Raw genomic sequence first — 55,794 nt, 5'->3', positions numbered from 1 at the left:
TGCAGGAGGCGGCGGAGACGATGCGGTCATCCGGGCCTATCACCTCGTGGTTGACTCCGAACACCACGTTCTTCATCTCACCCTTGCCGGGCGCGGTCAGCAGCACCTTGGCGGCGCCGCGCGCCTTGAGATGCTCGCTAAGACCAGCCTCATCGCGCCAGACCCCTGTGTTGTCGACGATGAGCGCACGGTCGATGCCGTAGGCGGTATAGTCGATGTCGCTGGGCTGCTTGGCATAGATCACCTGGATGAAGGTGCCGTTGGCGATGATGGCGCTACGTTCCAGATCCACCTCGATGGAGCCGTTGAAGGAGCCGTGCACCGAATCGCGGCGCAGCAGGCTGGCCCGCTTCTCCAGATCGCCCTCACGGCCACCGCGTACGACGATGGCGCGCAAACGCAACGAGTTGGCTGCGCCGGTGCGCTCGATCAGCAGCCGGGCCAGCAGACGGCCGATGCGGCCAAAGCCATAGAGCACCACGTCGGTCGGTGCCGGCAGGGCACCCTGGCCGAGGGCGGGGGCCAGTTTGGCCGCCAGGTAATCGACTATGCCGGTTTCATCGCTGTGATCGCGCCAGTAACCGACCGCCAGCTTGCCCAGATCTATCTCGGCGGCGCTGGGGGCCAGCTCGCACAAGGCACGAAGCAGAGGGAAGCTGTGTTGTATGGCGAGAGGCTGACCTTCGTGGCGGCGAACCACCCGATGGGCTTTGAGGATGTCGATGGTGGAGGCGTTTTGCAGGGGGCGTCCGTAGACGGTGATCTCGATCCCTTGCTGGCGGTAGAGGCGACCTATCAAGGGTTGCATGGCTTCGGCGAGCTCCTGGCTCTCCTGCCACGCTTGCAAATGGTGCTCGTGGGTCATTAACCAGATCCTTTATTTCACGTAACCGTGTTTCACGTTGTTGAAGCAAAAAGAAATTCGTCGAATGCAGATCACTGTAGGGGCGTATAATTCGTTATATTATTCTGCAATCGCGGCCAGCTTTTGGCGCGCGCATTGTAATGGATATGTGAGTGGTTTGCTAGCCGATGGTGGCTAAAGCGGGCTGTCGATGTTATCAACCAGATATGAACCATGACCCATCTTCCACTACGCCGGGCTGCCGTTGGTCTCGCCATGGGGCTCAGCCTCGTTGCCTGTAACGATGATCGCCTCCAGAACATCTGTGCCAGCCATCCTGAGCTCTGTCAGGATCTGGTGGACGATGGCTGGTGCCGCTATGAACGCACCGATGTGATCCGGGCGCGCTTCACCCTCAAGCAGGAGGCGAGCGATCGCCATAAGTTCGAGCTGATGAGCAAGCTGGAAGGCTATCTGCGCTGCATCGAACGTTCGACCCACATAGAGTACAAGTACGCCAAGGAGCGCAAGAGCGACCGGGTCGAGGGCATGCTGGCCGCCGGCGCCGAGCTGGAGCGCCTCGATGGCGAGACCCGCCAATCCCAGGATCCCTATCTGCTTATCTGGCACTGGACCAACAATACCAATGAGCAGGCCCGTCAGCAGTTTCTGGCTCAGGCGGGGACGCCAGCTCTGGAAGAGCCCGCCTTGCAGCTGGCGCTCGGGGGCATCTATGCCAAGACGGATCCCGAACGTGCCATCCAGGTGATGGAGCATGGCCTCTCCCTGTATCGGGAGGGGGATGAGGTTGATAGCCGTCTGCTCACCTCGCTCAGTACTCTCCATATGGGTCAGAAGCATTACCCGGATGCGTATCTGTGGGGCAAGGTCAGTGCGGCCTTTCTGGGGGGGAGCGAGGTCTCGGCCAAGCGCTTCAGTCTCTATCACAGCCTGAGCAAGGCGGAGTTGGCGAGTCTGGATGCCCAGGCTGCCGAATTGGTGCAACAGATCAAGGCGGGGGCTTACCGGCCGTGAGCATGACCCGAAATGAGCCCATGGAAAATTCAATCATGACGGGCTTGCCCCCTTTCTCCCTGCGTCTGATGCACGGGGATTTTCCCCGGCTGGAGCGGCTGCTCGAGCGCGTGACTGTGCGCGCCGTGGTGCTGCGCGGCGACGAGTTGTTGCTGGTTCATTCGAGCGTCAACGGCGACTTCATGTTCCCGGGCGGCGGGGTCGAGGCGGGCGAGAGTCATCAGGATGCCCTGGCTCGCGAGCTGCATGAGGAGTGCGGTGCCGAGCTGCTGGTCACGGGGGGCTTGCTCGGCGAGACCCGGGAGTATCGCAGCGCTCGCGAGCCTGACTATGATGCCTACTGCATCCGCTCCCTCTATTACCTGTGCCGGGTGGGCGAGGACAGGGTCCCGCCAAGGCTGCAGGCCTATGAAGAGCGTCTGGGCTTCAAGGCGGGCTGGCATGCCCTGGAGGAGGCGCTGCACAACAACCAATGGTTGCTCGGAGGCCACTGCCCGCAGTGGACCCATCGCGAGACCCGGGTGCTGGCGCAGTTGTACCGTTGGCACAAGGATGGCGCGCTCCAGGCTCTGTAGTCATGGCCATCTGCACATCTGGTGGGCCTTCGTTCAGTAGCCGGTGCGACGGCCAATAAAAAACCGCCCCAAGAGGCGGTTTTTTATTGGCGATTAGCCATTGGCATCAGCGGCAGACGGGACACCAGGCGTAGGTGCCCTGGGGGTCGTTGAAGCGCACCAGCGGATCGAGCGCCCGGTTGAGGCTGCTGAGACTCTGGCCGAGTGGCGCCGGGATCACCCCCTTGAGGGAGGGGGCCAGGGCCTGGGCGCTGCTGCCGAGCAGCTCACGCAGGAACTTATCCTTGGTGGACTCTTCAGGCTCGATGGGGGTTACCTGCCACTCCTTCAGGTTGGCCAGCTCGGCGGCGGCGGCAATGGCATCGCTCTGATTGCCAAATTCGTCCACCAGGCCCAGCGCCTTGGCATCAAGGCCAGTCCAGACTCGCCCTTCTGCTGCCTTCTCCGCCTCTTCCTGGCTCAGGCCACGGCCCTTGCCGACCAGCCCCAGGAAGCGCTGATAGGTGTTCTCCACATTGAGTTGGATGGCCTGGCCCACGTGTTCCGGCAGGGCGCGGGTCACACCCAGGCCGACGAAGTCGGTGGTGCCGACCCCATCACTGTGGATGCCGAACTGGGAGAGGGCCTGATCGACGGTGGCAAAGAGGCCAAAGACGCCGATGGAGCCGGTGAGGGTGGTGGGGGAAGCGAAGATCTTGTCCGCATCGGCGGAGATCCAGTAGCCCCCGGAGGCGGCATAGCTGCCCATGGAGACCACCACCGGCTTGCCCGCTTGCTTGAGGGACAACAGCTCGGCACGGATCTGCTCGGCGGCGAAGGCGCTGCCCCCCGGGCTGTCGACGCGCAATACCACGGCTTTTATCTGGTCATCGAGGCGGGCGTCAGCCAACAGGCTGGCCAGGCTGTCGCCACCTATGGTACCGGCAGGCTGGATGCCGTCCATGATGGCGCCACTGGCGACAATGAGACCCACCTCATCCTTGCCACTCTGGGGATACTGTTCGGGAATGGCGGCCAGATAATCCTCGAGGCCAATCCCTTTCCAGATGTGATCCTCGGTCTCGCCAACCTCCTTGATCACCGCCTGGTTCATCTCTTCCCGGGTCGCCAGCTCATCGACCAGACCATTGTCCAGGGCATAGCCTGCGGCATTGCCCCCTGCTTTCTTCAGACGCTCGAGGAACTGCTCCTTGCTGGGGGAGACGGCATCGGGCTCGACTTCCCGCTGCTCGGCCACGTCCTGGACATAGGCCTGCCACAGCTGATCCAGCCAGCGCTGGTTCGCCTCCTTGCTCTCCGGGGACATCTCATCCCGGGTGTAGGGCTCGACGAAGGATTTGTAGGTGCCGACCTTGAACACATGGGGAGTGACATTGAGCTTCTCCAGCGCCGACTTGAAGTAGGTCTGGTAGACCCCCAGTCCTTCGAGCAGCACGGCGCCGCTCTGGTTGAGCAGCACATGGTCGGCGTGGGCCGCCAGCAGGTACTGGCCCTGGGTGTAGTAGTCGGCCATGGCGATGACAGGCTTGCCGCTTTGCTTGAAGTCATCGATGGCGGCGGCCACCTCCTGCAGCTTGGAGAGGTTGCCTTGCAGCCCCTGGGGCTTGAGCACCAGAGCCTGAATGCGGTCATCTTCCTTGGCGGAGCGGATGGCCCACAGCAGATCCGATAGCAGGAACTCATGGGGCAAGTCTTCGCTGCTGCCCATCTGTTGCAGCAGCTTCTCGGTTGGACTTGTCTGGGTGAGCTGTTCGACCAGGGTGCCGTCGAGATTCAGGGTCAAGGCCCCTTCGACCGGGGCCTGGGGCGTCTCTTTCTGTCCCAGTACAAAGACCAGGACCAGGACGACAAACAGAAATAGCAGATTGACCAGCATCAGTCGGGTGAAGTTGATCAGGCGCCACAGGCTTCGAAAGATCCAGCCCAGGCCTTTGAAAATAGACATAGTCGCGTTATCGCCCTGTTAATGGGTTAGTGAGGCCATTATTAACCAGTTGCACCGCCGATTGCCATGTTCCATCACCGCAGGATTTAGCGTTACGCCTGTTCGCTGAAAAAACGCCCAAACATTTGTTTGAAAAAGCAATTTCGATTCTTTACTCTACTGCAACTTGATAACAAAAAATTAACCGGAGGCCTTGTGAGCCGCTACCTTGCTCTGCTGACTCCACTTGGCCTGGGTGTTGCCCCGTTCTCTAACCGGGTGCAAAGGATCATTCCATGCACCCTGGCCTCGAAAAGGAGAGCATGATGAGCCGTTATTCTAACCAGCTGGCCCCCCTTGACCTCGGTATTGGCCCGCTGCGTGACTGCATACCTTATATGCTCCCATGCACTCCGGCCTTGAAAGGAAACATAGCATGAGCCGTTATCCTAATCTGTTGGCCCCCCTTGACCTGGGCTTTACCCAGTTGCGCAACCGCGTATTGATGGGCTCCATGCATACCGGTCTGGAAGAGGAGAAAGGGGGCTTCGACAAGTTGGCCGCCTTCTACGCCGAACGGGCCCGTGGCGGTGTGGCCTTGATCGTCACCGGAGGCATAGCGCCCAACCTGCGTGGCCGTTTGGTGCCTCATGGTTCCCAGCTCAGCTTCCCCTGGCAGGTCGGCAAGCATCGCAAGCTGACCGAGGCGGTACATGCTGAGGGGGGCAAGATAGCGCTGCAGATCCTGCATGCGGGCCGCTACGCCTATCATCCGTTTAGCCTGGCGCCGAGTGCCCTAAAAGCACCAATCTCCCCATTCAGGCCACGTGCCATGAGCGAACGGCAGATCCGTGGCACCATTCGTGATTTTGCCAGCACGGCCCAGCTCGCCAAGAGTGCAGGATATGACGGTGTTGAGGTGATGGGCTCGGAAGGTTATCTCATCAATCAGTTCATCTGTGAGCGTACCAACAAGCGTACCGATGACTGGGGGGGAAGCGACGAAAACCGGATGCGCTTCCCACTTTCGATCGTGCGGGCCATTCGCGAACGGGTCGGCAGCGACTTCATCATCATCTTCCGCCTCTCCATGCTGGATCTGGTCGAGCAGGGGTCCACGCTGGAGGAGGTTATCGCCTTAGGGAAAGCGCTGGAAGCGGCCGGGGTCACGCTGATCAACACTGGCATAGGCTGGCATGAGGCGCGTATTCCCACTATTGCAACCAGCGTGCCTCGTGGCGCCTTCAGCTGGGTTACCGCCGAGCTGAAGAAGCACCTCAAGGTGCCGCTGATTGCCACCAACCGCATCAATACCCCACAGGTGGCCGAGGAGATACTGGCAGGAGGCGATGCGGACATGGTCTCCATGGCGCGTCCCTTCCTGGCCGATCCCGAGTTTGTCATCAAGGCCGCCGAAGACAGGGCCGACGAAATCAACACCTGCATCGCCTGCAACCAGGCCTGCCTCGACCATGTGTTCAAACAGAAACGCGCCTCCTGCCTGGTCAACCCCCGTGCCTGTTTCGAGACCGAACTGACCTTTGGCCGGGTACCTCAAGCCAAACGGCTGGCCGTGGTGGGCGCGGGCCCGGCCGGGCTGGCCTTTGCCTGTTACGCCGCCGAGCGCGGTCATCAGGTGAGCCTGTTTGATCAGGGGAGTGAAATCGGCGGGCAGTTCAACTTTGCCAAGCAGATCCCAGGGAAGGAGGAGTTTCACGAGACTCTGCGTTATTTTGCCAAGCGGCTGGAAAAGTGCGGTGTCGAACTCTACCTCGGTCAGCGTCAGAGTGCCGAAAGTCTGCTTGGCGGCGGCTTTGACGAGATTGTCCTCGCCACCGGCATCCGGCCACGCACCCCCAATATTCCGGGGATAGAACACCCCAAGGTATTGAATTACCTCGATGTGCTGCGGGATCACCGACCGGTCGGTGACAAGGTGGCCGTGATAGGCGCCGGCGGCATTGGCTTCGACGTGGCCGAATTCCTGGTGGAGAAGAGGGAAGATCGCAGCCGGGAGCATTGGCTCAAGGAGTGGGGGATAGATCAGAGCCTCGGCGAGCGGGGTGGCTTGATGGCGCCAGAAATTGATGCCCCGGCCCGTCAGATCTGGCTGCTGCAACGCAAGGAGAGCAAGGTGGGAGAGGGCCTTGGCAAGACCACCGGCTGGATCCACAGAACCGTGCTCAAGAATCGCCAGGTCAAGATGCTGGCCGGGGTGGAGTACCTGCGCATCGACGATGAGGGGCTGCATGTCATGATAGCGGGCAAGCAGCAGTGCCTGCCGGTAGACAATGTCATCATCTGCGCGGGGCAGGAGCCATTGCGGGAGCTGCAAGCCGGTTTGCAGGCGGCCGGCAAGCCGGTACACATCATAGGCGGGGCCGATGTGGCGGCCGAGCTGGATGCCAAACGGGCGATCAGGCAAGGAGCCGAGCTGGCTGCGGTGATCTGAGTCCGACCTCTGCGCGAGCCGACTGCCGAGCTGGCTGCGAAGCGAGAGATCGGGCAAGAGACCGAGTCGGCTGGCGTCATCTCGCCGAGTGGCGCCTCTGTATTGCGATAAACCCCTGAGCCCCAGGGGTTTTCTTCATCCGGTGCTGTGCTAAGGTAGCGCCATCACTGCCCCTGACAAGGAATTGCCCATGGATGCCCTCACTCTACTGCTCAATCGCCACTCCTGCGCTCGCCTGACGCTGCCCGCCCCGGGCGGCGAGGCGCTCGACAACATCCTCAAGGCGGGCTTGCGCGCGCCGGATCACGGCACCTTGACCCCTTGGCAGTTTATCCTGTTTGCAGGAGAGGGGCGTGAGCGACTCGGTACCCTGCTCGGCGAGGCTGCCCGGCTGCGAGGTGACGACGATGACAGCATCAGCAAGAGTGAGCAGGCGCCCCTGCGCGCGCCACTGGTGGTGGCCGTCGCGAGCCGTTTTCAGGATCACCCCAAGGTGCCCAGGCTGGAGCAGGAACTCTCCGCCGGTTGTGCCCTGATGGCGATGCAGATGGCGGCACAGGCGCAAGGGTTCAATGGAATCTGGCGCTCCGGCTGGTTTATCTTCGACCAGCACATTCGTCAGGGGCTGGGTCTGGCCGAGCAGGATCAGCTGGTGGGTTTCCTCTACCTGGGCACCCCTCAACTGGAGGCGCGCAAGCTGCGGGAACTGCCCTTGGCAGACTTCGTCCGCCATTTTTGATGACGGCGAGATGAGTCCTTGGTTCATACCATGAGACTTGAATGGAAAGCCCTGATCTATCAGGGCTTTTTTGTGCAGCCGGGAATAATAACCAGAGCAGCGAGTAGAAATAAAGGGGCAGGCCAGGGATTTTTTGTGGCAACAACCCCTTTTTAAAATAGTGAGAGGAGGTTCGCAAAATTAGTCGATTCGACTATGTAAAACGTTTGCGCCCCGCTATCATCCTTGTCGCCAGTTCAGAAGGCTTGCCTTCTGATTTTCTGCGATGAGAGTCGCAATTCCGTAGCACCTTTTTATATAGCCCAACGTCTTCGTGACCTTGGGCTTCATTTTTTGGGGCAACTTCATCTGCTCGGCGGGCAAGATGGGGCAGCTTGCGAGCATCCTGACAGGGATGCGCATTATAGCCTCTGCTTAGGGGGCAGGATGCGGGCAGGGTTGCCCACGACCCGCGCCCCAGCCGGCACATCTTTACTCACCACGGCCCCTGCGCCGACGATGGCCTCCCGGCCTATGGTGATCCCCGGCAGCAGAATGGCCCCGCCGCCTATCCACACCCTGTCTTCGATGGTGACCGGCAGCGCCGTCTCTACCCCGGCCAGGCGCTCATCGGCGTCCAGGGCGTGGGCAGCGGTATAGATCTGAACATTGGGGCCTATCATGACCCCGGCACCGATACGGATCGGTGCATTGTCCAGCAAGGTGGCTCCCATATTGATGAAGGAGCCCAGCCCCAGACTAATATGGCGACCATAACTGCACTGAAATGGCGGGCAGATGAAGGCGCCTTCCGCCAGCTCACCCACCAGGGCTTGGAGCAGGATCCGCTGCTCATCCTCTTCTTCCCGATTGAAACGGCGATAGAGATTCGCCGCCGCCTTGCGCAAGGCATTGAGCTCGGGCGCCATGCAGTCATAGGGCTGGCTGTCGATCATCAGTTGGTAGTCGGTCATGGGAGGTCTCGTCGGTTGGCGTACGGGCAAACGGGTTTGGTGATCGCAAATGTTACCCCCTTGTGGCGAAAAGAAGGGTGAGCGGTGGCTCACTCCTGAGCCCGGGTTTGAAGGGTAATAATCAGGTATCCCCTCCTGGCGCAGGCCAACAGCCAGAAACAACAAGGGCACCAGCGGTGCCCTTGAGCGATGAATGATTTTGCTGCCTTGGACTATTGATCCAGTCAGCCGTGCTTGCGGCCGGAGAGGCGGCACCACTCCTCCTTCACCGCTGTGGTATCCATGTCGAACCACTGGCCGTAGATGGTCTCCAGCTCCGGGGCCTGGCTCTCCAGCACGCCGGAGAGCGCCATCAGGCTGCCGGGCTTGCCGTGGCCGGCGATAAGCGGTGCCAGCTCGCGCAGCGGGCCAGCCAGTATGTTGGCCACCACCACGTCCGCTTCCACCCCTTGCGGCTGATCCGCTGGCAGATAGAGTTCGATCTGGCCGGCGACGCCGTTGCGCATCGCGTTGTCATGGCTGGCCTGGATGGCCTGCGGATCTATGTCGATGCCGATGACGCGGGCGGCGCCGAGCTTGAGGGCCGCGATGCCGAGAATACCGGAGCCACAACCAAAGTCGACCACGGTTTTACCGGTCAGATCCAGCCCGTCCAGCCACTGCAGGCAGAGCGCCGTGGTGGGGTGGGTGCCGGTACCGAAGGCCAGACCCGGATCCAGCATGACGTTGACCGCATCGGGGTTTGGCACATCGCGCCAGCTCGGGCAGATCCAGAGCCGCTCGCCAAACTGCATGGGGTGGAAGTGATCCATCCACTCGCGTACCCAGTCCTTGTCCTCTAACTGCTCGACCTTGTAGCCGACGTCTTCCCCGAAAATCTGCTGGAAGAAGGCGATGGTGGGCGCCGGATCCGTTTCGGCATCGAACAGTCCCATCACTTCGGTCTCTCCCCAGAGCGGCGTCTCGCCGGGCAGCGGCTCGTAGACGGGCACATCCTGGGCATCCATAAAGGTCACCGCCTGGGCTCCACGCCCCAGCAGCATGTTGCTCACCTTGTCCGCGGTTTTAGCGGTGGCGTTGATTCGAATTTGTATCCAGGGCATGGGGTTGACTCTTCATGAATGTGAAACCGCGGGATTCTACCATTTCAGGCCTGCGCTGTCGTGGTTTGCCAGCAAGCCAAAGGTTCAGGCGTGTCGGGCAGCCAGTGATTAGCGAAAAGGAGGAGGCTATCAGCAAGGTTGGCACGGTTAATGTATTCATCCTTACTGCTTTGCTCTAGGAAAGTTCCGTCATCTTTTACGCCACCTTAGTGTGGCGTTTTTTTTGGGGTGAAACTGAGGTCAGGCAGACGCTGCAAGGGGATTTTTCCTAGGCTGACCAAATAAAAACGACCCTAAGTGGGTCGTTTTTATTAAGTTGGCACGGGAGCTGCAATAACTAAATTATCCTGCAAAGGATGTGTGTGTGATTGTTACCCCCAACGTTCAGGTATTTAGGGTCATCCCGGTCGGGATGGCCCCTTTTTTTGCCCGCTACACCAGATGTCGGCCCTGTTGGGTTGTGAAGAGCGCTAGTTGGCCGTTCAGGGAAGCGTTATATGGTTTTGTGGACATCTGGGGTACCTCTGCCTGTGCGCTTTTGGTGCCTGTCTCTGGTGAAGTTACCCCATGATGGTGCGATTGCTACTCACTTAGGGGAGTATTCAGGAAGCGAACGCGGCCATGTCGATCACCAGCTTGCCGATCATTCGTCCCGCTTCCACCTCTGTGTGGGCCTGCGCCAGCGTGGCTGGGGTCAATGCAGTCAGGGTCTGGCCCAGAGTAGTGCGCAAGGTTCCCTGGTCAACCAGCTGACTGACTTCGCTCAGCAGTTTGTGTTGCTCAATCATGTCCGGGGTCTGGAACAGGGAGCGGGTGAACATGAACTCCTGGCTGAAGGTGACACTCTTGGCCTTGAGCAGGGAGAGATCCCAGGGCTCATTGGATTCGGCAATGGTGCAGATGTGACCAAAGGGACGAATGAGGCTCGCCATGGCGCTCCAGTGCTGTTCGGTGGCATTGGTGCAGAAGATGGCATCGAGCTGGCTGATCCCCAGATCCGCAAGATCTCCCTGCAGGTTGTGATGGCTCACTACCTGATGGGCCCCCATTGCCAGGCACCAGTCGCGGGTTTCTGGCCGGGAGGCGGTGGCGATCACTTCCATCCCGGTGAGCTGACGGGCCAGCTGGATGGCGATGGAGCCGACGCCGCCCGCCCCGCCGATGATGAGCAAGCGTCCTTGACTCTCTCGGGTGAGGCCGATGCGCTCGAACAGGGCCTCCCAGGCTGTGATGGCGGTGAGCGGCAGGGCGGCGGCTTCGACATCGGTCAGGCTGGTGGGGGCCAGGGCGACGATGCGCTCATCAACCAACTGCAGTTCGCTGTTGCTGCCGGGGCGACTGATGTCGCCCGCATACCAGACCCTGTCGCCCGCCTTGAACAGAGTAACTTCACTGCCGACGGCGACCACTTCACCTACCGCATCCCAGCCCAGCACCCGCGGCGTGGTTTCAACTTTCGCTTTGGGGGCGCGTACCTTGGTATCGACCGGGTTGATGGAGGTGGCGTTGACCTTCACCAGCAGATCCCGGGGAGCCGGGGTCGGGGTGGGCAGGCTGGCTTCGATGAAGCAGTGGGGATGATCACTTGGCAGGTACTGGGTGAGGGCGATGGCTTTCATGGCAATTCCTTGTCTGGCGGATTGGGATTGCTTCGTAGTCTAGTCTGGTTGATTATTCTTATTAAGATGGGTAATCGGTAAAGACTGTTTGAATATATGAACAATCCAGAACTGGAGTTGATGGGCATCTTCGCCACTGTGGTCGAGCAGGGCAGCTTCACGGCAGCCGCCGAGTTGCTCGGTATGCCCAAGTCCTCGGTGAGCCAGAAAATATCGCGGCTCGAATCCTTGCTCGGCATGCGATTGCTGCAACGCACTACCCGCCGTCTCAGCCTGACCCCCCAGGGCGAGATCTATGTGGAGCACTGTCAGGCGCTGCTCAATTTGGCGCGCGGCGCAAACCGTGCCATGGCGCGGCTGCGTGAAGCGCCGGCAGGCAAGCTGAGGATCACGGCGCCCGAGGCAACCGGTACCCTGTTGCTTGGCAAGATACTGGCCGAGTTTCGCATCCTCTATCCCGAGGTGGTGATAGAGCTGACCCTGAGCGATGAGCAACTTGATCTGGTGGGAAAAGGTTACGATCTGGCGCTGCGGGCCGCCCCCTTGAAAGATTCCAGCCTGATCTGCAGGCAGATTGGTCAGGTGGCGCGCCATTTGGTGGCGGCTCCCGGTTATCTCGCGCGGGCGGGGCGGCCGAATACCGTGGCCGATCTGAGCGGGCACGCCTGCCTGGTGCACAGTGCTCTGCCACTGTGGCCACTGCAGCAAGGGGGATGGCGGCCAAAGGGGGCCTGTCTTTCCAACAGCCTGTTGGCCCTGCGAGAGCTGGCCATTCATGAAGGGGGCGTCGCCCTGCTGCCTGCTCATGTTTGTCGGGATGATCTGCTCAGTGGCAAACTGGTCAGCCTGTTGCCAGCGCATCCCATACCGAGCAATCCTTTCTATCTTATCTACCCAAGTCGGGAGCATTTGGCGCCCGCCTTGCGATCCTTGATGGATTTTGTCGCCGAGCGGCTGGCGTTTGCTCCCTAGCAAGTGAGCACCGGCTTTGAGGGGGTTGGCAGGGGGGAGGGATCCCCTCCTTACCAACCGACCTGGCTGCTCGACGCCTGATTGGGCTTGAGGCCGAGGGGGACCGACTGGCGTTCGGCCAGCATGCGGATCTGCCCCTCGATGAGCCCCGCATTGGGGCCCAGCACCAACACAAGCTGATGTTCGTTGAGTTCTATCCAGGAGAGACAACCCAGGTTGAGCAGCTGCGACTGATCCACCAACGCCATGTTGCGTACCCGGATGCTGAGCCGGGTCAGGCAGACACTAATGGCTTGCAGATTGTCCATGCCACCGAGCAGCTTGAGATACTGGATGGCCAGCATCTGGGGGTCGGCAGGGGGAATGTTGGCCATCTCCTGACGGATCAGATGCTGGTTGGAGAGGCTGAGAGGGGAGCGCCCCAGCATGTGATAGAACAGCAAGGCGTAGGCCACGAAAAACAGGATCCCAAGGGGAATGATCCAGAAGGCATGCAGACCGCTGCCGTAGCTCAGACTAAGATCCAGCAACCCGGCGGAGAAGTAACTGCCGAGCTGGATCTCGAGGGCACTGCAGATGGCAAACGACAGGCCGGTGAGCAGGGCGTGGGCCAGAAACAGCCAGGGCGCCGTGAAGGCAAACAGGAATTCAATGGGCTCAGTGATGCCGATGCAGGCGGACGTGAGCGCCAGGGTCAGCAGCAGGGCGCCGTGGGGCAACTGTTGGAGACGATGGCGGTGCAGCCAGATGGCGAAACAGGCACCGGGCAAGCCGAACATGATAATGGGATAGAGGCCGGCGCCATAGCCCTGATGCAGCGGCTGCGCAGCCGCCAGCGCCAGCTGATTGCTGGCACCCAGGGTCATCAGGTTGCCCAGCAACTGGTGCAACCCGAGGGGCAACAACAGCCGATTGAGCACCCCGTAACTGAAGGCGCCAAAGGGGGTCCCCAGATCCGTGGCTATCTGGCTGATGCCTTGCTCCAGCATGGGCCAGATCAGCGACAGTGGCACAGCCAGCAGCAGGCAGACGAGGGCACTGAGCAAGGGCCCTTGCCAGGGGCCGGGCAGATAGAGGCGTATCGGCTTGGGAAGTGAGGGCGACCAGGGACCGACCAGGGCCGTGATGATCCCCGCCAGCATGCCACAGACAAGATCGGCATGCAGGCCGGGAGCCAGTACCGAGAGCGCCGAGCTCAGCAGCAGGAAGTTGACTGCCCCACAGAGAGCCAGGCCACCTCGCGCCTTGTGACCAATTCCAAAGGCGATGGCAACCGCATAGATGAGGGGCATCTGACCGAAGATGGCCTTTCCGCTCAACACCAGCACGGGCAGATTGAGGGCATCTGGCTGGCCGAGTCGATGGAGCAGGGCGGCCAATGGCAAGATGGAAACGGGCAACAGCAAGGCATAGCCCAGCCGCTGCATGGCCTGGATCAGTGTCTGTCGGCGAGAAGGTGCAGTCATTGAATAGAGATAAAGTGTGACATGGAGCACACTTTATCCTTTGCTCCCCTTAAGGGATAGTCTTCGAGCTATTAATCACCAATAAGTTAGCCCCGATCAAAGAGTTGCCGTACTGCCAACCCCGGTGGAGGCGTCAGCAGGCTTACCAGCACGAAGACGCACAGACCCAGGCCCAGGCTGGGCACTATGGCATGCAGACCCGCGAGTTTGATGCCCCACTGGCTCAATGCGCCATAGCAGAGAATACCGCTCATCATGCAGGCCAGTGCCCCCTGGCCATTGGCTCGGGGCCAATAAAGGCCTAGTACCAACGGCCAGAGGAACACGGCCTGCAAGCCGCCAAAGGCGAGCAGGTTGAGCCAGATGATCATCTCGGGAGGCTGCAGCGCCGCCAGCAGTACCAGGCTTCCCAAGATGAGGGTGGTGATGAGCGACAGGCGGGGAATACGCACTTCCAGCTTCTGTTGGGACTGTTTGGGGCTTAGATAGTTGAGCCACAGATCCTTGACCAGGGTTGCCGAGGCCTGGATCAGCTGGGAGTCGATGGTCGACATGATGGCGGCCATGGGGGCGGCGAGGAAGATACCAGCCAGCCAGGGGGGCAAGACCTCCATCATCAGGGCTGGCATGATCTTGTCGGGGCTATCCATGGCGGGCAGCAGGGCACGGCCCAGGGCGCCAGCCAGGTGCATGCCGAACATCAGCAAGGCACTGACGATGGTGCCGATGAGGATGCCGCGATGCAGCGCCTTGCTGTCTTTGTAGCCGAAGCAGCGTAGCGCCGAGTGGGGCAGGCCAACTACGCCGACGCAGACCAGGATCCAGAAACTCAACATGAAGGGCTGGGTCAGCATGTCACCTGCCCCTTGCGGGCTGACCAGTTTGGGGTCTATCACCTCGAGCTGGTGGATGAGATTGGGCAGACCGTCACCGGCTATCAGCACCCCGGCCAGCAGGGCACCTGTCCCTATCAGCATGATGATCCCCTGCAGGGCATCCGTCATCACCACGGCGCGAAAGCCGCCAATCACCGTATAGAGCAGCACACAGCTGGCAAAGAGAAAGAGCCCCTGCTGGTAACTGAGCCCTGTGGCGGTTTCCAGCAAGCGGGCGCCGCCGATGAACTGCACCACCATGGTGGCGATGAAGGCCAGGATGATGGTGACCGAGCCCAGCACCACCACGGCCCGGCTTTGATAGCGTGCCCAGAGCATGTCGTTGATGGTCACCGCATTGACCCGGCGGGCGATGATGGCGAACTTCTTGCCAAGCACCCCCAGAGTGAGCCAGACGGTGGGCAACTGGATCATCGCCAGCAAGACCCATCCCAGCCCAATCTTGTAGGCGGCCCCCGGGCCGCCAATGAAAGAAGAAGCCGAGGTATAAGTCGCCACCAGGGTCATGGCCAGCACCAGGCCACCCATGCTGCGACTGCCGATGAAGTACTCCTGCATGAAGTCCCCCCCCTGGCGACGGCGACTGGCCCAGTAGCCGATACCGAGTACCAGCAACAGATAGATCAGCAGAGGCAACAACAGTTCAAGATTCATGACGGAGCTCCTGCGGGCTGGGCAACTCGGGGCTGAGGGGGGTCTCGATAGACGGCCGGTTTATCATAACGGCGCCTAGTCCCATCAACAGCTGCGGCGCAGGCATCGGTAGCTGATCAAGCTTCATGGCGGGGCTCCTGCGGGCTTGGCAACTCGGGATCGAGGGGGATCTCGATAAACAGCAGGTTCACCATGAAGGCACAGAGCACCATGAATAGCAGCGGCATCAGCATACAACTGAGCAGGAACCAGAGGGGGATGCCCCAATATTGGAGCGTTTCGGGAATGAAGTAGGCGCAACCATACCAGGCAACGAAATAGAGCAGGGTCAGCAACAGGCAGAGGATGGCTTCCCGGCGGGCGAGGTTGAAACGAGACATGTTGAATGCAGCCTCAAGAGAATGAAAGGCGCAAGGATAACAAAAAAGGGCCATGTCGCCATGGCCCTTTTATTCGGGTCTCTTACAGACTCAACGTCTGGTGCAGATGATGGTTGTTACACGCCATCTTGCCCAGCGGCACTGTCTGCAATGAGCGGTTCTTACAGACCCAACTTCTTGTGCAGATAGTGGATGTTAGTGCCACCGTGCTGGAAGTTTTCGTCCTTCATGATCTCTTTTTGCAGCGCCACGTTGGTCTTGATCCCTTCGACGACCAGTTCGTCCAGGGAGTGACGCATACGCGCGATGGCGATGTCACGGTTCTCGCCGTAACAGATCAGCTTGCCGATCATGGAGTCGTAGTAAGGCGGCACCTTGTAACCGGCGTAGATGTGGGAGTCCCAACGTACGCCCATGCCACCCGGCGCGTGGAAGCGCTGGATAAGGCCCGGAGATGGCATGAAGGTGGCCGGATCTTCGGCATTGATCCGGCACTCGATGGCATGGCCACGGATGCGGATATCCTGCTGGGTGATGGACAAGGGCTGGCCGGCGGCGATGCGCAGCTGTTCCTTGATCAGATCCACACCGGTGACCATCTCGGTAACCGGATGCTCAACCTGGATACGAGTGTTCATCTCGATGAAGTAGAACTCGCCGTTCTCGTACAGGAACTCGAAGGTACCGGCACCGCGGTAGCCGATCTCGAGGCACGCACGCACGCAGCGTTCACCGATGAACTTGCGCATCTCTTCGGTGATGCCAGGTGCCGGTGCCTCTTCGACCACCTTCTGGTGGCGGCGCTGCATGGAGCAGTCCCGCTCGCCCAGATAGATGGCGCTGCCCTGGCCGTCAGCCAATATCTGAATTTCGATATGGCGCGGGTTCTCCAGGTACTTCTCCATGTAGACCATGTCGTTCTTGAAGAACTGGCCTGCTTCGGACTTGGTCAGGGCGATGGCGGCAGCCAGCTCGGCTTCGCTGCGCACCACGCGCATGCCGCGACCACCACCGCCACCGGCGGCCTTGATGATCACCGGATAGCCGATGCGCTTGGCGACACTGGCGTTGTGCTTGGTATCGCTGTCTACCGGACCGTCGGAGCCGGGGACGCAGGGCACACCGGCCTTCTTCATGGCTTCGATGGCGGAAACCTTGTCACCCATGAGGCGAATGGTTTCGGCGCGGGGGCCGATGAAGATGAAGCCGGATTGCTCGACCACTTCGGCGAAGTCGGCGTTCTCGGAGAGGAAACCGTAGCCAGGATGGATGGCGACGGCACCCGTCACCTCGGCGGCGGCGATGATGGCCGGCACATTGAGGTAGGACTCACCGCTGGCAGGCTTGCCGATGCAGATGGATTCGTCGGCCAGCAGCACATGTTTGAGCTCCCGATCGGCGGTGGAGTGAACGGCCACTGTCTTGATCCCGAGCTCTTTACAGGCGCGCAGGATCCGCAGGGCAATTTCACCGCGGTTGGCGATGACTACTTTGTCCAACATGGGTGAATATCCCCTTATTCGATGATGAATAGCGGCTCGTCGAATTCGACGGCCTGGCCATTCTCGACCAGAACGGCCTTGATCACGCCAGCCTTGTCAGATTCAATCTGGTTCATCATTTTCATGGCTTCGACGATGCACAGGGTGTCGCCGACATTGACTTGCTGACCGACTTCCACGAAAGGTTTGGCTTCTGGGCTGGAGGAGCGATAGAAGGAGCCGACCATGGGGGAGCGCATCAGATGACCACTCGGGGCGGCAGCCTCGGCGGTGGCGGCAGCAGGGGCTGTGGCGGCTGCAGCAACAGGTGCCATGGCAGGCTGCATCATCATCTGCGGTGCGACGTTAACCTGGCCGGAGAAATTACGGCTGATGCGAACAGACTCTTCCCCTTCGGAGATTTCCAGCTCGGCGATGCCGGACTCTTCAACCAGTTCAATCAGCTTTTTGATTTTGCGGATATCCATTAGCATTCTCTTTCTTCTTTGTCTGATCAGTGATTATCAAGCCGTGCCAAGTGACGCACAGCCGCGGTTAAAGCAAAGGTATAACCATCCGGCCCGAGTCCACAGATGACCCCTTTCGCGACATCAGACAGATAAGAGTGATGGCGAAAAGGCTCTCTGGCATGGACGTTGGAGAGGTGCACCTCGATAAAGGGGATAGCAACCCCCAGCAGGGCATCTCGCAGCGCGACACTGGTATGGGTGAAGGCGGCAGGATTGATGATGATAAAATCCACCTGGCCCATGGCCTGATGGATGCGCTCCAGCAACAGATGTTCGGCGTTGGATTGCAGGTGGTCAAGTGTGACACCGAGTTGGCTGGCCTGGCGCTGCAGATCGGCGACGATCTCGTCGAGGGTCTGGCTGCCGTAGATACCGGGTTCCCGTTTGCCCAGCAGGTTCAAGTTAGGACCGTTGAGCAGAAGAATGCGGTGATGTTGCGACATAATGAGTACATCCTCGATGATAATGCTGTTAACTATCAGCTATCTTGCGGATGACCAGAAATCTAGCCATTTTTTGCGCAATTCGGTGTGCACTGACACACAGTTTTCGCAATTATATTGATTTCGTGAAAATTAGCAGCATTTTACTGGTCTAATCTCTACATATGGCTATTTATTGAGCATTCTGATGCGCGGAGCCGCTCTGCCGCAGTGCCCGCCTCTTCAGGCTTTCCAGACACGATAAAGCCGGCACAAGGCCGGCTTTATCGATCAGCAAGCGAAGGGGATCATGCCGCCTCTGACTTCTCGCGGATGAGCTTGTCGACGACCCCCGGATCCGCCAGGGTGGAGATATCCCCCAGGCTGTCGGTCTCGCCGGTGGCTATCTTGCGCAATATCCGGCGCATGATCTTGCCGGAGCGGGTCTTGGGCAGCCCCTCGGCCCAGTGGATCACGTCCGGGGTGGCGATGGCGCCAATCTCCTTGCGCACCCACTCCTTCACCTCTTTATGCAGCTCGCGGCTCGGCTCCTCCCCGGCGATCAGGGTGACATAGGCATAGATGCCCTGACCCTTGATCTCGTGGGGCACGCCCACCACCGCCGCTTCGGCAATCTTGGGGTGGGCGACCAGGGCCGACTCTATCTCGGCGGTGCCCATGCGGTGGCCGGAGACGTTCAGTACATCATCGACCCGCCCGGTGATCCAGTAGTAGCCATCCTCGTCGCGACGGGCGCCGTCGCCAGTGAAGTAACGACCGGGGAAGGTGGAGAAGTAGGTCTGCTCGAAGCGCTCGTGATCGCCGAACACGGTACGCATCTGGCCCGGCCAGGAGTCGGTGATCACCAGATTGCCTTCGGTGGCGCCTTCGAGCACCTCGCCCAGGTTGTCGACCAGCGCCGGCTGCACCCCGAAGAAGGGGCGAGTGGCCGAGCCAGGTTTGAGATCGGTGACGCCGGGCAGCGGGCTTATCAGTATGCCGCCGGTCTCGGTCTGCCACCAGGTATCGACGATGGGGCAACGCTCGTCACCTATGGTGCGGTAATACCACTCCCAGGCTTCCGGGTTGATGGGTTCACCCACGGAGCCCATGATGCGCAGGCTCGAACGGGAGGTGCCTTCGATGGCCTCTTTGCCTTTGGCCATCAGGGCACGGATCGCGGTCGGCGCAGTATAGAGGATGCTGACGTTGTGTTTGTCGACTACCTGGCTCATGCGATTGGTGGCTGGATAGTTGGGCACCCCTTCGAACATGATGGTAGTGGCACCGTTGGCCAGGGGCCCGTAGACCAGATAGGAGTGACCCGTGACCCAGCCCACATCGGCGGTACACCAGTAGATGTCCTCTTCATGGTAATCGAATACGTATTTGAAGGTGAGCGCGGCATAGACCAGATAGCCGCCCGTGGTGTGCAGTACGCCCTTGGGTTTGCCGGTCGAGCCCGAGGTATAGAGCACGAACAGAGGATCTTCGGCATTCATGGCCTCGGGCGGACAGTCGCTGTTCGCCGTGGCCATGGCATCGTGCCACCAGATATCCCGCGCGCCGTGCCAGGCAACCTGACCGCCAGTTCGTTTGAGTACAATGACCTTCTCGATACGGGTCTCGGGGTTGGCAAGGGCGTCGTCGACGTTCTTCTTGAGGGGCACGGCACGGCCGCCGCGCAGTCCCTCATCGGCGGTAATGACGATGGAGGAGCCGGAGTCTATGATGCGACCGGCCAGGGCCTCGGGCGAGAAGCCGCCAAAGACGATGGAGTGAACTGCGCCGATACGGGTACAGGCCAGCATGGCCACGGCCGCTTCCGGCACCATGGGCATGTAGAGACAGACCACATCGCCGCGTTTGACCCCTTGGGCTTTGAGCACGTTGGCAAACTTGCACACTTCACCATGCAGCTCGCGATAGGTCAGCTTGCGATCCTCGGCCGGATTGTCCCCTTCCCAGATGATGGCGACTTTGTCGCCACGCTGGGCCAGGTGCCTGTCCAGGCAGTTGGCGGAGACGTTGAGCTGGCCATCTTCGAACCATTTGATGGAGACGTGACCGGGATCGTAGGAGCTGTTCTTGACCTTGGTGTAGGGCGTCATCCAGTCGAGGATCTTGCCTTGCTCTCCCCAGAAAGCGTCCGGATCCTGCACCGAGGCCTGATACATGGCCTCATAGCCAGCCTTGTCCAGCAAGGCGTCCTGGCTGATGTGGGATTTGACCGGGTAGACCTTGTGCTCGCTCATTGTTCACTCCTTTGAATACATCTTCTTAATGATTACATAACAACTTATACCTTTGCCGGGGGAGGGCAATTAGACTTTTGGATAGCCGTGCGCTAGCGCCCATTTAGTGTTTCAAACGGCGCATTTAACAGGGTTGAGGCTGGGGTGAGGGGCCGGACGCATGTTGGAGAGCGAGCTAGGCACTGCGCCGAAAGTGATTATTACTGGAAAGCTGGTTGGCAGGGGGCAGGCCCGTCCGGGTTAACCTTTCTGGCGGCCAAATGCCTGAATGCCGCGCACCAGCACCAGCAGGCTAAGGATATGGAAAGGCAGCGCCAGCGCCCACAGCAGCCACCAGTTGGGGTCACCCTGATAGCAGTTGATGAAGGCGACCCAGGCGACCAGCAGGGTCAGCATGCCCGCCAGCTGAAAACGGCGTCTGAGCACCACCTCCACCCCCAGATTGGCGAGATACAGGGTCAAGAGCACACCGCCAAACCCGGTGAGCTGGGCGCTGCCATAGAGATCACGGTTGTTGTCAAACAGCAGTGTGATGAGGGGGGTCAGGCCCTGTTCGCTCGGGATCAGGGCGAGTAGCCAGCAGACGATGAGCAACAGGGCCGTTTTCATGACTCAGGACTCCTGGCCTTGAACCAGGCCGAGGTAATTGGCATCCATGACGAGGAAGACCCCGAGCAGGCGGGCACAGGCGCCATAGAAGCCGAATTTGTCCTTGGCGCGGCACCCTTGTTCGAAGCGGTTGAACCAGCCGAGCAGGTGCTCGTGCAGCAGCTCATCCTGTTCGGCGAGCCAGCGGCTGCGCTCATCGGCCTTGTCTGCCTCGGCGGCACGAATGATGAGGTTGCCCATCAGATCCAGCTCGATGGCCAGGTGATCTTCCGGCTCCTTGTACTTGTCGCTGACGTTGATGCCAAGGCGGGTGAGGCGCGCCTGCATCAGCGTCATCGGCGCTTGCATCAACAAGCGCCCTTCGCCGCGATAGAGGGATTCATAAGGCGGCACCCCTTGCTTGGGGTCGCTGAGGAAGAGGCCGGCGAAGTCGGCGGCCAGTTCCAGCTGGCGGTCGGTGCGCACCAACAGGCGTGCGATGGCCTCATTGAGTTCGGCCACCGCATCGCGCATGGGATCCAGGGTCGAGAGACTCTTCAAGAAGCTGCGCACGTCGTAGCTATCGTATTCTGCGATCTGCTCATCAGACAGTTCGGCGGCAAACAGGGTGGCAAACCACCAGTAGAGTTCGGCCCTGCGTTCACTTGTGGCCAGAAATTCCTGCATTTTTCCTCCGTTGATGACAATCGGGAGCCGTGGTGGCCCCCGATTCTAACGACTTTGGCAATAAAGGAAACCGTGGGGTCCCTTTTGACTCAGGCTAGCCGGGCTGAGTCGCCGTCCGGGCCGGGAACATGGGATCTATCCCCTCGGCCGTTTCGGGAGTACCAAAGGCGGTGATGGCCGGGATGGCGCCATCGAACTTCTCGACGTCCACCAGGGCGGTGTGCGCCGTGGTGGCCTGGGAGAGGCGCGATGCGCCGATGTCGGCGGTGAGCACATTGGGGTCGCCATAGGTACAGAGGGTGCCGACCTTGCCACCTTCCTGAGGGCCGTACCAGGCGCCCTCATGAATGCGCACCACACCAGGGGCATAGTCCTCGCTCACCACCAGTCCCGCCAGGACCTGACCACGGGCATTGAATGCGCGCACCAGATCGCCATCTTTGAGACCGCGCGCCTTGGCATCTGCCGGGCTCATGTAGAGCGGCTCTCGCCCCTGTATCGTGTAACTGGCGCGGTAGCTGTCCGAGGAGCAGAGCTGGCTGTGCAGCCGCTTGTCCGGGTGGCAGGATTGCAGGTGCAGCGGGTAGCGCTGGCTGCCCGGGCCGCCGTGGGAGCGCTCATAGGGTTCGATCCAGACCGGGTGACCGGGGCAATCGGCATAGCCGAAGTCGGCGATGGTCTTGGAGTAGATCTCGATGAGGCCAGAAGGCGTGCCGAGCGGCTCTAGATCCGGCTCCTGGCGGAAGGCGGCGTGGCGCACCCAGGGTTCCCCGGCCGGGAAGCTGACGAAGCCTTCACCGTGCCAGAACTGGCTGAAGCGGGGCAGACGGATGCCGATGCCGCGGCCCTGCAGGCGGGCGTCGTCATAGATGCTCTGGATCCACTCCAGCTTGCTCTTGCCGCCGGTGAACTCGGCCTCGCGACCGAAGCGGCGGCAGAGATCGGCGAAGATGTCGTAGTCATCGCGGGCCTCGAACAGGGGCTCCACTATCTTGTGCATCGCCAGGATGCCGGCATTGGCATGGGAGCCCCACTGCTCTATGTCGTCACGCTCATAGGTGGTGGTGGCGGGCAGCACTATGTCGGCGAAGCGGCAGCTGGCCGTCCACTGGTGATCGATGCTGACCACGGTTTCCAGCTTGCGCCAGGCGGCAATCATCTTGTTGCGATCTTGCTGATGGTGGAAGGGGTTGTTGCCGCAGAACACCGCCATCCTCATCTCCGGGTAGGTGATGGTCTGGCCATTGAAGTCGATGGTCTTGCCCGGGTTGAGGATGCAGTCCACGAAGCGGGCTACCGGGATGAACTTGGAGTAGCCCTTGAAGTCGCCATCGTGCAGCGGCTTGGCGCCGGGAATGACCGAGCTGAAGCCGGACATGACGGGGCCGTTCGAGGTGATGGTGCCGGCGCCGTTGTAGTGCCAGCCGAAACCAAAGCCGCCGCCGGGCAGGCCGATCTGGCCCAGCATGGCGGCCAGCACCACCAGCATCCAGGCGTACTGTTCACCATGGTGCATGCGCTGCACACACCAGCCACCGATGAGCTGGGTACGGCCGCTCGCCATGGTCCGTGCCAGGGCGCGTATGGTGTCGGCATCCAGCCCGCAGAGCGGTGCAGCCCAGTCGGCGTCCTTGGCTTGACCGTCCTGCGCCCCCAGCAAGTAAGGCAAGAACTTGTCATAGCCGGTGGTGTACTCCTTGAGGAACCTGGCGTCGTGCAATCCCTCGCTGTGCAGGGTGTGCGCCAGCGCCAGCATCAAGGGCAGATCCGTCTGGGGGTTGAGGGCAACCTGTTCGCAGCCGAGGAACTTCTGGGTCTTGGATTTGACCGGATCGACGCTGATCACCCGGATCTCGCCCTTGGCGACCTTCTCCCTGAGTTGCTCCCAATAGGCATAGACCCCGTGGTCCGGCACCAGCCAGCCCACCTGCAGGTTCTTGATGGGATCTGAGCCCCATATGACTATGGTCTTGCTGTGCTCCAGCACCAGGGGCCAGGAGGTCTGCTGCTCGTACACCTCCATGGCGCCCGCCACATGGGGCAGGATCACCTGGGCGGCGCCGGTGGAGTAGTCCCCCGCCTTGGCCAGATAAGTACCGTGCAGGTTCATGGCGCGCCCCAGCATGGCCCCGGCGGAGTGGAACTTGCCCACCGACTGCCAGCCGGAGTGGCCGGCATAGAGGGCACTCGGACCATGGCTGTTCTGCACTCGCTCCAGCTCGTGATAGAAGAAGTCCAGGGCCTGGGACCAGGTCACCCGCACGAAGCGGTTCTGGCCACGCTCTCGGGTGTCAGAGAGGTGCCCCTTGCGCAGCCAGTCAAGGCGTACCATGGGATAGCGCACCCGGGAGGGGTTGTAGACCACCTCCCGCAAGCCTTGCAGCATCTCGGTCGGGTGCTTGTCGTGCTCGAAGGGGCGGGTCTCGACCCAGCGCCCCTCGACCACCCGGGCGCGAAATGCGCCCCAGTGGGAGCCTGACAGCACCAGCTTGTCCTGGGCCTCGGCGGCCTGTACCGCGCGCCCCAGCAAGGAGGGGCCAATCAGGGCTGCCGCGCCACCTGCCAGCATGCCCCCCAGAAAACCACGTCGGGAAACTGAGATCATTGTGTGTGTCCTCTCTCTGAGACTGGGTTAGTGCTGGCCCTGACCACCGGTATCGGCGGCGTGGCTCTGCAGGTACTTGAGCAGGGTGCGCTCTTCCTCTTTGCTGAGGCGGTAGTAGGCCGACATCGCCTTGAGCCCCGAGATCCAGCCATTGGCGGTGAAGTGAGCCGGATCCGGCGCCCCGTGGCAGGAGTTGCAGGTGGATTTGTACATCTCGCCGGCATAGTCCCAGATGGGTTTGAGTGAGGATTCGAGCCCCTGGCCATCGACCCAGGCGGTGACCTTGACCTGCTGCCACTGGATATGGGTTGCCGCGTCTGTCTGCTCAGCGAGGATCTGCTCACCGGCCTTGAGCTCATCGCGCACCGTGGCGACGAAGACCCGCTTGCCCATGTACTCGCTCAGTACCCGACCCTTGCCGTCACGTTCGCGCCAGCCTTCGATGTTGACCTTGAGCCGATCGCCACTGCGTTCCAGTACTTCGATACGGGAGGCGGGCAGCAGACGCCCGGCCGGCTCGCTCGCCGCCTGGCTGGCAAACAAGTCCTTCTCGCCCAGGCTGTAGAGCACCTCGGCGGCGGGGGCCTCGGTGGCTTGCGCTTTCAATGTGGCGAAACTGGCCCTGAAGCCGCCGGCCATGTTGGGCAGCTCGTGGGCTATGCCCTTGTGGCACTCGATGCAGTTCATGTTCTTGGCGGCGGCATCCTTCATGGCCAGGGCCGCGGCGGGAGACTGCTTGGCGTGGTCCATGTTGTCGTAGCTGTGACAGGATTTGCAGGTCTTGGAGTTCTGGCTGCTCATGCGGGCCCAGACCCGTTCGGCCAGGTGCAAGCGCCTGTCCTCGAACTTCTCCTGGGTATCTATGCTGTGGCCGATGTACTGCTGGTAGAGATCGTTGGCCGCCTCCATCTTGCGGGCCACCTTGCCGACGAAGTCTTTCGGCTGGTGACAATCGGTGCAGATGGCCTGGACGCCGGAGGCATTCTTGAAATGCACCGACTCCTTGTACTCGGGGTAGACGGTGCTCTCCATGGTGTGACAGGAGACACAAAACTCGAGGCTGCTGGTCTTCTCGAAGCCGTAATGCAGACCCACCGAGCCTGCCAGGGTCACGCCAACCCCGACCAGCACCAGGGCCAGCACCGACCAGCGCCGGCTGGGGGTGCGCAGGAATTGCCACAGTTTTTTCATGAGTGTTTGCTCTTATGACTTTTTTGATGGGGGTCATGATAGGGGGAAGCTGTGAACAGGGTTGGCGGGGGAAATTAATGAAATAGGGGTATTTATGACAAAATATGAATAGAATAATGGCCCTGTTACTGCTGCGGAGACCGCCGATGCGCCCCCATATCCTGGTTGTTGAAGACGATGCCGTGACCCGCGAGAAGCTGGTCGGCTATTTCGAACGTGAGGGCTATCGGGTGAGCGCGGCGGGTGATGGCAAGGAGATGCGCACCCTGCTGGAGCAAGAGAGAGAGAGCGTCTCCCTCATCATGCTCGACATCAACTTGCCCGGGGAGGATGGCCTGCTGCTGACCCGCGAGCTCAGGGCCCAGAGCCGGGTCGGCATCATATTGGTGACGGGGCGCAGCGATGCCGTGGACAGAATCGTGGGCCTCGAGATGGGAGCCGATGACTATGTCACCAAGCCGTTCGAGCTGCGGGAGCTGCTGGTGCGGGTCAAGAACCTGCTGTGGCGCATCTCGCTGGCAGGCAATCAGCCCCAGGATGAGGGGGATGATGCGGTGCGTTTTGGCCCCTGGCGTTTCGACATTCCCCGTCGCCAGCTCAACAAGGATGGGGTGCCCGTGCGTCTGACCAAGGCGGAGTACGAGCTGCTGGTGGCCTTCGTCGCCCATCCGGGGCGGGTGCTGAGCCGGGAGCGGATCCTCTCCCTCATCAGCCATCGCGGCGACGGGCCGAGCGATCGCACCATAGACGTGCTGATCCGTCGCCTGCGGGGCAAGATGGAGCCGGATCCCCGGGATCCCCAGCTGTTCGTCACCGTGCACGGCGAGGGCTATCTGTTCGCCGCCGAGCTGCAACCCTGAGCCTTTAGCTGGTGCCTCTCAGGGGGGCTCGAACTGGGGCCGGGTATCGTTTATCTCGTGCCAGGGTGCCCTGGATCCGACAAAGAGGTGAAAACCGGGGCTCATGCTCGGCGCCTCATCGAGGCAGCCCTGGCGCAGGTTCAGCTTGCCGCTGCTTAGCTTGAGGGGATAGAGGCTGGAGCCGCAGTGATGGTAGAAGGCGAGTTGGGGCCCGGCGGACTTCTGATAGAGGGCCCGCGCCGCATCTCCCTATCACCAGCTCGACCTTGTCGGCATCCAGGCCACCCACGGTGGCGTAGTCGGCCCCCGAAAACTGGTAGTACCCGCCGCAGTGACAATGCCCCATGTAATCGAACGCGTCTGGCAGACGCAGCACTATGGCGCCGCACAGGCAGCTGCCGCTATGTTGTTTCATGGCTCTCTGCTCGCCATCCGACGGTTCTCTCGTGACCGACCTGCTCTATGTACGCCGTTTTTCCTGAGGACGCCTCTCCCTTGGACATCTTTTCAGCCGCGGGGCCCGGTTTTCACGGCACGTTTAATCCCATGTTGCTGCTGGGCAGCTGGCTGAGCCCCCATTATTGGGTCCTGAACAAGACCTGACGGCAGTGAGGGCAGACGTACTGATGGCGAAAGTCGGCAAGATGAACCAGTCCCTGGGGCTGTAGATCCCGATGGTGGCAGTGGTGACAGGTTATCTGGTCATCGACCAAGGCATCGGGGTGCTGGGCCAGATATTGTTCCCGGGTCGGCAGGGCCTGCCAACCGGCTCGGTTGGCCCGTTTGCGGCCGTCACAATAGTAGACCCAATAGAAGATGACAAAGGCCAGCACTATCAGTAAAAACAGGGGGTTGCTCATGGTGAGTTCCTCTTCAGATTAAGTGGCATTGGCATTGGCATTGGCATTGGCATAGAGCGTGGCGGGCATCAGGGGGATCAGATCCTTGACGAGCAATTGGCCTTGCTCGTCGACCGGCCCCTCTTTGCGCCAGCCTTGGCGCAGATAGAAAGGCTCGGCGGCGAGATTCGTCGGCAGGTAACGCAACCCGGCCGAGGTGCTGCCAGCGGCGCGGATCTGTTGCAGCGCCTGTTCCAGCAACCAGCGCCCCAGGCCGCGGCCCCGCCACTGCGGCACCAGATAAAGCAGATAGATGTATCCCCCCAGGCTGCCATCCATGCGTGCCATGGCGGGCGCCAGCTCAAGCTGGCCTATGGGGCTGTCATGGTGCCAGAGGTACAGCAGACCCTGGGGCTGTTCCCGGGCCAGGGTATCGAGCCAGACTCGGGTCTGCTGTTCATCAAAGCCGGTGGTGTTGCCATGACTGATGCACCAGGCATCGCGGCGGCAGGCGAGGGCAAACTCGGGATAGAGGTCAAGATAGGCAGGTTTGAGTCTGATGCTGGTCATCCGTTGTCTCCTAGCAGTGCGCCATCCGGCAACCACAGAAAAGGTTCGTATGAGCATCATACGAGCGGCTTGCCCAGGGAACCATGACGAGGGTCTGGTTTCGATACAAATAAGTAACAATTGAAACCCTGTACAGCTCCCATTCAGTTTCAACCTCTCGCGGGATCCCGTGAGCTGCCTGTTCGGCATCTGGTGCTTTTCAGTACCCGGCGTCGACTCTGTCCTAGGCCCCTGGAGCAGGGACGAGCCCAGGGGAGCGGGTTTAGGGGGCGGTGGGGCTGAGGCTGGGTTCGACCCGATAGACGGGGCGAAAGGCCGGATCCGAGAGGGTGCTGCGACGCGCCGGCAGGGGGCCTGCCAGGGTGAGGATGGCGGGTCCCATATGGCGAGGGCATTGGGCCTCGCTGGCAGCGGGCCGCTGCAACAGACAGACGGCCTGGGCGACGGCCAGGCGGCCCTGCTCGCGCATCTGATCGCTGTTGGCCAGTGCCAGCTTGCCGCGCAGCAGGGCGCGCTCCACCCCGTGACTGAAGTAGATGGCGAGCACGGCCGGGGCGCGGGGTCGCGGGTTGGAATGCGGAGCCGATGGGGGACGCCGTGCCAGCTCGTTGACCGCCACTTCAGCCGCCATGGCGCCCCCCACCAGATAGTCGAGGTTCGGGTGGCGGGTCAGCAGCCGTTGCACCAGACTGCGCTGGATCTCGCGGCTGTTGTCGCCTCGCAGTGTTTCGACCAGCTCGATGGCACTGCCGGCAATGGCGGTGGCAAAGCCGGGCTCGACCAGGTTGTTGCCGCCTCGACCCTCGGGCCCCGGCAAGAGGGCGACCCGCCTCGTCGGCGTACCGGCCGGATGGCGCTCGGCCAGCCAGTGGCCGATGCGCCAGCCCATCTGATACCAGGGCACACCGACCTGGGCGACGACCTGCTCGGGGGGCAGGGCATTGACCAGGCCAAACACCGGCAGCGGACTCTGGCCAATGGCCTCTGCCAGCGCCGGGCCATCTACGGCGCCGAGCAAGATGGCATCGCTCCCCTCCCGGGCACAGTCTGCCAGCTGGCGTGCCTGCTCGTCCTGGGCGGCGTAGCCTCCCGCTTCATGAACCCTGAGCCCGACCCCGAGCCGCCTGGCCTCTTCCACCATGCCCTGATTGACCGAGAGCCAGTAGGCATCGCGCAGGTGCGGGTAGAGGGCGCACAACTCGAAGGGGCGCTCGGCGCGCGCCGGTCCTATCCAGTGCTGCATGGGGGGCATCTGCAACGACTCGGCCGCCTCGGGCCAGGGCTGGATCGCGAAGGCGGCCCGGGCGCAGGTCGAGGATAAGGTGAGCAGCAGGCAGAGGATTAGGCTTCGCATGGTGGCGGCTTTTGTTAAAGTGTGAGGCCATATTATCCCGACAATCGTTGTGACAACCAAGAGGCCCTGTCTTGCGCACTCTCTCCGGTCTTGGCGGCAAGCTGCTGCTCGCCTTCTCCCTGATGGCCCTGCTGACCCTGACCGCCTCCCTGGTGGGCTGGCTTGGCCTTGGCCATCTGGGCGAGTTGGAGCGGCGGCTGCAACATACCCTGCTGACCCTGGACGGTGCCCGTGAACTGGCCCAGGTAAGCGGCGACATACTCGGTTCTTCCCGCCTGCTCACCATGGCGGCCAACGAGGCGGAGCGTACCCATCAGGGCCGCTTGCTGACCCTGCAGGGCCAGCAGTTGCAGCGTCTGCTTGAGCAGCTTGGCGAAGGGCGCGAGCAGGATCCTGCCTGGCAGTCTCTCGATCAGCTGGGGCTCGCCATATTGGGCAACCTGGGACAGCAGGGGCGTCTGGTGGGGGAGCGGCTGGCCCTGCAGGGGCAAGGGGAGGAGCTGCGCGCCGAACTGGTTGCGGTGGCGGGCCGGGTCGCCGAGCTGGCCCGCAGTCAGATGGAGAATGCCCAGACGGTGACGGTGGCCAACATCGGCGGCCTCTACCGCCTGAGGGGGGAGGCCGCCCGCTCGGCGCTTGATACCCTGCTTGAGCAGGATCTCGACTGGCTGGAGCAGATGACGGAGCTGCGCCATCGCACCCTGATGCAACAGCAGCGGCTCGAGGAGTTGTGGCGTGCCGAGAGTCGCCATCGTCTCAATGCCTTGATGGTTGACTATGAACAGGATCTGGCGGTGATCCGGCTCAGGGCCGGGGCCGTGGCCGATCCCGGCCGACGCCTGTTGGCGAGCGAGGCCCTGGGCGAGCTGGCGAAGGGCGCCCGGCTCGCCCAGACCCGCCGTCAATGGCTCGACGTGGGGCAGGCCTTGGCGGCGCTTTCGGCCAGCAATCAGGTGTTGATGGATCGGCTCAATCGCAGTGTGGCCGAGCGGGTCGATGACGCCCGCCACTCCCTCGAACAGAGCCAGCAGCAACTTAGCGAGCGGCTGATCCAGACCAGACATGCACTGGGGGTGATCGGTGCCTTGACCCTGTTGGCTCTCGGGCTGCTGATGTGGCGTTTTGTCTATGGCCGCATCGTCTGGCCCTTGCAGCGAACTACCCAGCGCCTCAGCGCCCTGGCGCAGGGGGATCTTGCCCAGCCCCTCGCCCCTGTCAGCGGGCGGGATGAGCTGGCGCAGCTGGCCCGGGCGCTCTGGGTATTTCGCGATAATGCCATCGAGCTCAGGCGCTATCAGCAAGCACTTGAATCCCGGGTTGCGGAGCGCACCGATCAGCTCAGCCTGGCCAATGTTCGCCTCAACGAGGAGGTGACCAAGCAGGTTCAGGCCAGGGCCGAGGCGGAACAGGCCAATCGCGCCAAATCCGTCTTCCTCGCCACCATGAGCCACGAAATTCGTACTCCCATGAACGGCATACTCGGTGGGCTCAGTCTGCTGGAAGATACCGGACTGGATCCGGGTCAGCGGCGCTATCTGGCCGCCATCGGTCAGAGCGGTGAGTCCCTGCTCGAGATCCTCAACGACATACTCGACTACTCCAAGATAGAGGCAGGTCATTTGGAGGCGAGACGGGCGCCCTTCGATCTGCACGCCCTGGTCGATGATCTGCTGGCGCTGTTTCGGCCAAGGGCCGAGGCCAAGGGGCTGAGCCTCAGCCTGTCCGTGGCCCCCGAGCTGCCCCGCGCCGTCGAGGGGGATGGCGGCAAATTGCGTCAGGTGCTGGCCAACCTGCTCGGCAACGGCATCAAGTTCACCCGCAGCGGTGAGGTGCGGTTGACCCTGGCACCCCTCGGCTGTCCGGGGCCCTGTCTCCAGCCCTGCATCCTGTTTACCGTGAGCGACAGCGGGCCCGGCATACCGGCGGGCGAGCAGGAGTGGGTATTCGAGGCATTTCGCCAGCGGAGTCGGGATGCGGGGCATCAGGGGGGAACTGGCCTGGGGCTGGCCATCAGCCGCCGTCTGGTTGGCGCCATGGGGGGCGAGCTGCTGCTGGCCAGCGAACAGGGTCAGGGTTGCCGCTTCTCGTTCAGTCTGGCGTTGCAGCCCACCGCCTTGCTGCGGCCGCGCCAGCAGGCCAGCATCTGCCTGAATGAGCCGCGGGACATCTTGCTGGTGGAGGATAACGAGATCAACCGGCTGGTGGCTGAGGGGATGCTGCTGCGCCTCGGTCATCGGGTGGTGATGGCCGAAGATGGCCGCGCCGCCCTGGCCGCCATCACGGTACGCCCCTTCGATCTGGCCCTGCTCGACATCAATCTGCCGGACATGGATGGCATCAGCCTGCGGGAGGATCTCGCCGCCATCAGTGAGGAGGAACATGGCCAGCCTCTGCCCGCCATCGCTATCTCGGCCCAGATGTATCCGGAGGACATCCAGCACTGCCTGGCAAGCGGCTTTGCCGGTTTTGTCGGCAAGCCGGTGCGGTTGGCTGAACTCGCCGACAGCATTGCCGGGATCTTTGTCGCGCCGCTGGGGGGGGAGGCCTTGATGCCAGCGCTCCCGGCTCCGGCTGTCGAGATCCATGCCAAGGGGGATCTGGCGCCGTCTTATGCCGCGCATTTCTCCAATACTGAGCCAGATCCCGCCCAGCTCGCCGCAGTGCGGATCATGCTGGATGAGGATCTCCGTCAACTGGGCGCCAAGCGAATCGTCACCATGTTGAGGTTGTTTGAGCAGCAAGGGGAGGCATTGGTGAGCGAGCTGCTGATGACGGCACCTGGCGAGGCGAGGCGTCAACTCGCCCACAAGCTCAGGGGCAGCGCCGCCAGTCTGGGACTGATTGCCTTGGCCGCACTCTGCGAGCAGTTGGAGGCGGGGCTGGGTGAGCCCGGGGCTCTGGCGAGCCAGTGGCCTCAGGCGCTGGTCACTCTGGCGCGCTGGCGCCAAGAGCAGGGGTGGGCAGAGAAGCCGCCAGGGTAATGGACCCTGCGCAAGCAGATAACACAAAGGGGCCCAGGGCCCCTTTGTCATGACATCACCGCCATTTAGGCGAAGAGCATCAACACCAGCTTGTTGATGAAAAAGCCCCCGACCGTCAGGAAGAGGAAGAGGCAGGCGGCCAGCAGCAGCGGCTTGATGCCCGCCTGGCGCAGGGCACCCAGGTGGGTACGCAGGCCGAGCGCCGCCATGGCCATCGCCAGCAGCACGGTATCGAGCTGGATCAGGGCATCCACCAGTGCGGGGGGCAGCAGGTCGAGGGAGTTGATCCCGCTCGCCACGATGAAGAAGACGGCAAACCAGGGAATGGTTACCCCCCCTTGCTGGGCGTCACTGCCTTGACTGCGACCGAGCCAGGCGCTGAGCAGCAGCAGGAAGGGGGCCAGCATCATGACCCGCATCATCTTGACGATGACGGCGGTGGCCGCGGCCTCGTCGCTCACCCCTTTGCCTGCGGCCACGACCTGGGCCACCTCATGGATGGTGGAGCCGGCGAAGATACCGTAGTGAGCCTCGCTCAGCCCCAGATAGGGGTAAGCCAGCGGATAGAGAAACATCGCCAGGGTGCCAAATACCACCACGGTTGCCACCGCCACCGACGCTTTGTGCGCCTGTCCTTTGATGACGGGCTCTGCCGCCATCACGGCAGCTGCGCCGCAGATGGCGCTACCGGCGCCGATCAGCATGGAGGTTTGCTTGTCGAGCTTGAACAGCCGGGTGCCGAGCTGCAGGGCCAAGGTGAAGGTAAGGCCGATGATCAGCATGTCAATCAGCACACCGGACCAGCCGATATCCCCTATCTGCTGAAAGGTGATGCGAAAACCGTAGAGAATGATGCCGGCGCGCAGCAGCTGGTTCTTGGCAAAGTCGACCCCGAGGGCGCTGTGGTGAGCGATGCGCGGAAACAGGGTATTGCCGACCAGTATGCCGATGACAATGGCAATGGTGAGGGCGCTCAGTCCCAGACTCCGGGCCTGAGGCAGCTCGGCCAGGCCCATGCCGGAGGCGGCGAGGAGGGCGACCAGCGCGATGCCAAGCCACCACTGCCCCTGCCCGAGGGGGGCGAAGCGGTTGCGGGGTTGGTCTGAATGAGTGGCACTGTGATGCATGATGAGTTCCTCGAAGCGGGATATCAATCGGATGGCGCTAGGATAAAGAGCTCGCTAATATAATAAAAATACACATTAATTAAGTATGGTTAACTTTAAGTTATGAATATCAATCTGCATCTGCTGCGCATCTTCTTCACCGTGGTGGAGCAGGGGAACTTTTCCCGCGCCGCCGAGGCGCTCTATATCAGTCAACCCGCCGTCTCCAAGGCCGTGAGCGAGCTGGAGCGCCAGCTCGGGTTGCCGTTGATGGAGCGAGGCATGGGCCGTGGCCGCAAGGGGGTCTGCCTCACCGAGAGCGGCCGGGCCCTGTTTGAACATGCCCGCGGCATCTTCGCCCTGGAGCGGGCGGCGCTGGAGGATGTCAAGGCCAGGGTCGGCATGCGCAAGGGCCAGCTCACCATAGGGGCGAGCAGCACCATCGCCGGTTACTGGCTGCAACCTTGCCTGTCGGCTCTGCTCACCCGCTTCCCCGGCATCGATCTCAAGCTGGTGACCGGCAACACCCAGCTCATCTGCCAGAGTCTGGTGGATTGCCACATCGATCTGGCGCTGGTGGAGGGCAGCCTGAGCGATGACAGGATCCAGACCCGTCACTGGTGTGATGATGAACTTTGGCTGATCGCCGCGCCTCACTCTCCCCTGGTCAATGGCGACTGTCCGGCACCTGCCTGCCTGAGTGAGCAGACCTGGTTTTTGCGCGAGCGGGGCTCCGGGACTCGTCAGGTGACCGAGGCCTGGTGGCGTCAGGCGGGGATAACCCCCGGCAGCCAGATCGAGTTTGGTAACAGCGAAGGCATAGTGCGGGCGGTGGCGGCCGGGTTGGGAGTGGCTCTGCTCTCGGCCAAGGTGGCGCGAGATCTTGCCCGGCTCGGCGAGGTGGTGGCGCTGCCCATCGCCCCTCTGCATCGGCCTCTGCTGCTCTGCCTGCTGCACGAGCGCCCTCTCTCTCCTCTGGCACAGGCCTGCTGCGACATCCTGGCAGAGCCAATCCATCCCTGACGCTCTCTTTGCCGCCAGGCTCGGCCGCTGCCGAGCGCATTGTGTATCCGGGCAGGCATGGGGCCCTGGCACTCAGCCTGAACCCCCATTCGGGGAGTGGTGGGGCTTACCTATGGTTTTATTACATAAATTCAACATTTTTTTGGGTGGTCGGACTGTCCCTTTGATGTCGCTGCGGTTACAATGCGCGGGCCCCATATCGCCCACGCGCAAACGATTTTCAGGAGATAAACGGATGTTGAAACGTGACATGACCATCGCAGGCTATGACCCCCAGCTGTGGCAGGCCATCACAGACGAAACCCGTCGTCAGGAAGAGCATATCGAGCTGATCGCGTCTGAGAACTACACCAGCCCCCGCGTCATGGAAGCCCAGGGCTCCCAGCTGACCAACAAGTACGCTGAAGGCTACCCCGCCAAGCGCTACTACGGTGGTTGCGAGTATGTCGATGTGGTTGAAACCCTGGCCATCGAGCGCGCCAAGGAACTGTTCGGTGCCACCTATGCCAACGTGCAGCCGCACTCCGGTTCCCAGGCCAACAGCGCCGTCTATATGGCTCTGCTGCAGCCGGGCGATACCGTACTGGGTATGAACCTGGCCCACGGTGGTCACCTGACTCACGGCTCCCCGGTCAATTTCTCCGGCAAGCTCTACAACATCATTCCTTACGGCATCGATGAGACCGGCAAGATCGACTATGACGAGATGGAGCGCCTGGCCGTTGAACACAAGCCCAAGATGATGATCGGTGGCTTCTCTGCCTATTCCGGCATCGTTGACTGGGCGCGCATGCGCGAGATCGCCGACAAGATCGGTGCCTGGCTGTTCGTCGACATGGCCCACGTGGCTGGCCTCATCGCCGCCGGCGTCTACCCGAACCCGGTACCCCACGCCCATGTGGTCACCTCCACTACCCACAAGACCCTGGCCGGTCCCCGTGGTGGTCTGATCCTCTCCGCCGCCGATGACGAAGATCTCTACAAGAAGCTGAACTCCGCCGTCTTCCCGGGCGGCCAGGGCGGCCCGCTGATGCACGTCATCGCCGGTAAAGCCGTCGCCTTCAAAGAGGCGCTGGAGCCTGAGTTCAAGACCTATCAGGCGCAGGTTGTCAAAAACGCCAAAGCCATGGCGGCGACCTTCATCGAGCGCGGTTATAAGATCGTCTCCGGCGGTACCGACAACCACCTCATGCTGGTGGACTTGATTGGCCGTGAACTGACTGGCAAAGAGGCCGATGCGGCCCTTGGCAAAGCCAACATCACCGTCAACAAGAACTCTGTGCCGAACGACCCGCGTTCCCCCTTCGTCACCTCGGGTGTGCGGATCGGTACCCCGGCCATTACCCGCCGTGGTTTCAAGGAAGCCGAGTCCATCGAGCTGACCCACTGGATCTGCGATGTGCTGGACAATCACGACAATGACGCCGTACTGGCGACAGTGCGTGAGAAAGTGCTGGCCATCTGCGCGCGTCTGCCGGTTTATGCCTGATACGCCAGATATCTTGGTTTGATAACAATGCCACCCTCGGGTGGCATTGTTTTTTCTATATTCGCCCCGACCATGGGACGCGATCATATAGCCGACAGGAGGAGGTTGCATGCCCAGTCAGATGAGGATCGGCGACGATGAGTCGATACTCTCCATTCGAGCTCAGTACCATTTTCGTGATAGCCCGGAAGGCCTGCTGGCCTGGGATGTGCGCCGCTTGGTGAGGCTGAGCCGCGGGTTGCCGGTGCGCGCCGTACCGCTTGGTCAGATTGGCGAACTGGATGCCGAGCACTGGTACGGACAGGGCGACGTCAGACCCACGGTACGCAGCATCGTCGAGCACTGTCAGCTGATGCTGGCCGCCGATCTCGCCTATCCCATCATTCTCGATAGCGAGGGTAGGGTCATGGATGGCATGCACAGGGTGAGCAAGGCGCTGATGCAGGGAGCGACGCACATCGATGCGGTGCAGTTCGAGCAGGATCCGGTGCCCGATTATGTGGATTGCGATCCCGACACCTTGCCCTATGACGATTGAGCCTCTGGCTGACGGAGTAGCCCTGAATAGGGCTTTCTGCGCCATTTTTAACAGGAGAATACGTGATGAAGCGAGTGTTGGAGATCCGGATCTATCGGCTTAAGGCCGGGAGCCGGGCGGCCTTTCATAAGCTGGTCAGCGAGCAGAGCCTGCCCCTGCACCGCGCCTGGGGGATGGATGTGGTGAGCCATGGCCCTTCCTTGCATGATCCGGACGCCTATTTTCTGATGCGGGCCTACGATGACCTTGAGCATCTGAACCGCACCCAGGCGGCCTTCTATGGGACTGAGGCTTGGCAAACCGGCCCGAGAGAGGCCATCGTTGCGCTGATCGAGGGGGATGCAAACACTGTGATCTGGTTGCCAGGCGAGGTCATAGAGGCGCTTCGCACTAGCTGATGCGGCTATGGTGCATCTGCGGTGGCATTGTTTTTTCTGGGCTTTTACCGGTTTTGAGTGAGCGTGTTACACTGACCGCCCAAGATCCTGCCCCCTGGGACAGGTGCCCTGTTTGTTTGCGCCGGAGGTCCGATGCATTGCCCTTTCTGTAGTGCCGTTGATACCAAGGTGATCGATTCCCGGCTGGTGGCAGAAGGCCATCAGGTGCGCCGTCGCCGAGAGTGTCTGCTCTGTCATGAGCGTTTCACCACCTTCGAGATGGCCGAGTTGGTGATGCCGCGGGTCATCAAATCCAATGGCTCGCGCGAGCCCTTCAACGAGGACAAGCTGCGTGCAGGCATACTGCGGGCGCTGGAGAAGCGACCGGTGAGCATGGAGGCCATCGAAAAAGGGGTCAACCATATCAAGTCGCGGCTGCGCGCCACGGGTGAGCGGGAGGTGCCCTCCAAGCAGGTGGGCAACCTGGTGATGGACGAGCTCAAGAGCCTGGACAAGGTGGCTTACATCCGCTTTGCCTCGGTCTATCGCAGCTTCGAAGACATCCGTGAGTTTGGCGAAGAGATCGCCAAGCTGGAGAAATAAGCCACCCAACGTCCGATTGCGCTGCGCTAATCGCACCGACAATGCCCATTTTCTCGCTTTGAACGGGAGCCCAGATGTTTAGTCAAGATGATTACCAATGGATGAGCCGGGCCCTCGAACTCGCTCGTCGTGGCCGCTATACCACGGCCCCCAACCCCTGCGTCGGCTGCGTGCTGGTCAAGGATGGCGTCGTCGTCGGCGAGGGTTGGCACCAGCGTGCCGGTCAGCCTCATGCCGAGGTCTATGCCCTCCATGGGGCCGGTGAGGCCGCCCGTGGTGCCACCGCTTATGTGACCCTGGAGCCCTGCTCCCATCATGGTCGCACCCCGCCCTGCGCCGAGGCCTTGATTGAGGCTGGTGTGGCCCGAGTGGTTGCCGCCATGGTGGATCCCAATCCCCAGGTCGGCGGGCGTGGCCTGCGCATGCTTTCCGAGGCGGGTATCAAGACAGATTTCGGCCTGCTCAGTGCCGAGGCCGAGGCCCTCAACCCCGGCTTCTTCAAGCGGATGCGCACCGGCTTCCCGCAGGTGACGGTCAAGCTCGGCGCCAGCCTGGATGGCCGCACCGCCATGAAGAGCGGCGAGAGCCAGTGGATCACCGGCCCCTTGGCCCGTGCCGACGTGCAGCGGCTGCGGGCGCGTCATGATGCCGTGCTCTCCAGCGCCGAGACGGTGCTGGCCGACGGCGCCTCCCTCAACGTGCGCTGGGATGAGTTGCCAGCCTCGGTCAAGCTCGCCTATCCCAAGGAGAGCCTGCGCCAGCCACTGCGGGTGGTGATCGATTCGCAAAACCGCATCACCCCTGATCTGCCGCTCTTTGCAAGCCCGGGCCCCGTGCTGCTGGCGAGGCTGCAAAGTGAAGGTGAGTGGCCAGAGACGGTGCAGCAGCTCGCGCTGCCCAAACTGGAGGAGCGGGTCGATCTGGTCAGCCTGTTTATGCTGCTGGCCAAGCAGGGGATCAACTCAGTGCTGATCGAGGCGGGGCCGCGCCTCTGTGGTGCCCTGCTCGAGAAAGGGCTGGTGGACGAGCTGGTACTCTATCAGGCACCCAAGCTGCTGGGCGACGAGGGCAGAGGTATGTTCCAGTTGCCGGGTCTGGATCGTCTGTTCCAGGCACCAAAGCTGACCCTGAAAGATGTGCGTATGGTCGGCCAGGATATCAGGATCACGGCCAAGCTAGCTTGAGCCAGATGAGGTAGAAACCATGTTTACCGGAATTATCGAAACCATGGGCACCCTGGCCGAGCTGCGTCGCCAGGGGGAAGACGTGGTCTTGACGGTCGAGGCCGCCGGGCTCGACTTTAGCGACGTCAAGCTGGGGGACTCCATCGCCACCAATGGTGTCTGTCTCACCGTGGTCTCCCTGGGGGACAGACGCTATAGTGCCGATGTCTCGCTGGAAACTTTGTCGCGCACCGGTTTTGCCCAGGCAAAAGTCGGGGACAGGGTCAACCTGGAAAAAGCGCTGACTCCGAGTTCGCGCCTCGGCGGCCACCTGGTCTCCGGTCATGTCGACGGCGTCGGCATAGTGGCGAGCAAGCAGAGCAGTGGTCGTGCCATCGAATACTGGATCAAGGCGCCAGCGGAACTCTCACGCTACATCGCCGAGAAGGGCTCGATTGCGGTGGATGGCATCAGCCTGACGGTGAACGCCGTCAAGGGAGATGCGTTCTTGCTCACCATAGTGCCCCATACCGCAGAAGAGACCACGATCGCGCGCTGGAAGCCCGGTCACAGGGTCAATCTGGAAGTGGATCAGATAGCCCGTTATCTGGAGCGGTTGCTGCAAGGCGGGGCCGGAGCCCAGGCGCCGAGCAGCACCCTGACCCTGGCGAAGTTGGCCCAATCCGGTTTTTTGTGAGCCCGGTCTGATTGAAACGGGGCCAGCAGCCCCCATCTAGCCCTTACGCATTTATCACCTTTGACGGAGTAGCCCATGGCGCTTAGCACAACCCAGGAAATCATCGCCGACATCAAGGCGGGCAAGATGGTGATCCTGATGGATGACGAAGACAGGGAGAACGAAGGGGACCTCATCATGGCGGCCTCCTGTGTGCGGCCCGAGGACATCAACTTCATGGCCCGCTACGGCCGTGGCCTCATCTGCCTGACCCTGACCCGGGATCGCTGCAAGCAGCTGGCGCTGCCCCTCATGGTTGACCGCAACAATGCCCAGTTCTCCACCGCCTTCACCGTGACCATAGAGGCGGCCGAGGGGGTGACCACGGGCATCTCCGCCGCCGATCGCGCCGTCACCGTACAGGCCGCCGTGGCCCCTGATGCCAAGGCCGCCGATCTGGTGCAGCCCGGTCACATCTTCCCGCTGATGGCGCAAGATGGCGGCGTGCTGACCCGGGCCGGTCACACCGAGGCTGGCTGCGACCTGGCTCGTCTGGCCGGTTACGAGGCGGCCTCCGTCATCGTCGAGATCCTCAACGAGGATGGCACCATGGCGCGCCGTCCCGACCTTGAGATCTTCGCCGAGCAGCATGGCATCAAGCTTGGCACCATTGCGGATCTCATCGAGTACCGCAACCAGCACGAGACCACAGTCGAACAGGTGGCCGCGTGCAAACTACCCACCGAATTCGGCGAGTTCGATCTCATCACCTTCCGCGACACTATCGACAATCAGGTCCACTTCGCGCTCAAGAAAGGGGAGGTCAAGGCCGAGCAACCCACCCTGGTGCGGGTCCATCTGCACGATGTGCTGAGCGATCTCTTGCTGACTGACCGCCACGCGGCCCGCAGCTGGCCACTGGCCAAGTCCATGGCCCGTATCGCGGCCGATGGCGGCGTGCTGGTGATCCTGGGAGCTGAAGCCGATGGCAATGAGCTGCTGGCCCGGGTCAAAGGCTTCGAGGCCGCGGATAAAGGATTGCAGCCGGAAGGCGCCAAGTGGCAGGGCACCTCGCGCCGGGTCGGCGTGGGCTCCCAGATCCTCAAGGCACTGGGGGTCGGCAAGATGCGACTCCTGAGCTCGCCGAAGAAATACCATGCCCTCGGCGGTTTCGGCCTGGAGGTCGTTGAATACGTCGGCGAGTAAACGAGACTCCGGCTTCGAATAAGTAAACTCGTGCCTGCCATGCGGGCATGGTTTTTGTCGTGGGTCTGTTGTGCTAGACTGTGCGCACTTTTGACCCCGGCCACATTTGACTTCACAGCTACAGGATTGCCAATGAAGGTTATCGAAGGGATTATCGCCGCCCCAGAGGCGCGCGTTGCAATTGTCGTTGCCCGTTTCAACAGCTTCATCAACGAGAGCCTGATCGAGGGTGCCGTTGACGTATTGAAGCGTCAGGGTCAGGTGCAAGACAGCAATCTCACCCTGGTACGTGTGCCGGGGGCCGTCGAAATACCGCTGGCCATCAAAAAATTGGCCAAGAGTGGCAAGTACGACGCCATTGTTGCGCTGGGCACCGTCATTCGCGGTGGCACCTACCACTTCGAGCTGGTGGCAAGCGAGAGCAGCAAAGGCATGGCCCAGGTGATGATGGAGTATGAAATTCCCGTCGCCTTCGGCGTGCTGACCACAGAGAACATAGAACAAGCCATCGAGCGCGCCGGTACCAAGGCGGGTAACAAGGGTGCAGAGGCTGCATTGAGTGCGCTCGAAATGATCAACGTCCTGAAACAGCTTTAAGGAATAATACATTGAAACCGTCCGAGCGCCGTAAGGCCCGCCATTGCGCCACTCAGGCCATCTACCAGTGGCAGATGACCAAGGCAAACGTAGGTGACATCGAAGAGCAGTTCAAGATAGATCAGGATACCAAAGGGGTGGATCTGAGCTACTTCCGTGACTTGCTGTTCGGGGTTGCCCTGCATTGCAACGAGCTGGACAAGGTGTACTCGCCTTTCCTCTCCCGCCCGCTCGATGAAGTGGACATGGTGGACAAGGCTATCCTGCGCCTGGCGACCTATGAGCTGACTCGTCGTGATGATGTGCCGCCGCGCGTGGTGATCAACGAGGCGATCGAGCTGGCCAAAGCGTTTGCCGCCGATGACAGCCACAAGTTTGTCAACGGCGTCCTGGACAAGGTCATCAAGACGTTGAACAAGCGTTAATCCCTGTTCCACAGCATTAAGAGAGGAGCCAGCCTAACCGCTGGCTTTTTACTGTATGGGTGAATTTGAGCTGATAGAGAAGTACTTCAAGGTCCCCCACGCCCGCAAGGACGTGGTGATGGGCCCGGGAGATGACTGCGCCCTGCTGACCCTGCCCGCCGATACCCAGCTGGCGGTGAGCACCGATACCCTGGTGAGTGGCGTGCACTTCTTTCCTGATATGGACCCGGTCGATCTCGGTTACAAGGCGCTGGCGGTCAATCTGTCCGATCTCGCTGCTATGGGCGCCGAGCCGCGCTGGGTCTCGCTGGCGTTGACCTTGCCGGCCATCAACGAGCAGTGGGTCGCGGGGTTTGCCGAGGGCTTCCTCGAGCTCGCCGAATATTACAACGTGGCCCTGGTGGGGGGCGACATGACCCGGGGGCCGCTCTCCATCACCGTCTCGGTGAAGGGATCCGTGCCGTCGGGCCGGGCCCTGCTGCGCAGCGGCGCCAAGGTCGGGGATGGCATCTATGTCACCGGCACCCTGGGGGATGCCGCCCTGGCGCTTTCTCATCTACTGGGCAAGCGTAATCTCAACGAGAATCAGCTGGCCGCCGTCCTGCCGCGTCTGGAGCATCCTCATCCCCGTATCCTGGCAGGTCAGGCACTGCGCGGGTTGGCAAACAGCGCCCTGGATCTCTCCGACGGCCTGGCATCGGATCTTGGCCACATCCTGAAAGCATCCGGTGTCAGAGCCCAGATTGACTTGGATCTGCTGCCGCTCTCGCCCGTGATGCAGGATGCCGTCTTCCCGGAAGATGCCTGGCAGCTGGCGCTGGCGGGGGGCGATGACTACGAGCTCTGCTTCACCGTGCCCGAAGATCACCGGGGAGCCTTGGATACCGCCCTGGCTCACAGTGGGGTCAAGTTCAGCCGTATCGGCCGCATTCTGGCCGGTGAGCCGGGTATCGATTATCTGCGCGCGGAGCAAGCGGTCGAACTAGATCTGAAAGGCTGGGATCACTTCGCGTGATGGCTTGGCAAGGCTGGGAATATCTGCATGATGCAATTGAAAAGAGGGGATGCCTCACATGATCAAACCCGAGCTTAAGAGGCTGAACCTGAAAAACCCGCTCCACCTGCTGGCGGTGGGGTTTGGTGCAGGTCTGTCACCCAAGGCACCCGGCACCATGGGGACGCTCGTCGCCATTCCACTCTATCTGTTGGTGAGTGGTCTCTCTACGCCCTGGTTTGTCGCCTTGCTGGTGCTGGGTTTCGTGGCCGGCATCCATATTTGCCAGAGTGCCACCGATGCCATCGGCATGGATGACCATGGCGGTATCGTCTGGGACGAGGTGATTGGCTTTGGCGTCACCATGATAGCGGCACCAGCGGGCTGGATCTGGATCCTGGCGGGTTTCCTGCTGTTCCGGCTGTTTGATGTACTCAAACCCTGGCCCATCAGCTGGTTTGATCGCCGCATTCATGGGGGGATCGGCATCATGCTCGATGATGTCATCGCGGGTCTGTTCGCCCTGCTTTGTATGCAATTACTGGCCAATTGGCTGATTTGAGCCAGATGGAGTAGGGCGCCCCAGGGGCGCCTTCTTTATATATGACTGTTTGGTTTTCGTTCATTGGCAGATGCTGCCGTAAAAAAATCATTTCACATAAATATTCACTACTCATTCGACACTTCACGCTACCGCTTCTTTAGTCAGTTATGCTGCTTGTTAACAGTTTGTGTCATATTAACTTTGTTTATATAGACCAAAATTAGTTTAATTTGCTGCTTTTTGCGCAATAGATCACGATTTATAGCTGGCGATAGCCCATGACGCACTGCAAAGTATTGCGAAATTGTATATCCAGATCATTTACTCTTTCGGCCAAAGCGTCTAAGTTACTGGCGGGTTATTCCAAAAAAATGCAAAAAACCCGCCCGGATCGCTGGTTTCCCTACCTCATGGATTGAGCACTGTTTGCCCAAGGTACAAACCAGCATCTGCGGCTGATTTACGGAAGAATTATTTGGGACGGATGTCCCCCGCAGAGGTAAATATGTCCTTGCTAGAAGTTAAAAACTTGCGGATTGAGTACCCCTCCCGCTACGGGGTACTGGCCGCGGTGAAGGATCTCTCTTTCTGTGTCGAGAAGGGCGAGGTCGTTGGTGTCGTGGGTGAGTCCGGCGCTGGCAAATCCACCATCGGCAATGCGGTGATCGATTTGCTGAGTCCACCGGGCCATATCGCCCGGGGCGATATCTATCTCAATGGTGAACTCATCTCCGGCAAGAGCCAGAACGAGATGCGGGCCATTCGTGGCTCCCGTATCGGCTTTATCTTCCAGGATCCCATGACCTCGCTGAACCCGCTCTTTACCGTGGAGCATCAGCTGGTTGAGACCATTCTCGCCAACACCGAGCTCAATCACAGCCAGGCGGTCGCCAAGGCCCTCGAGCTGATGACGGCGGTCGGGATCCCGAGCCCGGAGCTGCGTATCAAGCAGTATCCTCATCAGTTTTCCGGTGGCATGCGTCAGCGGGTGGTTATCGCCATCGCGCTCTCCTGCGATCCCGAGCTCATCATCGCCGATGAGCCGACCACGGCGCTGGATGTCTCCATTCAGGATCAGATCCTGCAACTCATTCGCACCCTCTGCAAGGAGCGGGACGTGGGCTGCATGCTGGTGACCCATGACATGGGCGTGGTCTCCAACGTCACCGACAAGGTGGCGGTCATGTATCGCGGCGATCTGGTGGAGTTCGGCACCACAGAGCAGGTGCTTGGTGCCCCGACCCATCCTTATACCCGCAGCCTCATCTCGGCGGTACCCCGTTCCGATGTGAAGCTGGTGCGCTTCCCGCTGGTTTCTTACATCGAAGATGCCAGCGCGCCCGATACCAGCATCGATCTCAAGACTCACTGGCTCGGTCAGAGTCAGGACCAGCGCGCCTATAAAGGGGCTCTGCTGCGGGTCGAGCAGGTGGATCTGAAGTTCGTCACCAAGGACTCCTTCTTCCCGAGCCGCCGTGAATACGTGCAGGCTTGCAACAACATCAACTTCGAGATTTTTGAAGGGGAGACCTTCGGTCTGGTGGGGGAGTCAGGCTCCGGCAAGTCCACCATAGCCCGTGCCATCACGGGTCTCTATCCGCCCGACAGCGGCAAGATCTTCTTCGAGGGGATAGACTTGACGGCCATCAAGCACGAGAGCGAGCGTCGTCCGCTGCGTCGCCAGATGCAGATGGTGTTCCAGAACCCTTACTCCTCGATGAACCCGCGGATGAAGGTGCGTGACATCATCTCCGAGCCCATCCGTTTTCACCGCTTGGCCGAGGAGAGCCAGATCGATGGCATCGTCAGCGATCTGCTCGATCATGTCGGTCTTGGCCGCGGCGCCGGGGTCAAGTACCCCCACGAGTTCTCCGGCGGTCAGCGCCAGCGCATCTCTATCGCTCGCGCCCTGGCGACCCGCCCCCGTTTCCTTATCTGCGATGAGCCTACCTCGGCGCTGGATGTGTCGGTACAGGCCCAGATCCTCAATCTGCTCAAGGATTTGCAGAAAGAGCTCGGCCTTACCATGTTGTTTATCAGCCATGATCTGCCGGTCATCCGTCAGATGTGCGATCGCATCGGCGTGATGAAGCACGGTCATCTGGTCGAGGTGGCCGAGACCGAAAAATTGTTTACCAATGCCGAGCATGAGTACAGCCGCAAGCTGATCTCCCTCATGCCGGAGTTTAAGGGAATGTCCCGTGAGGGACTGGAAATCGCAAGCTAGGAAAGCACCGGCGTGCCGGTTGTTGTCAAAAAGAGTGTCAATAAAAAGCTAACAGCATGGAGAAAGACATGAAGAAAGGATTATCCAAGATTGCAATGGCATTGTTTGCGGCCGGTTTGGCCTTCAATGTCTCTGCCGCCGATATCAAGGTCGCCGTGGCCTCTGATCCGACCTCGCTGGATCCGCAGGAGCAGCTCTCAGGTCAGACCCTGGAGATGTCTCACCTGGTGTTCGATCCCTTGATGCGTTACACCCAGGATCTGCAGTTCGAGCCGCGTCTGGCCGAAAAATTTGAACGTATCGATGACAAGACAGTACGTTTCCATCTGCGCAAGGGCGTCAAGTTCCACTCAGGCAACGACTTCACCGCCGATGACGTGGTATGGACCGTCAACCGTCTGAAAGAGTCTGTCGACTTCAAAGCTATCTTCGATCCCATCGCCGAAGTGAAGAAGGTCGATGACTACACCGTCGATCTGATCACTGCCAAGCCATTCCCGCTGGTGCTGCAGACCGTGACCTACATCTTCCCGATGGACTCCAAGTTCTACACCGGCAAGGATGAGAACGGCAAAGACAAGGCCGAGATCGTCAAGAATGGCAGCTCCTACGCCTCCACCCACGTCTCCGGTACCGGCCCGTTCAGCGTCAAGTTCCGCGAGCAGGGCGTCAAGCTGGAATACACCCGCAACGCCAACTACTGGGACAAAGCCTCCAAGGGCAACGTTCAGAACCTGACTCTGGTGCCGATCAAGGAAGATGCGACCCGTGTCGCCGCCCTGCTCGGTGGTGATGTGGATGTCATCTACCCGGTTGCCCCGAACGATCTGGAACGGGTCCAGAAGGGCAAGGACACCCAGCTGGTGACCCTGTCCGGTACGCGCGCCATCATTATCGAGTTGAACCAGGCCACCAACCCGGCCCTGAAAGACAAGCGTGTGCGCCAGGCAATCAACTACGCCATCAACCAGGTGGGCATCGTCGAGAAGATCAACAAAGGCTTCGGTACTCCTGCCGGTCAGTTGAGCCCGAAAGGCTACGCCGGTCACAACGATGCCCTAGTACCTCAGTATGACCTGACCAAGGCCAAGGCTTTGATGAAGGAAGCCGGTTACGAGCAAGGCTTCAAGATGAGCTTCATCTCCCCGGCCGCCCGTTATGTCAACGATGTCAAAATCGCCCAGGCAGTGTCTGCCATGCTCTCCAAGATCAACATCAAGGTGGATCTGAAGACCATGCCGGTGGCCCAGTACTGGCCCGAGTTTGACAAGTGTGCTGCAGACATGCAGCTGATCGGCTGGCACTCAGACACCGAAGATACCGCTAACTTCTTCGAGTTCCTGACCTTCACCAAGAGCGCCGAGACTGGCATGGGCCAGTACAACTGCGGTGGCTACGCCAACCCAGAAGCTGACAAGATGGTGATGGAAGCCAACACCGAAACTGACCCGGCCAAGCGCAGTGCCATGCTGCAGAAAGTCGAAGCCATGCTGATCGACGATGCCGCCTATGTGCCCTTGCACTGGGAAAACCTGGCCTACGGTGCCAAGAAAAACGCCGACATCAAGCCTATCGTCAACGTGATGAACTTCCCGTACTTTGGTGATCTGGTCGTAGGCAAGTAATAGCGTCATAAGAAGGACCGGCGGGGGCATCACTGGCAACAGTGGCCCCCGCCATTAACAGAAGCCGGTGCCAAGACATCGGCCAGAGTCAAGGACAAGCATGTTTACATTCCTGCTGAAACGGTTCTATCAGGCCGTGATAGTGATGTTCGTCATCAGCCTGGTCGCCTTCTCCATCCAGGATAACCTGGGGGATCCCCTGCGTGAGTTGGTGGGACAATCTGTCTCCGAGGCTCAGCGTCAGGCTTTGCGCGATCAGATGGGGCTCAATGATCCCTTCCTGGTGAAGTACAGTCGCTTCTTGAAAAATGCGGTGCAAGGAGATTTGGGGACATCCTACTTCTTCAAGCGTCCCGCCCTCGAGGTGATTCTCGACAAGCTCGTCGCTACTCTTGAACTGGTGTTCGGAGCAGCCCTCATTATCGTCATGGTTTCTATTCCGCTCGGCGTTTATTCCGCTATTCGCCCGCGCAGCATACCGACCAAGATCATCATGGCAGTGAGCAGCATAGGTATCTCAATTCCTGTGTTTTTGACCGCTATCATGCTGATGTACCTCTTCTCTATCCAACTTGGCTGGTTGCCCGCTTATGGCCGCGGCGAGACCTATAACCTGCTGGGTTGGGAATCCGGTTTCTTCACCTGGGACGGCATCTTGCACCTGATCCTGCCTGCGGTGTCGCTCTCTTCCATCATGCTGCCACTGTTTATCCGGCTGGTGCGCTCCGAAATGCTGGAGCAGCTCTCCTCCGAGTACGTGAAGTTTGCCCGTGCCAAGGGACTGGATAACAACAAGGTCTACTACCAGCATGCGTTGAAGAACACCATGCTGCCGGTGATTACCGTTGGTGGCGTGCAGATAGGTACCATGGTGGCTTACACCATCTTGACCGAGAGTGTGTTCCAGTGGCCGGGGACCGGCTTCCTGTTCCTGGAAGCCATCCACCGGGTCGATACCCCGCTCATCACTGCCTACGTTATCTTCGTGGGACTGATCTTCGTGGTGACCAATACCCTGGTCGACCTGCTCTACGGGTTCATCAACCCGACCGTTAACCTGACTGCCAAGGGGTAAGCATGACTAACGCTGTGACTGCAAGCCCAAGCCGCTGGGCGCGTTTTAAAAATTCCGACATCGTCTACTATTTCCTGCGCGATAAAGTAGCCATGTTCAGTTTTGCCATCTTCGTGGTATTTGTGCTGGCCGCCTTGCTGGCTCCTTGGCTGGCGCCGCACAATGTCTACGATCTGACCAGCTTCGATCTGATGGATGCGGAGCTGCCACCCTCCTGGCTGGAGGGGGGCGAGGCGCGCTTCTGGCTCGGCACCGACAACCAGGGGCGGGATATCTGGAGCACCATCCTGTATGGCGCCCGTATTTCCCTGAGCATCGGTCTGTTCGCGGTGGGCCTGCAATTGATGCTGGGGATCGTCATCGGGCTTATCGCCGGTTATTACGGTGGCCGTATCGATAGCCTGCTGATGCGCTTTGCCGATGTACAGCTGTCGTTCTCCACCATGATGGTTGCCATCATTATCTCTGCCATCTTCCAGGCCAGCTTTGGCTCCGAGCTCTATTCCGAGTTTGCCATCGTCATGCTGGTGGTGATCATCGGCATCGCCGAGTGGCCGCAATATGCCCGGACGGTACGCGCCTCCGTGCTGGCTGAGAAGAAGAAAGAGTACGTGGAAGCGGCTCAGGTGATGGGATTCCGTGCCCCGCGCATCATGTTCCGCCACATATTGCCAAACTGCCTGTCACCCATTCTGGTCATATCTACCGTGCAGGTTGCAAATGCCATCATGAGTGAGGCTGCGCTCTCCTTCCTGGGGCTGGGTATGCCGGTGGATCAACCGTCGCTGGGATCGCTCATCAGCGTCGGCTTCAACTACATCTTCTCCGGCTCCTGGTGGATCACCGCCTTCCCTGGCATCTGCCTGGTGGTGCTGGTACTGGTCATCAACCTGTTGGGTGACTGGTTGCGCGATGTGTTTAACCCGAAAATCTACAAGGGTTAATTCGGGTTAGCGGTAAAACAAGAAGGGCGCCATCGGGCGCCCTTCTTTATTCGTTCTTCAACCCGCCTTGTCAGGTTTGGCGCCAAGCCTCGATACTGGCCTGAATGCCAGCACTGTCTAGTCCCAGCAGCGCATAGATCTCCTCCTGGGTACCCTGTTCGATAAAGCGATCGGGTAGGCCCAGATTGAGTACCGGTTTGCACTGCCTGGTCCGCATCAGCAGTTCGTTTACCGCAGAGCCGGCACCTCCCATGATGGCGTTGTCCTCTATGGTGACGAACTCATAGTGGCTGGCGGCCAGAGAGAGCACCAGGGCGTCATCCATGGGTTTGACGAAGCGCATGTCTACCAGGGTGGCATCCAGTGCTTCGGCGGCAGCCTTGGCCTGATGGAGCAGGGTGCCAAACGCCAATATGGCGATGCCTTGACCCTCTTGCCCCTTTCTTTTGCGAATAATGCGTCCCTTGCCCAGCGCCAGCGCCTGCATCTCGGTCTGAACCTCGATGCCACAGCCACTGCCGCGCGGGTAGCGCACCGCTGCAGGCTGGTTGCACTGATAACCGGTGTAGAGCATCTGACGGCATTCGTTCTCATCGGATGGGGTCATGACCACCATGTTCGGCACGGTACGCAGGAAGCTGATGTCAAAGGCGCCCTGATGGGTTGGACCATCGGCACCGACCAGGCCTGCGCGGTCGATGGCAAACAGCACCGGCAGCTCTTGCAGGGCCACATCGTGGATCAGCTGGTCATAGGCCCGTTGCAGGAAGCTCGAATAGATGGCCACTACCGGTTTCTGGCCCGAGATGGCAAGACCGGCGGCGAAGGTCACCGCGTGCTGTTCAGCAATGGCCACATCGAAGTAGCGGCTGGGGTACTGCTGACTGAACTTGACCAGACCAGAGCCTTCGCGCATGGCGGGAGTGATGCCAACCAGACGCTCATCTGCGGCAGCCATGTCGCACAGCCATTGGCCAAAGATGGCCGAGAAGCTCGGCTTGCCCGGGGTGGACTTGGGCAGTGCCCATTCGTCCGGGTTGAACTTGGGCACGGCGTGATAACCGATGGGATCCTTCTCGGCAGGCTCGTAGCCTTTGCCCTTCTTGGTCTTGATATGCAGCAGCTGGGGACCCTTGAGGTTGCGCATGTTGCGCAGGGTCTCGACCAGCGCATCGATATCGTGACCGTCTATGGGGCCTATGTAGTTGAAACCAAACTCTTCGAACAGGGTGCCGGGCACGACCATGCCCTTGAGGTGCTCCTCTGCGCGTTTAGCCAGTTCCTTGACGGGAGGCAGGCCGGACAGCACCTTCTTGCCCCCTTCGCGAATGGTGGTGTAGAGCTTGCCTGACATGATGCGGGCGAGGTGATTATTGAGGGCGCCGACATTTTCCGAGATGGACATCTCGTTGTCATTAAGCACCACCAGCATGTCCTTGTGGACGTCCCCTGCGTGATTGAGGGCCTCGAAGGCCATGCCGGCGGTGATGGCACCATCACCAATGACGGCAACCACCTTGCGGCCCAACCCTTCACTTTCGGCGGCGACAGCCATGCCGAGAGCGGCACCTATGGAGGTGCTGGAGTGGCCGACCGAGAGCACGTCATATTCGCTTTCGCCACGCCAGGGGAAGGGGTGCAGACCATCTTTCTTGCGAATGCTATGAATACGCTCGCGCCGTCCGGTCAAAATCTTGTGGGGATAGGCCTGATGGCCCACGTCCCACACCAGCCTATCGAAGGGGGTGTTGTAGACGTAATGCAGGGCGACCGTCAGTTCGACAGTACCAAGACCAGAGGCAAAGTGCCCACTGGAACGGCTCACAGAGCGCAGCAAGTACTCACGTAACTCGTTGCACAGGACAGGCAGACGCTCCTTAGGCAGGGATCTTAGCTCAACCGGGGTATCAGCGAGGGCCAGGTTGGGGAACTTGCTTATATCAACGCTCATATTGTTACTGTTATCCAGCGTTCAGTGGGTTCGCTCGATGATGTAATCGGCAAACGCTTCCAGAATATCGGTATTGTAGGGCAAAGGGCGCAGGGCTGTTAAGGCTTTGCCGTGCAGTTCGCGAGCCAGCTCACGGGCCTGTTCCAGACCGAGCAGTGCCGGATAGGTGCTCTTGGCCAGCGCCTGATCCGAGCCCTGGGGCTTGCCCAGGGTGGCGGTATCACCGGTGATGTCGAGGATGTCATCCTGCACCTGGAAGGCGAGGCCTATGGCGGCGGCATATTCTTGCAGTGCGTTCAGGGTCTGTAGTGCTATGTCGGCCTTGCACAGGGCCCCCAGGGTGACGGCACATTCGATGAGCGCCCCTGTCTTGTGGCGATGTACCTGTTCGAGTTCGGACAGGCTGATCTGCCGCCCCTCGGCTTGCAGATCCAGTGCCTGCCCGCCGCACATGCCCAGATAACCCGAGGCGCGGGCCAGGGTACTCAGCATACGGACCCGGTTTGCCATCAATGCCTCAGGCATGGGGTGATCAGCCAGGATAGAGAATGCCAGGGTTTGCAGGGCATCTCCCGCCAGTATGGCGGTGCCCTCATCGAACGCTTTGTGAACCGTGGGTTGACCACGACGCAGATCGTCGTCATCCATGGCGGGCAGATCGTCGTGCAGCAGGGAATAGGCGTGAATGCACTCAACCGCCGCCGCCGGGCCATCGAGCAGGTCAGCCTCCACGGCCAACATCTCGCCGACGGCGTAGACCAGGAAGGGGCGCACCCGTTTACCGCCCAACAACAGGCCGTATTTCATGGCGTCGCGCAGACGCGGGGCCATGGCGGGCAGGGCATCGAGCTGTTGTGACAGCCGATCATCGATACGCTGGCGATGCAGACGAGAGAAACTATCCAGCGACACGGCTCAGGCTCCTTGGTCGGGTTCGAAGGGGACAGCCTGTTCGCTGCCATCGGCCTGGCCGAGCAAAATTTGGATCTTTTGCTCGGCCTGCTCCAGTTTCTGCTGACCGGCTCGCACCAGATGTATGCCCTGCTCGAACTGTTTTAGTGCCTCTTCCAGGGGGAGGGCGCCTTGCTCGAGTTGATGAACAATGGTTTCCAACTCTTCCAAGGTGGCATCAAAACTCAGTCGGTCGATTTTCTTAACGGCCATGTTCATCCTCGAGGATTGAAAAAACGGCTCATCTTAACATCCTCGACCCCTGGGGGGGAGCGTGAAAGCGTCATTGCCTCAAACTCTGGCCGTCGCTGCCGATATATAAGGCGACAAGGGGCAAGTGCGCACTTTCGAGCTTGCTGCTTGGGATGCAATAGCAGAAAATTCAATGAAATATAATGAATTCAAGAATCGGCTGACAGGAGTAGTGGCGTGGATCTAGGTAGTCTTATCGGCATAGTGCTCGGTTTTTCGGTGGTGATCTACGGCATGATACTGGGAGGTTCCCTCTCCATGTTCGTCGATGTGCCCTCTATCTGTATCACAGTGCTGGGCTCCATCTTCATTGCCATGATGAAGTTTAACGTTGGCCAGTTTTTCGGCGCCTTCAAGATTGCCGGCAAGGCATTCATCCACAAAGGCGAGAAAATCGATGATCTTATCCAAAAAGCGGTCGAACTGGCGGATGCTGCGCGTAAGGGGGGCTTCCTGGCGTTAGAGGCGGCGGAGATCCCCAACAGTTTCATGAAGAAGGGCATCGACATGCTGGTCGATGGCCATGATGCCGAAGTGGTGCGGGCCGTGATGGAGAAAGACATGGAGCTCACCTCGGATCGGCATGTCATTGCCATCAAGGTGTTTCGTGCCCTCGGGGATCTCGGCCCTGCCATGGGAATGATCGGTACGCTCGTGGGGCTGGTGGCCATGTTGTCTAACATGAGCGACCCCAAATCCATCGGACCGGCCATGGCCGTTGCCCTGCTGACCACTCTGTATGGTGCCATTGAAGCCAACATGTTTGCCATTCCCATTGCTGACAAGCTGGAACTGCGCAGCGGTGAGGAGCGCCTCTCGCGGGCGTTGATCCTGGACGCCATCATGGGCATCCAGGATGGCCAGAACCCTCGCGTGATCCAGTCCATGCTGCAAAATTACCTGCATCAGTCCAAGCGTAATGCAGGCACCGAGTAGGAATCGCCATGTCTAAATGCAACTGTCCTCCTCCCGGCCTGCCAGCCTATATGGGTACCTTCGCCGACCTGATGTCGCTGCTGATGTGCTTTTTTGTACTGCTGCTCTCGTTTGCCGAGATGGATGTCCTTAAGTTCAAACAGATCGCCGGCTCCATGAAGTACGCATTCGGGGTGCAGAATTTATTGGAGGTCAAGGATATCCCCAAGGGAACCTCTGTCATCGCCCAGGAGTTCAGGCCGGGGCGACCAGAGCCGACACCGATAGATACCATCATGCAGCAGACCATCGACATGACCCAGACCGAGCTGGAGTTTCAGCCGGGGGAAGCCGATCAGTCCGGTGGTCAGCAGAAGGATGCGGGGGATCTGACGGGGGGCAAGACCAGCGAACAGGCACAGCAGGAGCAGCAACAACAGCAACAGGCCCAATCCAATGAGTTGGCCAAGAAGCTGGCGGAGCAACTCCAGGATCAGATCCAGGATGGCGCCATCGAGATAGAGTCCCTTGGCCAGCAAATCATTATTCGCATTCGTGAGAAAGCCTCCTTCCCGGCGGGCTCTGCCTTCCTGCAACCCCAGTTCTGGCCAGTGATCCGCAGGGTCGCCAGCCTGCTCAAAGATGTGCCTGGAGAGATCACCGTCTCCGGTCATACCGATGACGTAGCGACGGAGAATGAGCTGTTCAACTCCAATTGGGAGCTCTCTTCCCAGCGGGCGGTAGCCGTTGCGCATCAGATGCTCAAGGTGCCAGGTTTTGATCAAAGTCGCCTTGTGGTGCAAGGTATGGCCGACACTCAGCCTCTGGTACCGAATAACTCGACCGAGAATCGCAGCACCAACCGCCGGGTCGAGATCGCTATCATGCAGGGCAAGCCGAGCGCTTCGGCGCCGATTGAACTGCCAAAAGAGGTTAATTAAGCTGGGGAGAGGATGATGACGTGGCGGGGGGGATCATGGATTTTCCCCTGACTTCATATTAAGATGCCTCATCCAAACCGATGGCAGCGGCTCTCTTTGACAGCCGCTGTCTCATTTTCAAGCAACTCAGGTTTTGACTATGAATCCTACTCCGATGACTGTGCGCGGCGCCGAGCAGCTGCGCAAAGAGCTCGATTATCTTAAGACCGAGCTGCGTCCGCAAATTATCGAAGCGATTGCTGATGCCCGTGAGCATGGTGATTTGAAAGAGAATGCCGAATACCATGCCGCCCGTGAGCAGCAAGGCTTCTGTGAAGGCCGCATTCAGGAAATTGAAGCCAAACTCTCCAATGTCCAGATCATCGATGTCACCAAGATAGCCAACAATGGTCGCGTCATCTTTGGTGCCACGGTCAATCTGCTCAAGTCGGAGACAGAAGAAGAGGTGACTTACCGCATAGTGGGTGACGATGAGGCTGATATTAAAAAGAACCTCATCTCGGTGAACTCTCCCATAGCCCGCGCCCTGATCGGCAAGGAAGTGGATGATGTCGCCATCGTCAAGACCCCGGCGGGGGATGTGGAATACGAAGTATTGAGCGTCGACTACCTGTAACCGGGTGCGTGACAGCGAAGAGGGGAGCCAGGCTCCCCTCTTGTCATTTGTGCGTCTGCTTCATTCCGCCGGCGGCGCATAAGCCTGAGTGAAGGTGCTCTGGTGGTGCTGGAACATCCAGCCACGCAGCCGTTCCTGATCCGCCTCGTTCATCTGGAAGTTGATGGCCCAGCCGATATTGGTTTGCTGGTTGCGAATCTCGCGGATCAGGACGCCACTGAGTGCAAGAGGCGCCAACTCATCCAGTATCAAGATGGCACTGACGGCATCCCCCCGTTTTAGGTGGCTGGGCAGTCGCTGGACGATGAGGCCATTGAGAGAGAGGCTGGTGACCTGGTAATTTCCTCCGCTCAGCTGTAGCCGGCCTTTTGTATCCAGGCGCCAGGCGCGGGGATGTTCGTGGCTGAGCTCCTGAATGACGGGGGCTGCGATACGGGGCTCGAGGAAACCGTCCTCACCTTGGGTGAAATAGAGAGGGAAGTGGAGCTGATGACCGGCGAAGCGGGCCTCCAGTGCCAGCATGTCGGCTCGTTGCAGCAGGCCAAGCAGGGGGGTATCCAGATAGCCGCTCAGGGATTGCCCGGCGGCTGACTCCTGGTCTTTCCCCAGCTCCCGCAACATGGTCAGTTCTTCGTCAGTGAGTATCTGCTGGTGATCCATGGCGTCGTTTCCAAGTATTCATCGCAGGTTAAGGCCCCGGCGACTACTTTGGCAAGCGACTTAGGAAGAGGGGAATGAGGGAGAGAGCAGTGCTCTCTCTTACTTGCGGGGCAGTTGGATCTTGGGTTCGTTGGCTTTGCGATAGATGGTCAGTACATGACCCATGCTCTGTACCTTGATGGCACCTGTTTCGCGAACGATGGCTTCCATGACCAGGGCCTTCATCTCACGATCTTCGGCGGCAACTTTCACCTTGATCAGCTCGTGATGGGCCAGTGCAAGATCGATCTCGGCCAGAACGCCTTCTGTCAGGCCGTGTTGACCAAGCAGTACGACGGGTTTCAGGCTGTGGGCCAAGCCCTTGAGGTACTGTTTCTGTTTATTGTTGAGCATCATGGCAAAATTCTTCATAAGTCAGGGTTGAAAGGGGCGTATTCTACCCCCACTTAGCCCTTAATACTAATAACCCTTGTGGTTTTTTAAAGCCGATCACCATGACCCAGAAAAAACGTTCCCCCAGCTCAACTCGCTGGTTGAAAGAGCATTTCGACGATCATTACGTCAAAAAAGCCCAGAAACTTGGGCTGAGATCTCGTGCCGTGTTCAAGATTGACGAGATCCAGGATAAGGACAAATTGCTCAAACCCGGCATGACGGTTGTGGATCTTGGCGCCGCTCCCGGTGGCTGGTCCCAGTTTGCCATCGATCAGGTGGGTGACAATGGGCGTGTCATCGCATGTGATATTCTGCCGATGGATTCCATCGCTGGTGTCGATTTCCTGCAAGGGGACTTTCGGGAGGAAACTGTCCTGGCTGCGCTGCTGGCGCGGGTGGGACCTGACAAGGTGGACGTAGTCATGTCTGACATGGCGCCCAACATGAGCGGTACTCAGCAGGTGGATCAGGCGCGAGCCATGTATC

General features: G+C 60.3%; 52 protein-coding genes and 1 pseudogene (2 of these 53 running past the window's edge). 27 read left to right on the top strand and 26 right to left on the bottom strand.

Annotation, left to right across the window (positions count from 1 at the left end; translation table 11 throughout):
• Window positions 1-865, bottom strand: partial view of a glyceraldehyde-3-phosphate dehydrogenase gene (locus ACSMDR_RS06475; protein WP_005900314.1) — the 5' portion only. 569 nt of this gene lie to the left of the window's left edge; only the first 865 of its 1,434 coding nucleotides appear in the window; its start codon is at window positions 863-865; the stop codon falls past the left edge of the window.
• 213 nt (window positions 866-1,078) lie between these two features.
• Between ACSMDR_RS06475 and ACSMDR_RS06470 the strand changes: the two genes are divergently transcribed.
• Entirely contained in the window at window positions 1,079-1,879 is an 801-nt protein-coding gene (locus tag ACSMDR_RS06470; RefSeq protein WP_436467670.1) for a DUF2989 domain-containing protein, read from the top strand.
• Between the two features lie 20 nt (window positions 1,880-1,899).
• Complete coding sequence (locus ACSMDR_RS06465; protein ID WP_436467669.1) at window positions 1,900-2,454, top strand: NUDIX hydrolase; 555 nt, start codon at window positions 1,900-1,902, stop codon at window positions 2,452-2,454.
• 106 nt (window positions 2,455-2,560) lie between these two features.
• On the opposite strand, the gene sppA is transcribed toward ACSMDR_RS06465, so the two are convergent.
• Window positions 2,561-4,399 carry a signal peptide peptidase SppA gene (gene sppA / locus ACSMDR_RS06460; RefSeq protein ID WP_436467668.1) on the bottom strand — a complete coding sequence of 613 codons (1,839 nt, stop codon included), beginning with the start codon at window positions 4,397-4,399 and terminating at the stop codon, window positions 2,561-2,563.
• A gap of 415 nt (window positions 4,400-4,814) precedes the next feature.
• Between sppA and ACSMDR_RS06455 the strand changes: the two genes are divergently transcribed.
• Both ACSMDR_RS06455 and ACSMDR_RS06450 read left to right on the top strand, forming a co-directional pair.
• Window positions 4,815-6,830 (top strand): oxidoreductase, encoded by a 2,016-nt coding sequence (locus tag ACSMDR_RS06455; RefSeq protein WP_436467667.1) that lies wholly within the window; start codon window positions 4,815-4,817, stop codon window positions 6,828-6,830.
• 190 nt (window positions 6,831-7,020) lie between these two features.
• On the top strand, window positions 7,021-7,569 hold the full coding sequence (locus ACSMDR_RS06450; protein WP_005900325.1) for an NAD(P)H nitroreductase: 549 nt from the start codon (window positions 7,021-7,023) through the stop codon (window positions 7,567-7,569).
• Window positions 7,570-7,970: 401 nt separating this feature from the next.
• Here ACSMDR_RS06450 and ACSMDR_RS06445 read toward each other — a convergent pair whose 3' ends face one another.
• The 3 genes from ACSMDR_RS06445 to ACSMDR_RS06435 form a co-directional block, all read right to left on the bottom strand.
• On the bottom strand, window positions 7,971-8,522 hold the full coding sequence (locus ACSMDR_RS06445; RefSeq protein ID WP_436467666.1) for a sugar O-acetyltransferase: 552 nt from the start codon (window positions 8,520-8,522) through the stop codon (window positions 7,971-7,973).
• Between the two features lie 224 nt (window positions 8,523-8,746).
• Window positions 8,747-9,625, bottom strand: coding sequence for a 50S ribosomal protein L11 methyltransferase (prmA, locus tag ACSMDR_RS06440; RefSeq protein WP_005900331.1), 879 nt, complete (start codon window positions 9,623-9,625; stop codon window positions 8,747-8,749).
• A gap of 602 nt (window positions 9,626-10,227) precedes the next feature.
• Window positions 10,228-11,244 carry a zinc-binding alcohol dehydrogenase family protein gene (locus ACSMDR_RS06435; protein WP_436467665.1) on the bottom strand — a complete coding sequence of 339 codons (1,017 nt, stop codon included), beginning with the start codon at window positions 11,242-11,244 and terminating at the stop codon, window positions 10,228-10,230.
• A gap of 96 nt (window positions 11,245-11,340) precedes the next feature.
• On the opposite strand from ACSMDR_RS06435, the gene ACSMDR_RS06430 reads away from it, so the two are divergent.
• A complete protein-coding gene (locus ACSMDR_RS06430) occupies window positions 11,341-12,216 on the top strand; it encodes a LysR family transcriptional regulator (protein ID WP_436467664.1) in 876 nt (291 codons plus the stop codon).
• 50 nt (window positions 12,217-12,266) lie between these two features.
• On the opposite strand, the gene ACSMDR_RS06425 is transcribed toward ACSMDR_RS06430, so the two are convergent.
• The 11 genes from ACSMDR_RS06425 to torC all read right to left on the bottom strand — a co-directional run bounded on the left by ACSMDR_RS06425 (window position 12,267) and on the right by torC (window position 25,371).
• Window positions 12,267-13,682, bottom strand: coding sequence for a PTS transporter subunit EIIC (locus ACSMDR_RS06425; protein WP_436468209.1), 1,416 nt, complete (start codon window positions 13,680-13,682; stop codon window positions 12,267-12,269).
• A gap of 86 nt (window positions 13,683-13,768) precedes the next feature.
• Entirely contained in the window at window positions 13,769-15,232 is a 1,464-nt protein-coding gene (panF, locus tag ACSMDR_RS06420) for a sodium/pantothenate symporter (RefSeq protein ID WP_436467663.1), read from the bottom strand.
• Window positions 15,233-15,348: 116 nt separating this feature from the next.
• Window positions 15,349-15,612 (bottom strand): YhdT family protein, encoded by a 264-nt coding sequence (locus ACSMDR_RS06415; RefSeq protein WP_005900340.1) that lies wholly within the window; start codon window positions 15,610-15,612, stop codon window positions 15,349-15,351.
• Between the two features lie 161 nt (window positions 15,613-15,773).
• On the bottom strand, window positions 15,774-17,114 hold the full coding sequence (accC, locus tag ACSMDR_RS06410; RefSeq protein ID WP_005900342.1) for an acetyl-CoA carboxylase biotin carboxylase subunit: 1,341 nt from the start codon (window positions 17,112-17,114) through the stop codon (window positions 15,774-15,776).
• A 14-nt stretch (window positions 17,115-17,128) separates the two neighbouring features.
• The gene (gene accB / locus ACSMDR_RS06405) at window positions 17,129-17,581 is read right to left on the bottom strand and encodes an acetyl-CoA carboxylase biotin carboxyl carrier protein (protein WP_005900344.1); all 453 of its coding nucleotides are present in this window, start codon (window positions 17,579-17,581) and stop codon (window positions 17,129-17,131) included.
• A gap of 26 nt (window positions 17,582-17,607) precedes the next feature.
• The gene (aroQ, locus tag ACSMDR_RS06400; RefSeq protein ID WP_005900347.1) at window positions 17,608-18,066 is read right to left on the bottom strand and encodes a type II 3-dehydroquinate dehydratase; all 459 of its coding nucleotides are present in this window, start codon (window positions 18,064-18,066) and stop codon (window positions 17,608-17,610) included.
• A gap of 287 nt (window positions 18,067-18,353) precedes the next feature.
• Window positions 18,354-20,300 (bottom strand): acetate--CoA ligase, encoded by a 1,947-nt coding sequence (gene acs / locus ACSMDR_RS06395; protein ID WP_436467662.1) that lies wholly within the window; start codon window positions 20,298-20,300, stop codon window positions 18,354-18,356.
• A 240-nt stretch (window positions 20,301-20,540) separates the two neighbouring features.
• Window positions 20,541-20,909 carry a hypothetical protein gene (locus tag ACSMDR_RS06390; protein ID WP_005906752.1) on the bottom strand — a complete coding sequence of 123 codons (369 nt, stop codon included), beginning with the start codon at window positions 20,907-20,909 and terminating at the stop codon, window positions 20,541-20,543.
• Window positions 20,910-20,912: 3 nt separating this feature from the next.
• Window positions 20,913-21,575 (bottom strand): molecular chaperone TorD, encoded by a 663-nt coding sequence (gene torD, locus ACSMDR_RS06385; protein WP_436467661.1) that lies wholly within the window; start codon window positions 21,573-21,575, stop codon window positions 20,913-20,915.
• Window positions 21,576-21,669: 94 nt separating this feature from the next.
• Complete coding sequence (gene torA, locus ACSMDR_RS06380; protein ID WP_436467660.1) at window positions 21,670-24,180, bottom strand: trimethylamine-N-oxide reductase TorA; 2,511 nt, start codon at window positions 24,178-24,180, stop codon at window positions 21,670-21,672.
• Window positions 24,181-24,207: 27 nt separating this feature from the next.
• Entirely contained in the window at window positions 24,208-25,371 is a 1,164-nt protein-coding gene (gene torC, locus ACSMDR_RS06375; RefSeq protein ID WP_436467659.1) for a pentaheme c-type cytochrome TorC, read from the bottom strand.
• 146 nt (window positions 25,372-25,517) lie between these two features.
• Here torC and torR point away from each other — a divergent pair, with 146 nt between their 5' ends.
• Window positions 25,518-26,231 carry a two-component system response regulator TorR gene (gene torR, locus ACSMDR_RS06370; protein ID WP_436467658.1) on the top strand — a complete coding sequence of 238 codons (714 nt, stop codon included), beginning with the start codon at window positions 25,518-25,520 and terminating at the stop codon, window positions 26,229-26,231.
• A gap of 18 nt (window positions 26,232-26,249) precedes the next feature.
• Here the strand turns inward: torR and ACSMDR_RS06365 are convergent.
• The 4 genes and pseudogenes from ACSMDR_RS06365 to torT form a co-directional block, all read right to left on the bottom strand.
• Window positions 26,250-26,646, bottom strand: a pseudogene (locus tag ACSMDR_RS06365) (GFA family protein).
• A 163-nt stretch (window positions 26,647-26,809) separates the two neighbouring features.
• Window positions 26,810-27,091: a hypothetical protein gene (locus ACSMDR_RS06360; RefSeq protein ID WP_436467657.1), complete on the bottom strand. Its 282-nt coding sequence runs from the start codon at window positions 27,089-27,091 to the stop codon at window positions 26,810-26,812.
• 18 nt (window positions 27,092-27,109) lie between these two features.
• Window positions 27,110-27,640 carry a GNAT family N-acetyltransferase gene (locus tag ACSMDR_RS06355; RefSeq protein WP_436467656.1) on the bottom strand — a complete coding sequence of 177 codons (531 nt, stop codon included), beginning with the start codon at window positions 27,638-27,640 and terminating at the stop codon, window positions 27,110-27,112.
• 262 nt (window positions 27,641-27,902) lie between these two features.
• Window positions 27,903-28,994 (bottom strand): TMAO reductase system periplasmic protein TorT, encoded by a 1,092-nt coding sequence (torT, locus tag ACSMDR_RS06350; protein WP_436467655.1) that lies wholly within the window; start codon window positions 28,992-28,994, stop codon window positions 27,903-27,905.
• Between the two features lie 71 nt (window positions 28,995-29,065).
• On the opposite strand from torT, the gene torS reads away from it, so the two are divergent.
• A complete protein-coding gene (gene torS, locus ACSMDR_RS06345) occupies window positions 29,066-31,975 on the top strand; it encodes a TMAO reductase system sensor histidine kinase/response regulator TorS (RefSeq protein ID WP_436467654.1) in 2,910 nt (969 codons plus the stop codon).
• 65 nt (window positions 31,976-32,040) lie between these two features.
• Here torS and ACSMDR_RS06340 read toward each other — a convergent pair whose 3' ends face one another.
• Complete coding sequence (locus tag ACSMDR_RS06340; protein ID WP_436467653.1) at window positions 32,041-33,102, bottom strand: YeiH family protein; 1,062 nt, start codon at window positions 33,100-33,102, stop codon at window positions 32,041-32,043.
• 102 nt (window positions 33,103-33,204) lie between these two features.
• Here ACSMDR_RS06340 and ACSMDR_RS06335 point away from each other — a divergent pair, with 102 nt between their 5' ends.
• The 16 genes from ACSMDR_RS06335 (at window position 33,205) to ACSMDR_RS06260 (ending at window position 48,587) form a co-directional block, all read left to right on the top strand.
• On the top strand, window positions 33,205-34,104 hold the full coding sequence (locus ACSMDR_RS06335; protein WP_005901559.1) for a LysR family transcriptional regulator: 900 nt from the start codon (window positions 33,205-33,207) through the stop codon (window positions 34,102-34,104).
• A gap of 235 nt (window positions 34,105-34,339) precedes the next feature.
• Window positions 34,340-35,593 carry a serine hydroxymethyltransferase gene (glyA, locus tag ACSMDR_RS06330; protein ID WP_005901560.1) on the top strand — a complete coding sequence of 418 codons (1,254 nt, stop codon included), beginning with the start codon at window positions 34,340-34,342 and terminating at the stop codon, window positions 35,591-35,593.
• Between the two features lie 109 nt (window positions 35,594-35,702).
• On the top strand, window positions 35,703-36,131 hold the full coding sequence (locus tag ACSMDR_RS06325; protein ID WP_436467652.1) for a ParB N-terminal domain-containing protein: 429 nt from the start codon (window positions 35,703-35,705) through the stop codon (window positions 36,129-36,131).
• A 65-nt stretch (window positions 36,132-36,196) separates the two neighbouring features.
• Window positions 36,197-36,529, top strand: a complete 333-nt coding sequence (locus ACSMDR_RS06320; RefSeq protein WP_436467651.1) for an NIPSNAP family protein — start codon at window positions 36,197-36,199, stop codon at window positions 36,527-36,529.
• Between the two features lie 132 nt (window positions 36,530-36,661).
• Window positions 36,662-37,111 (top strand): transcriptional regulator NrdR, encoded by a 450-nt coding sequence (nrdR, locus tag ACSMDR_RS06315; protein WP_005901565.1) that lies wholly within the window; start codon window positions 36,662-36,664, stop codon window positions 37,109-37,111.
• A gap of 74 nt (window positions 37,112-37,185) precedes the next feature.
• Window positions 37,186-38,295: a bifunctional diaminohydroxyphosphoribosylaminopyrimidine deaminase/5-amino-6-(5-phosphoribosylamino)uracil reductase RibD gene (ribD, locus tag ACSMDR_RS06310; protein ID WP_436467650.1), complete on the top strand. Its 1,110-nt coding sequence runs from the start codon at window positions 37,186-37,188 to the stop codon at window positions 38,293-38,295.
• A gap of 19 nt (window positions 38,296-38,314) precedes the next feature.
• On the top strand, window positions 38,315-38,971 hold the full coding sequence (locus ACSMDR_RS06305) for a riboflavin synthase (protein ID WP_436467649.1): 657 nt from the start codon (window positions 38,315-38,317) through the stop codon (window positions 38,969-38,971).
• 75 nt (window positions 38,972-39,046) lie between these two features.
• Window positions 39,047-40,156 (top strand): bifunctional 3,4-dihydroxy-2-butanone-4-phosphate synthase/GTP cyclohydrolase II, encoded by a 1,110-nt coding sequence (gene ribBA, locus ACSMDR_RS06300; RefSeq protein WP_436467648.1) that lies wholly within the window; start codon window positions 39,047-39,049, stop codon window positions 40,154-40,156.
• 132 nt (window positions 40,157-40,288) lie between these two features.
• Entirely contained in the window at window positions 40,289-40,753 is a 465-nt protein-coding gene (gene ribH, locus ACSMDR_RS06295; RefSeq protein ID WP_436467647.1) for a 6,7-dimethyl-8-ribityllumazine synthase, read from the top strand.
• A gap of 11 nt (window positions 40,754-40,764) precedes the next feature.
• A complete protein-coding gene (gene nusB, locus ACSMDR_RS06290) occupies window positions 40,765-41,178 on the top strand; it encodes a transcription antitermination factor NusB (RefSeq protein ID WP_005901572.1) in 414 nt (137 codons plus the stop codon).
• A 55-nt stretch (window positions 41,179-41,233) separates the two neighbouring features.
• Window positions 41,234-42,193, top strand: coding sequence for a thiamine-phosphate kinase (gene thiL / locus ACSMDR_RS06285; RefSeq protein WP_005901574.1), 960 nt, complete (start codon window positions 41,234-41,236; stop codon window positions 42,191-42,193).
• Between the two features lie 58 nt (window positions 42,194-42,251).
• On the top strand, window positions 42,252-42,734 hold the full coding sequence (locus ACSMDR_RS06280) for a phosphatidylglycerophosphatase A family protein (RefSeq protein ID WP_436467646.1): 483 nt from the start codon (window positions 42,252-42,254) through the stop codon (window positions 42,732-42,734).
• Between the two features lie 487 nt (window positions 42,735-43,221).
• Window positions 43,222-44,943: a dipeptide ABC transporter ATP-binding protein gene (locus ACSMDR_RS06275; protein WP_436467645.1), complete on the top strand. Its 1,722-nt coding sequence runs from the start codon at window positions 43,222-43,224 to the stop codon at window positions 44,941-44,943.
• A gap of 68 nt (window positions 44,944-45,011) precedes the next feature.
• Entirely contained in the window at window positions 45,012-46,568 is a 1,557-nt protein-coding gene (locus ACSMDR_RS06270; protein ID WP_436467644.1) for an ABC transporter substrate-binding protein, read from the top strand.
• Window positions 46,569-46,668: 100 nt separating this feature from the next.
• On the top strand, window positions 46,669-47,643 hold the full coding sequence (locus tag ACSMDR_RS06265) for an ABC transporter permease (protein ID WP_436467643.1): 975 nt from the start codon (window positions 46,669-46,671) through the stop codon (window positions 47,641-47,643).
• Between the two features lie 2 nt (window positions 47,644-47,645).
• The gene (locus tag ACSMDR_RS06260; RefSeq protein WP_005901583.1) at window positions 47,646-48,587 is read left to right on the top strand and encodes an ABC transporter permease; all 942 of its coding nucleotides are present in this window, start codon (window positions 47,646-47,648) and stop codon (window positions 48,585-48,587) included.
• A gap of 70 nt (window positions 48,588-48,657) precedes the next feature.
• Here ACSMDR_RS06260 and dxs read toward each other — a convergent pair whose 3' ends face one another.
• The 3 genes from dxs to xseB are packed head-to-tail and all read right to left on the bottom strand — an operon-like array spanning window position 48,658 to window position 51,702.
• A complete protein-coding gene (dxs, locus tag ACSMDR_RS06255) occupies window positions 48,658-50,538 on the bottom strand; it encodes a 1-deoxy-D-xylulose-5-phosphate synthase (protein WP_436467642.1) in 1,881 nt (626 codons plus the stop codon).
• A 21-nt stretch (window positions 50,539-50,559) separates the two neighbouring features.
• Entirely contained in the window at window positions 50,560-51,450 is an 891-nt protein-coding gene (gene ispA, locus ACSMDR_RS06250) for a (2E,6E)-farnesyl diphosphate synthase (protein ID WP_005903977.1), read from the bottom strand.
• 3 nt (window positions 51,451-51,453) lie between these two features.
• On the bottom strand, window positions 51,454-51,702 hold the full coding sequence (gene xseB, locus ACSMDR_RS06245; protein WP_436467641.1) for an exodeoxyribonuclease VII small subunit: 249 nt from the start codon (window positions 51,700-51,702) through the stop codon (window positions 51,454-51,456).
• Between the two features lie 216 nt (window positions 51,703-51,918).
• Between xseB and pomA the strand changes: the two genes are divergently transcribed.
• The 3 genes from pomA to greA all read left to right on the top strand — a co-directional run bounded on the left by pomA (window position 51,919) and on the right by greA (window position 54,213).
• On the top strand, window positions 51,919-52,677 hold the full coding sequence (gene pomA / locus ACSMDR_RS06240) for a flagellar motor protein PomA (RefSeq protein ID WP_436467640.1): 759 nt from the start codon (window positions 51,919-51,921) through the stop codon (window positions 52,675-52,677).
• Window positions 52,678-52,685: 8 nt separating this feature from the next.
• Window positions 52,686-53,597, top strand: coding sequence for a flagellar motor protein MotB (locus tag ACSMDR_RS06235; protein WP_436467639.1), 912 nt, complete (start codon window positions 52,686-52,688; stop codon window positions 53,595-53,597).
• A 139-nt stretch (window positions 53,598-53,736) separates the two neighbouring features.
• The gene (gene greA, locus ACSMDR_RS06230) at window positions 53,737-54,213 is read left to right on the top strand and encodes a transcription elongation factor GreA (protein ID WP_005903968.1); all 477 of its coding nucleotides are present in this window, start codon (window positions 53,737-53,739) and stop codon (window positions 54,211-54,213) included.
• Window positions 54,214-54,273: 60 nt separating this feature from the next.
• On the opposite strand, the gene ACSMDR_RS06225 is transcribed toward greA, so the two are convergent.
• Both ACSMDR_RS06225 and yhbY read right to left on the bottom strand, forming a co-directional pair.
• Window positions 54,274-54,873 (bottom strand): PilZ domain-containing protein, encoded by a 600-nt coding sequence (locus tag ACSMDR_RS06225; protein ID WP_436467638.1) that lies wholly within the window; start codon window positions 54,871-54,873, stop codon window positions 54,274-54,276.
• A gap of 99 nt (window positions 54,874-54,972) precedes the next feature.
• On the bottom strand, window positions 54,973-55,269 hold the full coding sequence (gene yhbY / locus ACSMDR_RS06220) for a ribosome assembly RNA-binding protein YhbY (RefSeq protein ID WP_005903964.1): 297 nt from the start codon (window positions 55,267-55,269) through the stop codon (window positions 54,973-54,975).
• 98 nt (window positions 55,270-55,367) lie between these two features.
• Here yhbY and rlmE point away from each other — a divergent pair, with 98 nt between their 5' ends.
• A protein-coding gene (gene rlmE, locus ACSMDR_RS06215) for a 23S rRNA (uridine(2552)-2'-O)-methyltransferase RlmE (protein WP_005903962.1) crosses the window boundary here: on the top strand, window positions 55,368-55,794 show its 5' portion. The gene runs 203 nt beyond the window's last position; 427 of the gene's 630 nt are visible here — the first part of the coding sequence; its start codon is at window positions 55,368-55,370; the stop codon falls past the right edge of the window.

This window comes from Aeromonas molluscorum (genome assembly GCF_051376105.1).
In the GTDB taxonomy this organism is placed as follows: domain Bacteria; phylum Pseudomonadota; class Gammaproteobacteria; order Enterobacterales; family Aeromonadaceae; genus Aeromonas; species Aeromonas molluscorum.
This window is presented reverse-complemented; position numbering and strand designations above follow the sequence as displayed.

What these genes read in the sequence shown, in the direction of transcription:
- ACSMDR_RS06435 (WP_436467665.1), bottom strand. Translation starts at nt 11,244, where the DNA reads ATGAAAGCCATCGCCCTCACCCAGTACCTGCCAAGTGATCATCCCCAC.
- ACSMDR_RS06280 (WP_436467646.1), top strand. Translation starts at nt 42,252, where the DNA reads ATGATCAAACCCGAGCTTAAGAGGCTGAACCTGAAAAACCCGCTCCAC.
- ACSMDR_RS06260 (WP_005901583.1), top strand. Translation starts at nt 47,646, where the DNA reads ATGACTAACGCTGTGACTGCAAGCCCAAGCCGCTGGGCGCGTTTTAAA.
- prmA (WP_005900331.1), bottom strand. Translation starts at nt 9,625, where the DNA reads ATGCCCTGGATACAAATTCGAATCAACGCCACCGCTAAAACCGCGGAC.
- nrdR (WP_005901565.1), top strand. Translation starts at nt 36,662, where the DNA reads ATGCATTGCCCTTTCTGTAGTGCCGTTGATACCAAGGTGATCGATTCC.
- ACSMDR_RS06305 (WP_436467649.1), top strand. Translation starts at nt 38,315, where the DNA reads ATGTTTACCGGAATTATCGAAACCATGGGCACCCTGGCCGAGCTGCGT.
- sppA (WP_436467668.1), bottom strand. Translation starts at nt 4,399, where the DNA reads ATGTCTATTTTCAAAGGCCTGGGCTGGATCTTTCGAAGCCTGTGGCGC.
- ACSMDR_RS06270 (WP_436467644.1), top strand. Translation starts at nt 45,012, where the DNA reads ATGAAGAAAGGATTATCCAAGATTGCAATGGCATTGTTTGCGGCCGGT.
- ACSMDR_RS06320 (WP_436467651.1), top strand. Translation starts at nt 36,197, where the DNA reads ATGAAGCGAGTGTTGGAGATCCGGATCTATCGGCTTAAGGCCGGGAGC.
- greA (WP_005903968.1), top strand. Translation starts at nt 53,737, where the DNA reads ATGAATCCTACTCCGATGACTGTGCGCGGCGCCGAGCAGCTGCGCAAA.
- ACSMDR_RS06465 (WP_436467669.1), top strand. Translation starts at nt 1,900, where the DNA reads ATGGAAAATTCAATCATGACGGGCTTGCCCCCTTTCTCCCTGCGTCTG.
- accC (WP_005900342.1), bottom strand. Translation starts at nt 17,114, where the DNA reads ATGTTGGACAAAGTAGTCATCGCCAACCGCGGTGAAATTGCCCTGCGG.
- torA (WP_436467660.1), bottom strand. Translation starts at nt 24,180, where the DNA reads ATGATCTCAGTTTCCCGACGTGGTTTTCTGGGGGGCATGCTGGCAGGT.
- ACSMDR_RS06445 (WP_436467666.1), bottom strand. Translation starts at nt 8,522, where the DNA reads ATGACCGACTACCAACTGATGATCGACAGCCAGCCCTATGACTGCATG.
- torR (WP_436467658.1), top strand. Translation starts at nt 25,518, where the DNA reads ATGCGCCCCCATATCCTGGTTGTTGAAGACGATGCCGTGACCCGCGAG.
- ribH (WP_436467647.1), top strand. Translation starts at nt 40,289, where the DNA reads ATGAAGGTTATCGAAGGGATTATCGCCGCCCCAGAGGCGCGCGTTGCA.
- ACSMDR_RS06450 (WP_005900325.1), top strand. Translation starts at nt 7,021, where the DNA reads ATGGATGCCCTCACTCTACTGCTCAATCGCCACTCCTGCGCTCGCCTG.
- ACSMDR_RS06225 (WP_436467638.1), bottom strand. Translation starts at nt 54,873, where the DNA reads ATGGATCACCAGCAGATACTCACTGACGAAGAACTGACCATGTTGCGG.
- xseB (WP_436467641.1), bottom strand. Translation starts at nt 51,702, where the DNA reads ATGGCCGTTAAGAAAATCGACCGACTGAGTTTTGATGCCACCTTGGAA.
- ACSMDR_RS06235 (WP_436467639.1), top strand. Translation starts at nt 52,686, where the DNA reads ATGTCTAAATGCAACTGTCCTCCTCCCGGCCTGCCAGCCTATATGGGT.
- ACSMDR_RS06415 (WP_005900340.1), bottom strand. Translation starts at nt 15,612, where the DNA reads ATGTCTCGTTTCAACCTCGCCCGCCGGGAAGCCATCCTCTGCCTGTTG.
- aroQ (WP_005900347.1), bottom strand. Translation starts at nt 18,066, where the DNA reads ATGTCGCAACATCACCGCATTCTTCTGCTCAACGGTCCTAACTTGAAC.
- ACSMDR_RS06390 (WP_005906752.1), bottom strand. Translation starts at nt 20,909, where the DNA reads ATGAAAACGGCCCTGTTGCTCATCGTCTGCTGGCTACTCGCCCTGATC.
- ACSMDR_RS06360 (WP_436467657.1), bottom strand. Translation starts at nt 27,091, where the DNA reads ATGAGCAACCCCCTGTTTTTACTGATAGTGCTGGCCTTTGTCATCTTC.
- panF (WP_436467663.1), bottom strand. Translation starts at nt 15,232, where the DNA reads ATGAATCTTGAACTGTTGTTGCCTCTGCTGATCTATCTGTTGCTGGTA.
- ACSMDR_RS06325 (WP_436467652.1), top strand. Translation starts at nt 35,703, where the DNA reads ATGCCCAGTCAGATGAGGATCGGCGACGATGAGTCGATACTCTCCATT.
- ACSMDR_RS06470 (WP_436467670.1), top strand. Translation starts at nt 1,079, where the DNA reads ATGACCCATCTTCCACTACGCCGGGCTGCCGTTGGTCTCGCCATGGGG.
- ACSMDR_RS06355 (WP_436467656.1), bottom strand. Translation starts at nt 27,640, where the DNA reads ATGACCAGCATCAGACTCAAACCTGCCTATCTTGACCTCTATCCCGAG.
- torT (WP_436467655.1), bottom strand. Translation starts at nt 28,994, where the DNA reads ATGCGAAGCCTAATCCTCTGCCTGCTGCTCACCTTATCCTCGACCTGC.
- ACSMDR_RS06340 (WP_436467653.1), bottom strand. Translation starts at nt 33,102, where the DNA reads ATGCATCACAGTGCCACTCATTCAGACCAACCCCGCAACCGCTTCGCC.
- ACSMDR_RS06275 (WP_436467645.1), top strand. Translation starts at nt 43,222, where the DNA reads ATGTCCTTGCTAGAAGTTAAAAACTTGCGGATTGAGTACCCCTCCCGC.
- ACSMDR_RS06335 (WP_005901559.1), top strand. Translation starts at nt 33,205, where the DNA reads ATGAATATCAATCTGCATCTGCTGCGCATCTTCTTCACCGTGGTGGAG.
- torD (WP_436467661.1), bottom strand. Translation starts at nt 21,575, where the DNA reads ATGCAGGAATTTCTGGCCACAAGTGAACGCAGGGCCGAACTCTACTGG.
- glyA (WP_005901560.1), top strand. Translation starts at nt 34,340, where the DNA reads ATGTTGAAACGTGACATGACCATCGCAGGCTATGACCCCCAGCTGTGG.
- ribBA (WP_436467648.1), top strand. Translation starts at nt 39,047, where the DNA reads ATGGCGCTTAGCACAACCCAGGAAATCATCGCCGACATCAAGGCGGGC.
- torC (WP_436467659.1), bottom strand. Translation starts at nt 25,371, where the DNA reads ATGAAAAAACTGTGGCAATTCCTGCGCACCCCCAGCCGGCGCTGGTCG.
- ACSMDR_RS06425 (WP_436468209.1), bottom strand. Translation starts at nt 13,682, where the DNA reads ATGACTGCACCTTCTCGCCGACAGACACTGATCCAGGCCATGCAGCGG.
- ribD (WP_436467650.1), top strand. Translation starts at nt 37,186, where the DNA reads ATGTTTAGTCAAGATGATTACCAATGGATGAGCCGGGCCCTCGAACTC.
- ACSMDR_RS06455 (WP_436467667.1), top strand. Translation starts at nt 4,815, where the DNA reads ATGAGCCGTTATCCTAATCTGTTGGCCCCCCTTGACCTGGGCTTTACC.
- thiL (WP_005901574.1), top strand. Translation starts at nt 41,234, where the DNA reads ATGGGTGAATTTGAGCTGATAGAGAAGTACTTCAAGGTCCCCCACGCC.
- accB (WP_005900344.1), bottom strand. Translation starts at nt 17,581, where the DNA reads ATGGATATCCGCAAAATCAAAAAGCTGATTGAACTGGTTGAAGAGTCC.
- acs (WP_436467662.1), bottom strand. Translation starts at nt 20,300, where the DNA reads ATGAGCGAGCACAAGGTCTACCCGGTCAAATCCCACATCAGCCAGGAC.
- yhbY (WP_005903964.1), bottom strand. Translation starts at nt 55,269, where the DNA reads ATGATGCTCAACAATAAACAGAAACAGTACCTCAAGGGCTTGGCCCAC.
- ACSMDR_RS06265 (WP_436467643.1), top strand. Translation starts at nt 46,669, where the DNA reads ATGTTTACATTCCTGCTGAAACGGTTCTATCAGGCCGTGATAGTGATG.
- dxs (WP_436467642.1), bottom strand. Translation starts at nt 50,538, where the DNA reads ATGAGCGTTGATATAAGCAAGTTCCCCAACCTGGCCCTCGCTGATACC.
- ACSMDR_RS06430 (WP_436467664.1), top strand. Translation starts at nt 11,341, where the DNA reads ATGAACAATCCAGAACTGGAGTTGATGGGCATCTTCGCCACTGTGGTC.